Source organism: Dactylosporangium sp. NPDC005555 (assembly GCF_040605635.1).
Lineage (GTDB): Bacteria > Actinomycetota > Actinomycetes > Mycobacteriales > Micromonosporaceae > Dactylosporangium.
The window spans coordinates 1-56,553 of record NZ_JBEXDG010000065.1; the positions used below are offsets into that span (position 1 = coordinate 1).

50 protein-coding genes and 3 pseudogenes are annotated in these 56,553 nt (G+C 69.6%); 20 read left to right on the forward strand and 33 right to left on the reverse strand.

The window, feature by feature from the left end:
• Positions 1-725: 725 nt before the first annotated feature.
• On the forward strand, positions 726-1,397 hold the full coding sequence (locus ABZS58_RS42660) for a transposase family protein (RefSeq protein ID WP_354789690.1): 672 nt from the start codon (positions 726-728) through the stop codon (positions 1,395-1,397).
• A pseudogene (locus tag ABZS58_RS42665) lies at positions 1,372-1,563 on the forward strand (transposase); the annotation flags it as partial. The gene ABZS58_RS42660 and the pseudogene ABZS58_RS42665, both read left to right, overlap by 26 nt.
• Positions 1,564-1,712: 149 nt before the next feature.
• On the opposite strand, the gene ABZS58_RS42670 reads toward ABZS58_RS42665, so the two are convergent.
• Together ABZS58_RS42670 and ABZS58_RS42675 are read right to left on the reverse strand one after the other, a co-directional pair.
• On the reverse strand, positions 1,713-2,777 hold the full coding sequence (locus ABZS58_RS42670) for a Gfo/Idh/MocA family oxidoreductase (protein WP_354789691.1): 1,065 nt from the start codon (positions 2,775-2,777) through the stop codon (positions 1,713-1,715).
• A gap of 85 nt (positions 2,778-2,862) precedes the next feature.
• On the reverse strand, positions 2,863-3,813 hold the full coding sequence (locus tag ABZS58_RS42675; RefSeq protein WP_354789692.1) for an NAD(P)-dependent oxidoreductase: 951 nt from the start codon (positions 3,811-3,813) through the stop codon (positions 2,863-2,865).
• Positions 3,814-4,039: 226 nt separating this feature from the next.
• Between ABZS58_RS42675 and ABZS58_RS42680 the strand changes: the two genes are divergently transcribed.
• Positions 4,040-4,423, forward strand: a complete 384-nt coding sequence (locus ABZS58_RS42680; RefSeq protein ID WP_327010582.1) for a RidA family protein — start codon at positions 4,040-4,042, stop codon at positions 4,421-4,423.
• A 50-nt stretch (positions 4,424-4,473) separates the two neighbouring features.
• Here the strand turns inward: ABZS58_RS42680 and ABZS58_RS42685 are convergent, their stop codons facing one another.
• Genes ABZS58_RS42685 through ABZS58_RS42715 form a run of 7 tightly spaced genes read right to left on the reverse strand, consistent with a single transcriptional unit; the run spans position 4,474 to position 12,542 of the window.
• On the reverse strand, positions 4,474-5,265 hold the full coding sequence (locus tag ABZS58_RS42685) for an SDR family oxidoreductase (protein ID WP_354789693.1): 792 nt from the start codon (positions 5,263-5,265) through the stop codon (positions 4,474-4,476).
• Complete coding sequence (locus ABZS58_RS42690; protein ID WP_354789694.1) at positions 5,256-6,182, reverse strand: M14 family metallopeptidase; 927 nt, start codon at positions 6,180-6,182, stop codon at positions 5,256-5,258. Before ABZS58_RS42690 ends, ABZS58_RS42685 begins: the two co-directional genes overlap by 10 nt.
• A complete protein-coding gene (locus ABZS58_RS42695; protein WP_354789696.1) occupies positions 6,179-7,126 on the reverse strand; it encodes a dihydrodipicolinate synthase family protein in 948 nt (315 codons plus the stop codon). The genes ABZS58_RS42690 and ABZS58_RS42695 overlap by 4 nt, the downstream gene beginning before the upstream one ends.
• 10 nt (positions 7,127-7,136) lie before the next feature.
• Positions 7,137-9,161, reverse strand: coding sequence for an ABC transporter ATP-binding protein (locus ABZS58_RS42700; protein ID WP_354789698.1), 2,025 nt, complete (start codon positions 9,159-9,161; stop codon positions 7,137-7,139).
• Complete coding sequence (locus ABZS58_RS42705) at positions 9,158-10,009, reverse strand: ABC transporter permease (protein WP_354789700.1); 852 nt, start codon at positions 10,007-10,009, stop codon at positions 9,158-9,160. Before ABZS58_RS42705 ends, ABZS58_RS42700 begins: the two co-directional genes overlap by 4 nt.
• Positions 10,006-10,938, reverse strand: a complete 933-nt coding sequence (locus ABZS58_RS42710) for an ABC transporter permease (protein ID WP_354789701.1) — start codon at positions 10,936-10,938, stop codon at positions 10,006-10,008. Before ABZS58_RS42710 ends, ABZS58_RS42705 begins: the two co-directional genes overlap by 4 nt.
• The gene (locus ABZS58_RS42715) at positions 10,935-12,542 is read right to left on the reverse strand and encodes an ABC transporter substrate-binding protein (RefSeq protein WP_354789703.1); all 1,608 of its coding nucleotides are present in this window, start codon (positions 12,540-12,542) and stop codon (positions 10,935-10,937) included. The genes ABZS58_RS42710 and ABZS58_RS42715 overlap by 4 nt, the downstream gene beginning before the upstream one ends.
• 296 nt (positions 12,543-12,838) lie before the next feature.
• Between ABZS58_RS42715 and ABZS58_RS42720 the strand changes: the two genes are divergently transcribed.
• The 5 genes from ABZS58_RS42720 to ABZS58_RS42740 all read left to right on the forward strand — a co-directional run bounded on the left by ABZS58_RS42720 (position 12,839) and on the right by ABZS58_RS42740 (position 18,629).
• Complete coding sequence (locus tag ABZS58_RS42720) at positions 12,839-13,612, forward strand: IclR family transcriptional regulator (protein WP_354789705.1); 774 nt, start codon at positions 12,839-12,841, stop codon at positions 13,610-13,612.
• 164 nt (positions 13,613-13,776) lie between these two features.
• The gene (locus tag ABZS58_RS42725; protein WP_354789706.1) at positions 13,777-15,045 is read left to right on the forward strand and encodes an aminotransferase class III-fold pyridoxal phosphate-dependent enzyme; all 1,269 of its coding nucleotides are present in this window, start codon (positions 13,777-13,779) and stop codon (positions 15,043-15,045) included.
• Between the two features lie 13 nt (positions 15,046-15,058).
• Positions 15,059-16,531 carry a M81 family metallopeptidase gene (locus ABZS58_RS42730; RefSeq protein ID WP_354789708.1) on the forward strand — a complete coding sequence of 491 codons (1,473 nt, stop codon included), beginning with the start codon at positions 15,059-15,061 and terminating at the stop codon, positions 16,529-16,531.
• Between the two features lie 26 nt (positions 16,532-16,557).
• The gene (locus tag ABZS58_RS42735; protein ID WP_354789710.1) at positions 16,558-17,817 is read left to right on the forward strand and encodes a pyridoxal-phosphate dependent enzyme; all 1,260 of its coding nucleotides are present in this window, start codon (positions 16,558-16,560) and stop codon (positions 17,815-17,817) included.
• A gap of 17 nt (positions 17,818-17,834) precedes the next feature.
• Positions 17,835-18,629 (forward strand): SDR family oxidoreductase, encoded by a 795-nt coding sequence (locus tag ABZS58_RS42740; protein WP_354789711.1) that lies wholly within the window; start codon positions 17,835-17,837, stop codon positions 18,627-18,629.
• Positions 18,630-18,738: 109 nt separating this feature from the next.
• Here the strand turns inward: ABZS58_RS42740 and ABZS58_RS42745 are convergent, their stop codons facing one another.
• The 3 genes from ABZS58_RS42745 to ABZS58_RS42755 are packed head-to-tail and all read right to left on the reverse strand — an operon-like array spanning position 18,739 to position 23,122.
• Positions 18,739-19,833, reverse strand: coding sequence for an ABC transporter ATP-binding protein (locus tag ABZS58_RS42745; protein WP_354789713.1), 1,095 nt, complete (start codon positions 19,831-19,833; stop codon positions 18,739-18,741).
• Between the two features lie 51 nt (positions 19,834-19,884).
• Complete coding sequence (locus ABZS58_RS42750; protein WP_354789715.1) at positions 19,885-21,219, reverse strand: extracellular solute-binding protein; 1,335 nt, start codon at positions 21,217-21,219, stop codon at positions 19,885-19,887.
• Between the two features lie 13 nt (positions 21,220-21,232).
• Complete coding sequence (locus ABZS58_RS42755; protein WP_354789717.1) at positions 21,233-23,122, reverse strand: ABC transporter permease subunit; 1,890 nt, start codon at positions 23,120-23,122, stop codon at positions 21,233-21,235.
• A gap of 200 nt (positions 23,123-23,322) precedes the next feature.
• Here ABZS58_RS42755 and ABZS58_RS42760 point away from each other — a divergent pair, with 200 nt between their 5' ends.
• Positions 23,323-24,366, forward strand: coding sequence for a Gfo/Idh/MocA family oxidoreductase (locus ABZS58_RS42760; protein WP_354789718.1), 1,044 nt, complete (start codon positions 23,323-23,325; stop codon positions 24,364-24,366).
• 72 nt (positions 24,367-24,438) lie between these two features.
• Here ABZS58_RS42760 and ABZS58_RS42765 read toward each other — a convergent pair whose 3' ends face one another.
• Genes ABZS58_RS42765 through ABZS58_RS42775 form a run of 3 tightly spaced genes read right to left on the reverse strand, consistent with a single transcriptional unit; the run spans position 24,439 to position 27,543 of the window.
• The gene (locus tag ABZS58_RS42765) at positions 24,439-25,743 is read right to left on the reverse strand and encodes an aminotransferase class III-fold pyridoxal phosphate-dependent enzyme (protein ID WP_354789720.1); all 1,305 of its coding nucleotides are present in this window, start codon (positions 25,741-25,743) and stop codon (positions 24,439-24,441) included.
• A 46-nt stretch (positions 25,744-25,789) separates the two neighbouring features.
• Positions 25,790-26,812 (reverse strand): Gfo/Idh/MocA family oxidoreductase, encoded by a 1,023-nt coding sequence (locus ABZS58_RS42770; RefSeq protein WP_354789721.1) that lies wholly within the window; start codon positions 26,810-26,812, stop codon positions 25,790-25,792.
• A complete protein-coding gene (locus tag ABZS58_RS42775) occupies positions 26,809-27,543 on the reverse strand; it encodes an MBL fold metallo-hydrolase (protein WP_354789723.1) in 735 nt (244 codons plus the stop codon). The genes ABZS58_RS42770 and ABZS58_RS42775 overlap by 4 nt, the downstream gene beginning before the upstream one ends.
• Positions 27,544-27,708: 165 nt before the next feature.
• Here ABZS58_RS42775 and ABZS58_RS42780 point away from each other — a divergent pair, with 165 nt between their 5' ends.
• Both ABZS58_RS42780 and ABZS58_RS42785 read left to right on the forward strand, forming a co-directional pair.
• Complete coding sequence (locus ABZS58_RS42780; RefSeq protein ID WP_354789724.1) at positions 27,709-28,173, forward strand: hypothetical protein; 465 nt, start codon at positions 27,709-27,711, stop codon at positions 28,171-28,173.
• Between the two features lie 71 nt (positions 28,174-28,244).
• Positions 28,245-28,595 carry a hypothetical protein gene (locus tag ABZS58_RS42785; protein ID WP_354789726.1) on the forward strand — a complete coding sequence of 117 codons (351 nt, stop codon included), beginning with the start codon at positions 28,245-28,247 and terminating at the stop codon, positions 28,593-28,595.
• A 244-nt stretch (positions 28,596-28,839) separates the two neighbouring features.
• Here the strand turns inward: ABZS58_RS42785 and ABZS58_RS42790 are convergent, their stop codons facing one another.
• Genes ABZS58_RS42790 through ABZS58_RS42820 form a run of 7 tightly spaced genes read right to left on the reverse strand, consistent with a single transcriptional unit; the run spans position 28,840 to position 38,405 of the window.
• Positions 28,840-29,058 (reverse strand): family 1 glycosylhydrolase, encoded by a 219-nt coding sequence (locus ABZS58_RS42790; protein ID WP_354789759.1) that lies wholly within the window; start codon positions 29,056-29,058, stop codon positions 28,840-28,842.
• On the reverse strand, positions 28,965-29,333 hold the full coding sequence (locus ABZS58_RS42795) for a family 1 glycosylhydrolase (protein WP_354789728.1): 369 nt from the start codon (positions 29,331-29,333) through the stop codon (positions 28,965-28,967). The genes ABZS58_RS42790 and ABZS58_RS42795 overlap by 94 nt, the downstream gene beginning before the upstream one ends.
• Before the next feature lie 56 nt (positions 29,334-29,389).
• Positions 29,390-32,596 (reverse strand): family 78 glycoside hydrolase catalytic domain, encoded by a 3,207-nt coding sequence (locus ABZS58_RS42800; RefSeq protein WP_354789729.1) that lies wholly within the window; start codon positions 32,594-32,596, stop codon positions 29,390-29,392.
• Positions 32,597-32,654: 58 nt separating this feature from the next.
• The gene (locus ABZS58_RS42805; protein ID WP_354789731.1) at positions 32,655-33,917 is read right to left on the reverse strand and encodes an extracellular solute-binding protein; all 1,263 of its coding nucleotides are present in this window, start codon (positions 33,915-33,917) and stop codon (positions 32,655-32,657) included.
• Positions 33,914-36,670, reverse strand: a complete 2,757-nt coding sequence (locus tag ABZS58_RS42810; RefSeq protein ID WP_354789732.1) for a family 78 glycoside hydrolase catalytic domain — start codon at positions 36,668-36,670, stop codon at positions 33,914-33,916. The genes ABZS58_RS42805 and ABZS58_RS42810 overlap by 4 nt, the downstream gene beginning before the upstream one ends.
• Positions 36,667-37,488, reverse strand: a complete 822-nt coding sequence (locus tag ABZS58_RS42815; protein WP_354789734.1) for a carbohydrate ABC transporter permease — start codon at positions 37,486-37,488, stop codon at positions 36,667-36,669. Before ABZS58_RS42815 ends, ABZS58_RS42810 begins: the two co-directional genes overlap by 4 nt.
• Positions 37,485-38,405 (reverse strand): sugar ABC transporter permease, encoded by a 921-nt coding sequence (locus ABZS58_RS42820; RefSeq protein WP_354789735.1) that lies wholly within the window; start codon positions 38,403-38,405, stop codon positions 37,485-37,487. Before ABZS58_RS42820 ends, ABZS58_RS42815 begins: the two co-directional genes overlap by 4 nt.
• Positions 38,406-38,728: 323 nt before the next feature.
• Here ABZS58_RS42820 and ABZS58_RS42825 point away from each other — a divergent pair, with 323 nt between their 5' ends.
• On the forward strand, positions 38,729-39,766 hold the full coding sequence (locus ABZS58_RS42825) for a LacI family DNA-binding transcriptional regulator (protein ID WP_354789736.1): 1,038 nt from the start codon (positions 38,729-38,731) through the stop codon (positions 39,764-39,766).
• A 72-nt stretch (positions 39,767-39,838) separates the two neighbouring features.
• Entirely contained in the window at positions 39,839-40,879 is a 1,041-nt protein-coding gene (locus ABZS58_RS42830; RefSeq protein ID WP_354789738.1) for a LacI family DNA-binding transcriptional regulator, read from the forward strand.
• A gap of 187 nt (positions 40,880-41,066) precedes the next feature.
• Here ABZS58_RS42830 and ABZS58_RS42835 read toward each other — a convergent pair whose 3' ends face one another.
• Positions 41,067-41,690, reverse strand: coding sequence for a maleylpyruvate isomerase family mycothiol-dependent enzyme (locus ABZS58_RS42835; RefSeq protein WP_354789740.1), 624 nt, complete (start codon positions 41,688-41,690; stop codon positions 41,067-41,069).
• Between the two features lie 248 nt (positions 41,691-41,938).
• Between ABZS58_RS42835 and ABZS58_RS42840 the strand changes: the two genes are divergently transcribed.
• Positions 41,939-42,109 (forward strand): hypothetical protein, encoded by a 171-nt coding sequence (locus tag ABZS58_RS42840; RefSeq protein WP_354789741.1) that lies wholly within the window; start codon positions 41,939-41,941, stop codon positions 42,107-42,109.
• Positions 42,110-42,486: 377 nt separating this feature from the next.
• On the opposite strand, the gene ABZS58_RS42845 is transcribed toward ABZS58_RS42840, so the two are convergent.
• The 3 genes from ABZS58_RS42845 to ABZS58_RS42855 all read right to left on the reverse strand — a co-directional run bounded on the left by ABZS58_RS42845 (position 42,487) and on the right by ABZS58_RS42855 (position 44,188).
• Positions 42,487-43,311 carry a hypothetical protein gene (locus ABZS58_RS42845; protein WP_354789743.1) on the reverse strand — a complete coding sequence of 275 codons (825 nt, stop codon included), beginning with the start codon at positions 43,309-43,311 and terminating at the stop codon, positions 42,487-42,489.
• Complete coding sequence (locus ABZS58_RS42850; RefSeq protein WP_354789744.1) at positions 43,311-43,622, reverse strand: PadR family transcriptional regulator; 312 nt, start codon at positions 43,620-43,622, stop codon at positions 43,311-43,313. Before ABZS58_RS42850 ends, ABZS58_RS42845 begins: the two co-directional genes overlap by 1 nt.
• A gap of 257 nt (positions 43,623-43,879) precedes the next feature.
• The gene (locus ABZS58_RS42855; RefSeq protein WP_354789746.1) at positions 43,880-44,188 is read right to left on the reverse strand and encodes a hypothetical protein; all 309 of its coding nucleotides are present in this window, start codon (positions 44,186-44,188) and stop codon (positions 43,880-43,882) included.
• A 289-nt stretch (positions 44,189-44,477) separates the two neighbouring features.
• Between ABZS58_RS42855 and ABZS58_RS42860 the strand changes: the two genes are divergently transcribed.
• Positions 44,478-44,768 (forward strand): helix-turn-helix transcriptional regulator, encoded by a 291-nt coding sequence (locus tag ABZS58_RS42860; RefSeq protein ID WP_354789760.1) that lies wholly within the window; start codon positions 44,478-44,480, stop codon positions 44,766-44,768.
• A 354-nt stretch (positions 44,769-45,122) separates the two neighbouring features.
• On the opposite strand, the gene ABZS58_RS42865 is transcribed toward ABZS58_RS42860, so the two are convergent.
• Positions 45,123-46,595 (reverse strand): catalase, encoded by a 1,473-nt coding sequence (locus ABZS58_RS42865; protein WP_354789747.1) that lies wholly within the window; start codon positions 46,593-46,595, stop codon positions 45,123-45,125.
• 683 nt (positions 46,596-47,278) lie between these two features.
• Positions 47,279-48,238, reverse strand: a complete 960-nt coding sequence (locus tag ABZS58_RS42870; protein ID WP_354789748.1) for a hypothetical protein — start codon at positions 48,236-48,238, stop codon at positions 47,279-47,281.
• 715 nt (positions 48,239-48,953) lie between these two features.
• Here ABZS58_RS42870 and ABZS58_RS42875 point away from each other — a divergent pair.
• Together ABZS58_RS42875 and ABZS58_RS42880 are read left to right on the forward strand one after the other, a co-directional pair.
• Positions 48,954-49,265, forward strand: a complete 312-nt coding sequence (locus ABZS58_RS42875; protein ID WP_354789749.1) for a hypothetical protein — start codon at positions 48,954-48,956, stop codon at positions 49,263-49,265.
• Between the two features lie 223 nt (positions 49,266-49,488).
• Entirely contained in the window at positions 49,489-50,652 is a 1,164-nt protein-coding gene (locus ABZS58_RS42880; RefSeq protein ID WP_354789750.1) for an epoxide hydrolase, read from the forward strand.
• Between the two features lie 330 nt (positions 50,653-50,982).
• Here ABZS58_RS42880 and ABZS58_RS42885 read toward each other — a convergent pair.
• Positions 50,983-51,129, reverse strand: a pseudogene (locus tag ABZS58_RS42885) (cytochrome P450); the annotation flags it as partial.
• A 6-nt stretch (positions 51,130-51,135) separates the two neighbouring features.
• Here ABZS58_RS42885 and ABZS58_RS42890 point away from each other — a divergent pair.
• The 3 genes from ABZS58_RS42890 to ABZS58_RS42900 all read left to right on the forward strand — a co-directional run bounded on the left by ABZS58_RS42890 (position 51,136) and on the right by ABZS58_RS42900 (position 52,925).
• A complete protein-coding gene (locus tag ABZS58_RS42890) occupies positions 51,136-51,330 on the forward strand; it encodes a hypothetical protein (protein WP_354789762.1) in 195 nt (64 codons plus the stop codon).
• Positions 51,308-51,547 carry a hypothetical protein gene (locus ABZS58_RS42895; RefSeq protein WP_354789752.1) on the forward strand — a complete coding sequence of 80 codons (240 nt, stop codon included), beginning with the start codon at positions 51,308-51,310 and terminating at the stop codon, positions 51,545-51,547. The genes ABZS58_RS42890 and ABZS58_RS42895 overlap by 23 nt, the downstream gene beginning before the upstream one ends.
• Before the next feature lie 64 nt (positions 51,548-51,611).
• On the forward strand, positions 51,612-52,925 hold the full coding sequence (locus ABZS58_RS42900) for a pyridoxal phosphate-dependent aminotransferase (RefSeq protein WP_354789753.1): 1,314 nt from the start codon (positions 51,612-51,614) through the stop codon (positions 52,923-52,925).
• Positions 52,926-52,929: 4 nt separating this feature from the next.
• Here the strand turns inward: ABZS58_RS42900 and ABZS58_RS42905 are convergent, their stop codons facing one another.
• From ABZS58_RS42905 to ABZS58_RS42920, 4 genes and pseudogenes are all read right to left on the reverse strand, one after another.
• Complete coding sequence (locus tag ABZS58_RS42905) at positions 52,930-53,961, reverse strand: methyltransferase (RefSeq protein ID WP_354789754.1); 1,032 nt, start codon at positions 53,959-53,961, stop codon at positions 52,930-52,932.
• Positions 53,954-54,739 carry a tryptophan 2,3-dioxygenase family protein gene (locus ABZS58_RS42910; protein WP_354789756.1) on the reverse strand — a complete coding sequence of 262 codons (786 nt, stop codon included), beginning with the start codon at positions 54,737-54,739 and terminating at the stop codon, positions 53,954-53,956. The genes ABZS58_RS42905 and ABZS58_RS42910 overlap by 8 nt, the downstream gene beginning before the upstream one ends.
• A gap of 546 nt (positions 54,740-55,285) precedes the next feature.
• Positions 55,286-55,536: pseudogene (locus ABZS58_RS42915) on the reverse strand (DDE-type integrase/transposase/recombinase); the annotation flags it as partial.
• Positions 55,537-55,811: 275 nt separating this feature from the next.
• On the reverse strand, positions 55,812-56,306 hold the full coding sequence (locus ABZS58_RS42920) for a hypothetical protein (protein ID WP_354789757.1): 495 nt from the start codon (positions 56,304-56,306) through the stop codon (positions 55,812-55,814).
• Between the last annotated feature and the right edge of the window lie 247 nt (positions 56,307-56,553).

Below are 56,553 nucleotides of genomic sequence, written 5' to 3' on the forward strand. Positions count from 1 at the left end.
CTACGACTGCAACGGCCAGGCCAACCAACGCTTCAGCCTCAACTGACCCGCCATGTCGCCGGTGGTCGAACGGCCACCGGCGGCATCTTCAACGGTAACGACCATGACTACGTCACCGCGGCCGACCGGTACGGCTTCATCATCGTGCGAACGACCCTATTGATTGGCAGCGCTTGATCAACCATGGGTAGAGGCGTTAGATCTTCGGGGATGAGTAGCGTTGGCGTCCAGTTGTCTGTGCTGCGATCTTGCTGGTAGCCGTCCGAGTCGGGCGCCGGTCCATCGATCACGCTCTGACGATAGCTGGCAAACGGTCTGTGAACCATCCGGAATTTGCGGTGCGTGCTTGATGAGTAACGCCGAGTTTTTGTTTACTCTGGTGGAGACTCTCGGCCACGTCGCACAGCCTCGGCCGTGGTTTGGTCGGCCGGCCCGGGCAGTCCTTGTCACTCTGCGCGGCATTGCAACGCTAGCGAACGACGGCACCTGACGTCCCGGCCGCGATCGCGAACTGGAACGAGACCCGCTGTTCACTGTCAGAAGCCTCGCCGGAGTACAGCACGACCGGGTCGAATCAAGGGCTCGGCCCCGCCAGCGTCGGACCAGTGTCCGCCGGTGATGCGGAGGTCGCCTGCTGCAGGGCGGACTGGCCGCGACGGTCGTCGGCGCCACGGACGGGTAGAGCCCTGCCGGAAGGTGCCGGCTGGCCCGGTGCAGGTGACCGCTTGGAGTCGTTGCAGCTCGTCGCAGACGATGGGCCATGCGCGGCCGGTGATGGCCTCGGTGATTCGGATGAGCAGCAGGGCCAGCCAACACAGGACTACGTAGGCCCGGATGCGGTCATCCTTGCGGTGGGCACAGTGTTCTATGTGATCACCGGGGTGCTGCACGCCGCACCGTACTGGCGTCCACGCAGACGTACGACGCAGCGGTCGCCGGTGGGGTGTCCGGTGTGTGGTGAGCTGACCGGACGCGTGCATGCGTATCACCGTCGGCGGCTTGCCGCGCTGCCGGTTGCGGGGCGTGGTGTCGTGGTCGAGGTGCGGGTCCGGCGGTTGCGGTGTCTGACGGCGGACTGCCCGCAGCAGACGTTCCGAGAGCAGGTGCCCGAGCTGACGACCCGGTGGGCGCGGCGGACCCGGCAGTTGACCGCGCTGGTCGGTGATCTCGCGGTCGTGGTGGCAGGGCGGGCCGGTGCGGCGGTGCTGCACCGTCTTGGCATGCGGATCTCGCGGTGCACCGTGCTGCGTGTGCTGCTCGGTACGCCGGTGCCCGAGGTGCCGGTTCCCGCGGTGCTGAGCGGGGGTGTCTCAGTTGGTGAGGTTGTGGCCTCGGGCATGATCTTCTGTTGTGATGGATGTTGTCGAGGACATGATCCAGACCTGGGCGCCGGATGACCTGTGGCAGGTGGCGCAGCCGTTGATTCCTGTTGCTGCGAAACGGCCTCAGGGCGGCGGGAAGCGCCGGGCGGACGACCGGGCGGTCTTCGCAGCGATCGCGTACATGGTGCAGGCCGGGTGTTCGTGGCGGAAGCTGCCCGCGGTGTTCTTCTGGGTGTCCCGTCCGACGGTGCACCGCCGGTTCACCGAGTGGACCCGGCACGGGTTGTGGGAGCAGATCCACCACGAGTTGCTGCACCGGTTGCAGGTGGCGGGTGGGATCGACTGGTCGCGGGCGATCGTGGACTCGATCAGTGTCCGGGCGTTGAAAAGTCAGGGCAGCCGCACCGCCTGGCCGGTGCGGGCCGAGAGTTCCGCTGCCTCGAGCATCGCTGTCGTGGCCAGCCCCTCGGCACCGTTCACCAATGGCGGGCGGCCGTCCCGGGCTGCCCCGATCAGGTCCGTCAGTTCGGCTGCGTAGGCCGCCAGGCGCGGCCCGCTGACCGGATCGAGCGGGTCGAACGCCGCCTGCTCGAAGACGACCGAGAAGCCCTCCCCCTTGCCGAGGCGCACCGCCCCGTATGCGTCGCAGTCGATCATGCCCTCGGTACCGACCAGCTGGAACTGAAGCCCGGAACCCAGGCCGGGCGCGGGGATGTCGTAGCTCATCCACAGCTGTGCCATCGCGCCGCCCTTGAAGTGGTACGTGGCCATCGCGCTGCGCAGCGGCGGGTCCGCGGCTCCGTACTGTTCGAAGAGGGCGAACGCGAGGTCGGGTTCGTCGCCGACGAACCAGCGCACCAGATCGCAGGCGTGCGCGCCCCACGAGGCGTAGGTGGTCTGCTGGGCGGGATCGAGCTTCCACTGGTCCTGGGTCTTGCTGGTGTCCCAGAAACCCGTTTCGGGCCCGATCGCCCGCACCATCGTGACCCGCCCGATCGCACCGTCGTCGAGGAGCCGCTTGGCGAACACGGGTGCGTCGCGGAACCGGTGCTGCGACACGACGGCGAGTTGCACTCCGGCCACCTCGGCGGCGGCGTTCATCCGGGCGCATTCGGCCGCGTTCTGCGCCATCGGCTTCTCGATCAGGATGTGCTTGCCCGCCCGAGCCGCGGCGACGGCTTGAAGCTCGTGGCCGGCCGGTGGCGTCGTCAGGATGACGACCTCGACCGCAGGATCGGCGAGGAGGCTTTCGAACGAGTCGTGCAGTGGGCAGCCGTAGTCCGCGGCCAGTGCCGGCGCACGCCGGCCACCGGCGACACCGACCAGATCCGCCTGCGGCACGTGGTTGGCCGCCACCTCCGACCAGGTGCGTCCCATGAAGCCGGAGCCGAGCACACCGACGCCGGTCCTGCGCTCATGACGACCAGCCTCGCCGCTGCGCTCCGGGCCGGTCATACCATCACCTCCGCTACGCTCCGGCGCCGGCCTGACCCGAAGCCTGCACCCACGATGACCAGCTCCTCGCTCCGCTGCGGGCCGGTCATGATGCCTCCCCGAGCCGACCGTGCCGGTCGAGCAGGTCGATGATGCGGGCCGCCGAGAGGGTGTGCATGTCGGCGAACGCCTCCACCGATGTCGCGCCGACGTGCTGGGTCAGTACCACATTCGTGAGCCCGGACAGCGGGTCCGGCACCGGCGGCGGTTCCACCTCCCGGACGTCAAGGCCCGCGCCGCGCAGCCGGCCGGCCTTCAGGGCGGCGGCCAGGGCCGCCTCGTCGATGAGCCCGCCCCGGGCCACGTTCACCACCACCGCGTCCGGCCGCAGGCGTCCGATCGCCGCGGCGTCGAGCACGTGGCGCGAGTCCGCGGTCAGCGCGGCGCACAGCACGACCGCGTCGCTTTCGTCGAGGAGTTCGTTCAACGGTACGAGCGGGAAGGGCGCCTCGGTGCGGTACGGATCGTGGGCCACGACCGTCATGCCGAGTCCGTGTGCCTTCTCGGCGACGCGGGTGCCGATACGACCCAGGCCGATCACCCCGATGCGCTGACCGCGCACCCGTCGCATCGTGTAGAACTCCGGCAGTTCACGGACCTCCCATTGACCGGCCGCGGCTGCGCTCGCCATCGGCAGCAGTGCCCGCTGCACCGCCATCAGCAGTGCGATGGCCTGGTCGGAGACCTCCTCGGTGCAGTAGTCGGGCACGTTCGTGACCTCGATGCCGAGTTCTGCCGCGCGTGCGGTGTCCACGCCGTCCATGCCGACGCTGTAACAGAGGATGCCGCAGCATCGTGTCATCAGGTCTAGCTCTTCGCGGGGCAGCCGGCCCGACGCGACGACGATGTCGGCTGCCGGCAGCGCCTTGCGGGCGGCGGCCAGGTCGGCCGGTAGCACCAGGTCGACGCCACGGGCCGCCAGCGTGTCCCGTTCGACGTCGTAGCTCCACCGCAGGGTGGTGATGGGGTCGTAGACAACAACGGTGGGAGCGCCCATGTCTCTCCTAGGATACGGCGGCAGTTTCAGTAGTTGAATTCAGCGTTTTACTCGATAAAATCAGCCGACTACACCGATGTCAAGGAGGCCCCCCGTGCTCGTCACCGCCGCCGAGGTGCTGCACGTGCGGGCACCGCTCACCGTCGCGGCCGGTCCGGCTGGCGTGTTCAACGAGACCGCACTGTCCCAGTACCGCATCGCATAAGCCGCACCTCAGGAGGCAACCATGCAGAAGGAACCGATCGTCCCTGCCGGCGGCGCACCGCCGGCAGGGCCCTACTCACCCGGAATCCGGGCCGGCAACCTGCTCTTCGTCTCGGGCCAAGGCCCCTTCGACGCCGACGGCAAGCTCATCGGCGACACCTTCCAGATCCAGGCACGCGCCACCTTCGCCAACATCGAACGCATCATCACGGCCGCCGGCGGGAATCTCTCCGGCATCCTGCGCATCGGTGCCTACCTGCACACCCTGGACGACTTCGCGGAGTTCAACGACATCATGCGCGACGTACTACCCACCCCGCATCCAGCGCGTACGACGATCCCCGTGCCACTGCCCGGATTCCTGATCGAGATCGACGCGGTCGTGCTCCTCCCCGACCCCGCCTGACGACCGGGGCCGGCGCTCCACGGTGAGGTCACCGTGGAGCGCCGGGACGCTCAGTAGGACAGCCAGCCACCGTCGACGAGAATGCTCGCGCCGGTGACGAAGCCGGCCTCGACCGAGCAGAGATAGGCCACCATCGAGGCCACGTCGTCCGGATGGCCGCGGCGGCCCAGCGGCGTGTGCCGCTCCCACCACCGCTGCGGCTCGGACAGCTCCGGCGGAGGCGCCGGGGTGCCGGCGTGCTCGTCGAGCGCGATGTCACCCGGCGCGATGTGGACCGCTCGGATGTTGTGCGGCGCCAACTCGAACGCCAGCCCCCGGGTCAGCCCCAGCATCCCCGCCTTGGTCGTTGTGTAGGCGGTCGCGTGATGCTGGGCCGCATACGCGGCGACCGAGCCGATGTTGACGATCACGCCCGGCGTGCCGCTCGCCACCATGAACCGGGCGGCCTCGCGGGAACACCGGAACGCAGCGGTGAGATTCACGCCGACGACGCGGTCCAGCCACTCGTCATCGCAGTCGAGCAGCGGCCGCGACGCACCCGGCCCGGTCACCGCCGCGTTGTTCACCAGGATGTCGATGCCGCCGAAGCGCTCGACACAGCGCGCGACGAGCGCCCCGCAGGACGCCGCGTCGGCAAGGTCGGCCACCGCGACGTCGAGACTGCGATGGGGCGCGGCGAGCCGGCTCACCGCCGCGGCCGCGGTCTGCGGGGTTCGCTGACCGACGAGGACGTGCGCGCCCTCATCGGCGAGGCGGGCCGAGATCGCCGCGCCGATCCCGCTCCCGCCGCCGGTCACCAGGGCGACCCGCCCGGCCAACCCGGCGGCACCGGTCACTGCCACGGCACCTCCTCGGCGTCGGGCCCGAGCATGACGATGCCGATGCCGGGCTCGACCTCGGCCCGCCGCCGCAGCATCATCACCGTTCCGTCGTGCGGGGCCGAGATCTCCTCGGCCGGCAACCCGTCCCCGTCGAGAATCTCCGCCACCAGGTCGCCGCGCCTGACTTGGTCGCCGGCTCGGACCGCGGTGACACACCAGCCGGACACCGATGCGGAGACCGACGAGTCGACATCGCCGTCACCGCCGCGCAGGATCCGTTGCGGCCCCGATCCCGCCGGCACGTCCCCGCCGGCGAGCATGCCGAGCCGGCCGAGCACCCGCAGCACGCCGTCGCGGTAGCCGAGCAGCTCCGAGCGGCGCAGCGATCCGCCGCCGCCGCCCTCGACGTAGATGGACGGCACGCCGTAGGACGAGGCCGTGGTCAGGCTGCGCCCCGGATTGAGTTGGTCGTGCGCCCAGACCAGCGGCGCGCCGAACGCGTGCGCCGCCGGTCGGCCGGTCGGATCGCTGAAGCCGGCGAAGAACGGCATCGCGTAGTTGCGTCCCGCCGAGTGCAGATCGATGAGCAGGTCCGCGTCGCGGATGACGCGCTGCGCCAGGGCGTCCGCGATCCGTTCGGTGACCGTGCCGTCGGCGCGGCCGGGGAAGGCACGGGCCAGGTTGCCGTCGTCGATGGGGCTGGTCCGGGTGCCCGCCTCGTGGGCCGGCGGGTTCGCGACCGCCACCGCGAGGATCCGCCCGCACCATTGCGGCGGGTCGGCGCCGAGGTGCGCCACGATCGCCCGCACTGCGGCGATACCCTCCAGCTCGTCGCCGTGCACCCCGCCCAGCAGGGCCACGGTCGGGCCGGCGGAGGAGCCCACCAGTTCCCGGATCACGACCGTAGCCTCGCCGACGTCGATCCGGTGTGTCGTCACGGCCGCCCGATCTCGGCCGCCGCCAACGTTTCCCGCACGTGGGCTCGCATGCCGTCGTCGACCTGCACGAACGGGAGCGCGGTCGTCGAATGTGCGATGACCCCCTGCTGCACCAGGGCCTCCTTTAACGACGCGATGACCGAGGCGCTGAAACTGCCGCCCGGCATCGGATGCTGGTAGAGCTTGAAGAAGGCCACGATGCGGCCCTGCATCTCGGCCGCGCCCTTCCAGTCCCCGGCCGTCGCGCGCGCGGCGAGTTCGACGTGCCACGGCGCGAAGACGTTGGCCAGGCCCGGCACGGCGCCGTGGAACCCGCCCAGCAGCAGCCCGTCGATCGCGAACTCGCTGCCCGTGTAGCGGCGGAACCCCTCGATGTCCGCCGTCGCCTCGGCCAGCATCCGCTGGGCCTCCACGTTGCCCGAGGAGTCTTTCACCCCCGCCACAACTCCCTCGCCGGCGAGCTCGCGCATCAGGTCCGGCTCCAGCACCACGGTGACCCGGCTGGGAATGTTGTAGGCGAGGACCGGCACCGAGCCCGCGGCCCCGGCCACGGCGCGGAAGTGCCCGCCGAGCTCGGCGGCGGAGTGCGGGAAGACGAACGTCGGCGGCACCAGCAGCGAGTCTGCGCCCAGCTGCGCGTACACCTTCGCGTCGGCGACCGCCTCGCGGGTGCCGAGCGCCGGCACGCCGATCATGAGGTGGGTCCGCTCGTCGACCCGGGCCACGGCGCGGGCAGCGACCTCGAGCCGTTCGTCACGGGAGAGCGCGCCGTTCTCGCCGCACGAGCCGAGCACGAGCAGCCCGGTCACTCCCTGTCCGATGAGGTGGTCGACGAGCGCGTCGAGCGACTCGAGGTCCGGGGCACCTGACGGCAGCATGGGGGTGACCATCGGCACGATCACGCCGGCGATCGGTGGGGGTACCGGGACACGAAGTGATGTCATGGAGACCTTCCTAGTGAGCGGTAGGCGACATTCCGGGACTGATGAGCGATCCGGGGAAGTGACAGGCAACCTGGCGGTCCGATGCGATCGGCGACAACGGTGGCGGGCTCGTGGCGCAGATGTCCTGTGCCACGGGACAGCGGGGCTGGAACGGGCAGCCGGGTGGCGCGTCCAGGGGCGAGGGTGGTTCGCCGGCCAGCACGATCCGGTCCGCCGCACCCGGGGCCAGATCCACCCGGGGAAGCGCGGACAGCAGCGCCACCGAGTACGGATGCAGGGGCTGCTCGAAGAAACGTTCCCACGGCGCCAGCTCCACCAGACGCCCCAGGTACATCACGGCGATGCGGGTGGCGAGCTCCCGGACCGCGACCAGGTCGTGCGAGACGAACAGGTAGGCGAGGCCGTGCTCGCGCTGCAGGTCCCGCAGCAACGCGATGACGTGCGTCTGGATCGACACGTCGAGCGAGGCGGTCGGCTCGTCGAGCACGATCAGCTCGGGACGGGCGGCGAGCGCACGGGCGATCGCGACCCGCTGCGCCTGGCCACCGGAGAGCTCATGTGGATACCGCTCGGCCAGGGCCTGACCCAGTCGCACCTCGTCGAGCAGTTCGGCCACCCGCCGGCGGCGCTGATCCCGGGGCATGCCGAGATTGACCAGCGGCTCCGCGACCGCGTCGCCGACCCGTTGACGCGGGTTGAGTGAGCCGTGCGGGTCCTGGAAGACCGCCTGCATGCGCTGCTGGCGCCGCACGCCGCCGCGCGGGTCGGCCGGATTGTCGCCGGCGACCCTGACGGTGCCCGACGTAGGCGGGTGCAGGCCCAGCACAAGGTGCGCCAGGGTGGACTTGCCGGAGCCGGACTCGCCCACGAGCGCCACCGTTTCGCCGGCCCATACGTCGAGGTCGACACCGGCCAACGCGTGCAGCTTCCTGCGGCGTACCCGGTAGACCTTGGTCGCCGCACGAACGACTACGAGCGGTTCGCCGACCACCGGTTGCTTCACGGGCTGGTCCGGCGGCACCCGCGCGGGAGACGGTGCCGGGTCGTCAGCGCCTCCGTTGCGGGGCGCCTGCCCGACCGCGTCGTGGTTGAAGCAGGCGACCCGGTGCCCGCCACCGATCGACAACAGCTCGGGCATGCTCTGCGCACAGGCGTCGAGCCGGTAGGTGCACCGCGGCTCGAACGGGCAGCCGGGCGGTGGATCGGCGAGGTCCACCGCGCTGCCCGCAATGCTTGCGACCTCTCCCCGCCGCAGTGTGATACGCGGGGTCGCATCGCGCAGCGCGGCCGCATACGGATGGCGCGGCCGGGCGAAGAAGTCCGGCGCCGGGCTGTCCTCGACGATCCGGCCGCCATACATGACGACGACCCGGGTGCAGAGCTGGCGGATCAGGCCGAGGTTGTGCGAGACGATGACCAGCCCCATGTCGGCCTGCGGGCCCGGCGCCCCGATGGTGGCGAAGAGTTCCATGATCTGCGCCTGGATGGTGACGTCCAGCGCCGTGGTCGGCTCGTCCGCGATCACCAGCAGCGGGTTGTTCGACAGCCCCAGCGCGATCAGGCCGCGCTGCCGCATACCACCGGAGAGCTCGTGCGGACGCCGCGCGAGTTGGCTCAGCGGCGCCGGCATGCCCACCGACCGCAGCGCCTGGACGGCCCGATCCCGGCGGCGCCCGCGGTCGGTCTCGCCGTGCGCGCGCAGCCCTTCGGAAAGGTGGTCGCCGAGGGTACGCAGCGGGTCGAACGAGGTGAGCGGGTCCTGGAACACCATGCCGGCCTTGCTGCCGCGCAGCCCGCGCATCCGCTCCTCCGGCAGGTCCGACAGCTCTGTGCCGTCGATCGTGATCGAACCGGACTCCTGTTTCGACCACGGCGGCAGGAGCCGCATCAGTGCCAGCGCCAGCGTCGTCTTACCCGAGCCGGACTCACCGACGATGCCGACGCGCTCGCCGGACGCCACGTCGAAGGAGGCGCCCGCGACGGCCCGCACGTCGTCATAGACGATGGTCAGGTCGCGGACTGAGAGCAGGCTCATCGCGGCCGCCTGCTGGACACGTCGACCCGGAGCGCGGCGCCGAGCCCTTCGCCGACGAAGTTGATGCCGAGCACGGTCAGCATCAGCATCAGCGCGGGCGCGAGCGCGGCCACCGGGGCGGTGTAGATCGCCCGGACCCCTTCGGTGAGCATCACACCCCAGTCCGCTTCAGGCGGCTGTACACCGATGCCGAGGAAACTCAAGGCCGAGAGCACCACGATCCCGTTCCCCATTCCGATTACCAACAGGACGATCAGCACGTCAGCAACGTTGGGCAGCACGTGCACGCGCAGCATCCGCGGCAGCGAGGTGTTGCTGACGCGAGCCGCCTGGATGAACGCCGCGCTGCGCAGTGGCAGGACCGACCCACGCATGACCCTGGCGTAGGACGGCAACGCCGCGATCGAAACCGCGAGCACCGCGCTCGTCACGCTCGGGCCCAGGATCGCCACCACGACGATCGCGGTGAGCAGCGTCGGGAACGACAGCAGCACGTCCACCACACGCATCACGACGGTGTCGAACGTGCGGCCGATGAAGCCGGACGCGATGCCGAGCAGGCTGCCGGCGACCGCGCCCAGGCCGACCGCGAGCAGGCCGGCCGGGATGGACAGCACGCCGGCGTGCAGGAGCCGGGCAAGGATGTCGCGTCCGAGGTTGTCGGTGCCGAGCGGATAGGTCGCGGACGGACCGGCGTAGGCATCCAGTGGATGCGTGCGGGTCGGTGACGCACCGTAGACCAAGGGACCCACTATGGTGACGACCGCCACGATCAGGAGCAGCACCAGACCCACCCGGGTCAGTCGCTGGGACAGGAACCGGCGAGCCGCGCTGGATCTGGTCGTCATGTCAGGCCGATCCGGGGGTCGATGATGCGATAGACCACATCGATGAGCAGGTTGACGGCGAGGATCAACAAGGCCACGACGAGGACCTCCCCCTGCACGGCCGGCAGGTCCCGCCGGCCGATCGAGTCGAAGATCGTGGTGCCGAGTCCCGGCCAGGAGAAGATGTTCTCCACGATGAGGGCGCCCGCCAGCAGCCGTCCGAACTCCACCGAGAGCAGCGTGACCACCGGGATGGACGCGTTGGGCAGCACGTTGCGGGTGAGCAGCCGCCGCTGGGGCACGCCGACGGCACGCAGCGTCCGCACGAAGGGCCGGCCCACCGCGTCCAGCACGCTCGCCCGCACGACCCGTGCCTGGACGCCGGCGAGCGGAATGCCCAGCGCCAGCGCGGGCAGCACGATCGAGGTCCAGGATTCCGCGCCGGCCACCGGGAAGATCTGCAGATATACCGCGAACACCGTGGCAAGCACCGTGGCGAGCAGGAAGTCGGGTGTGGCCACCAACATCGTGGTCACGGCGGTGAAGCTCAGCCCCGTGCGGCGCCGTTTCGCGTCGCGCAGCGCGCTGGCGATGCCGAGCGGCAGCGAGAACAGCAGGCCGACGAGAACGCCGGCTGCCGTCAGCATCAGCGTGTTGGGCAGGCGCTCGGCGACGATGTCGGCCACCGGCTGCCGGGTGATGAACGAGGTGCCCAGATCGCCGTGCAGGACGTTCTCCAGGTAGGTGAAGAACTGGACCAGTAGCGGTTCGTTGAGTCCAAGCTGTTCCCGCAGTTCCTCGGCGACCTGTGGATCCAGATTGGTGCCCGCGATGACCTGCACCGGGTCGCCCGGCACGAGTCGGATCATCGCGAACGTGATCACGAGCACCGCCAGCGCGGCGGGAACTGTCACCAGCACCCGCCGCGCGACGAATCGTACGAAGCTCACTCGGCCGGCACCAGGTCGTTGATCTTCAGGATGCCGTCCGGCTGCATGCCGATCCCGCCGACTGTCTTCGCCGAGAACACGACGCTCTTCGGCTGGTAGAGCACCAGGGCCGTATGGTCGGCCGCCATGAGATGCTGCGCGCGGGACACGAGCGCGTTGCGCTTGGCCGCGTCGACCTCGGTGATCGCCTGCTCCAGCGCGGCGTCCACATCCGGGTTGCAGTTGAACGTCAGGTTGGTGCCCTGCGGCACCTGCGCCGATGGGATGTTGGCGCAAGCGAAGAGGATCCGCATCGACCCTGCCGGGTCCAGGATGCCGTAGCGGCCGATGTAGATGGACTGGTCACCCTTGCGTCGGGTCTGGGTGACCGTGGCGAACTCCTCGGTCTTGATCTGTGCCTTGATGCCCACCTGGGCCAGCTGATCCTGGACGAGCTGGTCGATCGCGGGCCACGGGTCGTCGCTCGCGGACAGGATGGACAGCGTCAGCGGCTTGCCGTCCTTCTGCATGACGCCGTCGGCACCGGCGGTGTAACCGGCCGCCGCAAGCAGCGACTTGGCCTGGGCCTGGCCATACTTGGTCACCGCGCTCTCGACGGTCTTGTCGTAGCCGGGGACGATGGTCGGCACCGTGCTCCAGTTGGTCTCGGCATAGCCGCTGGCCACGGCCTGGATGAGCGCGTCACGGTCGATCGCCGCCGAGATCGCCTTGCGGACGTTGAGGTCCGGCACGCTCTTCGCGTTGATCCATAGGGCGGTCTCGCTGACCCCGGCGAAGGAAGCGTTGTTGAGGTTCGACGCGGAGGCGAGACGCTTGGCGTCGGGCCCGGTCAGCTGGGCCACCTGCACCGCCCCGGTGGTCAGCAGGTTCGCCCGGGTGCTGGCGTTGGTCACGTACTGGAAGATGATCCGCGCGTACTTCGGGGCGCCTTTGTTCGTCAGATCGGGACGGATCGTCGTGTAGTCGTTGTTCCGCTCGACCTCGAGGCGGTCACCTTTGACGTAACTGACGAACTTGTAGGGTCCGGTTCCCACGGGCTTGGCGTCGAGCGTGCCGGCACTCGCCGCGGTCGGCGACGGGATGCTGAGATCCGCGTTGGTGAGGTTGATCAATGCCGCGCCCACGGGCGTCTTCCAGGTCACCTTTACGGTGCTGTCGTCGATGACCTGGCTGTTGTCGTACGGGCCGAGAACGCTCTTGGAGTTGGTCGCCTTGGTGGCCGGGTCGACGACCCGGTCCAGCGCGGCCTTGACCGCCGCGGCGTTGAACGGGGTGCCGTCGTGGAACTTGACTCCGGTGCGGAGCTTGAACGTGATCGACGGGCCCTCGACGGTCCAGGACTCGGCCAGGCCGGCGCCGATCGTACCGTCGGCGTTGGCCACCACGAGCGTGTCGTAGATGGCGGCCATCTCGTCACTGAGGTATTGGATGTTCTTGGCTGGGTCCAGGGTCGGCTGCTCGGCGCCCTCGGCGATGTGCAGCGTCCCGCCGCCGGCCGAGCCGTCGGTATCCGCCGAACCGCACGCTGCGGCGGCGGTGATCATGAGGAGCAGGGCACCACCGGCGACCAGCCGGGAGTAAATTCCCCTGCGGCGTGTAGACATTTGGACTGTCCCCACTTCGACGAAGCCGCCCGCCGCCAGGCGGGACGCGATCTTCTGTCGCGTGACTGAGTATTAGCGCGGCCACAAAGTCATGTCAACGGCTGAAACGATCGTTCCGATAATGTTCGGTACGCGCTGCTGGTGCAGCGTATTCGGCGGACCGACCTGTTTTGACAGGTGAAACAAATCGACTAACATAAGGCGCCGGCACGGGTCCCACCAGGGGTACCATCGCTCGTGCGGCCTCACACTCGCACCGCGCCACCATCCCCAGTGTCACGAGACAGGACAGACCGATGAAGCAGACGGCCGAGTCCGCCGCCAGCTACCCGATCCGGGCAGTCGAGCGCGTCTGCGACATTCTTGACGTGCTGCAGCGCTCCCGCGACGGTGCGTCACTCTCGGATGTCGCCGAGGTGACGGCACTGCCGAAGAGTTCCGCCTATCGCTACCTGTCGGCCCTCGAGGCCCGCCGCTACGTCGAGCGCGATCAGGCCAACAGCCTGTATCGGCTCGGCCTGGCCTTCCGCCCGCAGCACACCCGGCAGGTCGACGCGCTCGTCAACCTGGCCAGGCCACACCTGGAGAAGCTGCGCGACCGGCTCGGCGAGACCACAAACCTGGGCGTGCTGGACGGAGCACACATCGTGCACGCCCTCGTGGTGGAGAGCAACGAGATGATGCGGCTCGCGGCGCGCGTCGGCGAGCGGGGCAGCATCCACGCCACCGCGCTGGGCAAGGCGATCGCGGCCGAACTGCCCGATGACCGGGTGCGCGCCATCCTCTCGGCCGAGCAGATGATCCAGTACACCGACAGCACGATCGTCTCCGTCGAGGGATACCTGGCCGAGCTCAATCGCGTCCGGCGCGAGGGATATGGGCTCGACGACTGCGAGAACCAGCCCGACGGCCGCTGCGTGGCGGTCGTGCTGGAGAGCATCCCGTTCCTGTGCGGCATCAGTGTGAGCGCGCCGGCCCGCCGACTGACCTCCGACAAGGTCGAGACGGTTGCCCGCGCGCTGCGCCGCACCGCGATGCAGCTCGTGCGCGACTACCACGCCAGCGCCTGAAGCGCGCTTTCCACAAGCATTCCACCATCGGCACAGCCCACCCCACGCGCAGTGTTGACCACCCGGCGCAGCGGCGGCTACCGTCGTGTCAGTTTCAACTGTCGGTCTGCGAAATCCACTAGGCAGAACGCGGACGACACGACGGGCACCGGAAGGGAAGCCGAGTGGTGTCAAAAGCCTCGAGGGTCAAGTCAGCGGCGTACTGGCCGCGAGCGAGCCGTCATCTTCCGGGCGGGGTCAACTCCAACGTGCGGCTGTCCGCGCCGCCGGTCTTCTTCAGCCGCGCCAAGGGCGCGTGGATGTGGGACGTGGACGGCAACGACTACGTCGACTACCTGCTCGGGCAAGGGCCGAGCTTCCTGGGCCACGCCAACGCCACAGTGAACCAGGCGGTCCACGACGCCTGCGGGGACGGCATGCTCTACGGCAACTCACACGTGCTGGAGGTCGAGGCCGCGGAGCGGATCTGCTCGGCGCTCGGCTGGGCCGAGATGGTCCGGCTCGGCCTGACCGGCACCGAGTCGGTCCAGGCGGCCCTCCGGCTGGCGCGTGCGGCGACCGGACGCCGGCGGTTCATCCGGTTCGAGGGCCATTACCACGGCTGGCTCGACAACGTGCTCGTCGACGCCGCCGGCACCGGTCCCGCCAGCGTCGGCCAGGTCGGTGCGCACCTCGCCGACTCGGTGGTGCTGCCGTGGAACGACGCGGAGGCCGTCGCGGCCGCGCTGGCCGAGCACCATGGCCAGATCGCCGCGCTCATCATGGAACCCATCATGGTCAACGCCGGCACGATCGAGCCGCGACCCGGCTATCTGCAGCGCATCCGCGAACTGTGCACCGAGCACGGCGTGGTGCTCATCTTCGACGAGGTGATCAGCGGCTTCCGGGTCGCCCTCGGCGGTGCGGCGGCCCGGTACGGCGTCACACCCGACCTCGCCACCTACGGCAAGGCCATGGCGGGCGGCTGGCCGGTCGCGGCCTTGGCCGGCCACGCTCACCTGATGGAACGCTTCGGCACCGGCGAGGTCAACCACTCGGGCACCTTCAACGGCTCCGTGATGGCCGCCGCGGCAGTGGTCGCCACCATCGACCTGCTCACCTCGGACCCGCCATACGAGCGCATCGCCGAGCACGGCACGGCGTTGATGGCCGGTCTCCTCGAACTGGCCGACAAGCACCAGGTGCCGCTGCGGGTGCAAGGCGTCCCGATGGCGTTCCACGCCTCGTTCGGCCCTCGGGAACCGGTCACCGACCACCGCGAACTGCGCAACCTCGACCTTGCCCGGTACGCCCGCTTCGCCGAGGTGCTGGCGGGATACGGGGTCTGGGTCGCCGGGCGAGGGATCTGGTACGTCTCAGCGGCCCACGGCCCGCGTGAGCTCGCCACGACGCTCGAGCGCGTGGACGATGCGCTGAACGAATCAGACGCGTAGGGAGTTCGGGCACATGCGGGTCGGCATTCTCGGTCTCTGGCACGAAACCAACACCTACGCCACGCACCAGGCCACCCTCGCGGACTTCGCCGACTTCGAACTCGCGCAGGGGCACGAGGTCCTCGAGCAGAATGTGGGCACCGGATCGGTCATCGGCGGCTTCGCCGACTCGCCCGAGCACGAACTGGTGCCGATCTTCTCGGCCGGCGCCTGGCCGTGCGGCCCGGCCGATCGGGTCACCATCGAGGCCCTCCTCGAGCGCGCCGGCCGGGCCCTGCGCGCGGCCGGCCCGCTCGACGGGCTGCTCGTCAACCTGCACGGAGCGATGGTCGCCGACGGCTACCCCGACACCGAGACGGCGCTGCTGTCGGTGGTCCGGGAGACCGTCGGGTCCGTGCCGCTGGCGGCGGTGCTCGACCTGCACGCCAACCCGTCACCCGAGCTGGTCGAATCATGCGAGGTACTCGTCAGCTACGACACCTACCCGCACGTGGACATGCGCGAACGGGGCCGCGAGGCGGCCCGGCTGCTCGGCGACGTGTTCGCCGGGCGGCGGTTGCGCACGGCCGTCGGCAAGCTCCCACTGCTGGTCTGCCCGTTGGCTCAGGCGACCGACGCCGAGCCGATGCGCTCGCTGCAGCGACGGGCCGCGGCCCGGGCCCGCGCCGCGGGACTGGTGCGGATCTGCATCCCGGCCGGCTTCGCCTACAGCGACGTCGACCGGGTCGGCATGAGCGTGCTCGCCATCCACGACGAAAGCGACGAGGCGGCCGCGCGCGACGTCATCGCCGAGACCCTCGCCGACATCACCGAACAGACCGACGCCTTCATGGTGGCTCGCGACGACGCCGCCACGGCCGTGCGCCGGGCGATCGCCAGCGCGGCCCGCCCGGTCGTCCTCGCCGACGTCGCCGACAACATCGGCGGCGGCAGCCCGGGCGACGGGACCGCACTGCTCGCCGAACTGCTGGCCCAGCACGCACAGGACGCCGTGGTGACCGTGGCCGACGCGCGGGTCGCCCGCCTGGCAGCGGACCTCGGCACCGGCGCGGAGATCGAGGCGCTGGTCGGCGGGAAGACCGACCGCCGGCACGGCGACCCGGTGCGCGTGCGCGGACGGGTCGTCACCCTCACCGACGGCCGCTACCGCACCCAGGGCAGCTGGATGACCGGACGCGAGTTCAGCATGGGCACCACCGCGGTGCTGCGCGTCGAGGGCATCACCCTCGTGGTGACCGAGAGGCCGACGCCGCCGTTCCACGCCGAGCAGCTCTCCTCCGTCGGGGTGGACGCCCGCTCCGCCAAGATCATCGTCGCGAAGGGCGCCATCGCCTGGCGGGCCGCGTTCGGTGACATCGCCGCCGAGGTCATCGAGGTTGCCACGCCCGGCGCCTGCCCGATCGACGTCGCCTCACTTCCCCGCAGCACAACGCCGATGACCCTCCCACCGACGACCTTCGCAGCCCGGCCCGGCGTGAAGCCATGAGCGGTCCGGAGCAAGGTGGAGGGCCCATGAACGGTCCGGAGCGCGGCGGAGGGCCCACTCATGGCGGGTTCGGCCGGTTCTGGCTGGAATGCCGCGCCTGTGGCAGGTCCCGGGAAGCCGGCTCCCTGCGCTACCGCTGCGCCGACTGCGGCGGAGAACTGGTCGTGCGCTACGCCGCCGCCCCCGACGGCTGGCAGGACCCGGCGCGGCGCGGGGTCTGGCGCTACCGGGACCGGCTACCACTGCACGACCCGGCGAACATCGTGAGTCTGGGCGAGGGTGCCACGCCGCTGGTGGAGCTGACCGGTGCCGTGCCCGGCATCGCCTCCGTGCAGGTCAAGTGCGAGCATCTGAACCCGACCGGCTCCTTCAAGGACCGCATCGCTTCGGTCGCCCTCTCCATCGTGCGCGAACGCCGGCTCGCCGGCTGTGTCGGCACCTCCTCCGGTAACGGCGGCGCGGCCGCCGCCGCCTACGCGAGCCGGGCCGGCGTGCCGGCGGCGCTGTTCGCGCTCGCCGACACCGCCGCGCCCAAGCTGCGCCAGATCCGAGCGCTCGGCGGGCGGGTCCATCTCGTCGACGGCCTCGGCCACGACGCCGCAGCCACCGACTCGGCGGCCACCACCATTGCCGCGATCGCCGCCGACCGGGACCTGATGCCACTGTTGACCGGCGGCCGGTTCTCCCCCGAGGCGATGGAGGGTGCGACCACGATCGCGTACGAGATCGCCGAGGACGCTCCGGCCACGACCGTGGTGTATGCGCCGGTCGGCGGCGGCGGGCTGCTCTCCGCGATCGGCCGTGGCTTCACCGCTGGCGGGTTGATCGCCAACGGTGCCCGCCCCCGGGTCGTCGGTGTGCAGCCGGCTGGTTGCCCGACGCTGCGCCCGGCGTTGGCCGGTGACCTCACCGGGCTTCGGGGCCCATGCACCACCACCGTCTCCGGGCTGCAGGTCGCCGTCCTCTTCGACGGCGTCGGCGCGGTCGACGCGGTGCGCGAGTCCGGCGGGCACCTGACCGAGGTCACCGACGAGGAGATCCTCGATGCGCAGCGCATCCTCGCCCGCCGGCACGGCATCCTGGTCGAACCGGCCGGCGCGACCGCGTTCGCGGGGCTGCTCGCCGACGCGGCGGCGGGCCGGCTCGACCCCTCCGACCGGGCGGTGATCGTCGCGACCGGGGCCGGCTACAAGGACGCCGGCGCCCTCGCCCGGCTCGCCGGCGACGACCCGGTGCCCAGGATCACCGCCGACCAGATCACCGCCGCGATGGACATCCTCCGCTAATGGAAGGCCGGATCGCCTTGTCTGCACCGCGCTCGATCAACAGCCTCTACGACCTCACCGGTCGCGTCGCGATCGTGACCGGCGGAGCCGGCCTCTACGGCCGCCACATGTGCTACGCACTGGCCGAGGCCGGTGCGCACGTGGTGGTCACCTCCCGCGACCTCACCGCGTGCGAGGCGGCCGCCACCGCCCTCCGCCGGGACGGTCACGAGGCCAGCGCGCACCGGCTCGACCAGGCCGACGAGGCGTCCATCGTGGAGCTCCGCGATGCTGTCGTGGCGTCGCTGGGCCGCATCGACGTCCTGGTGAACGGCTCGGTGCACCGCCAGGGCAGCGACCCCGACCGCACCACCGCCGCGGACTGGACCGCCACCAGCGAGGTGAACTCCACCGGGCTCTTCCTGATCACGAAACACGTCGGCGAGCAGATGATGGCCCAACGTTCGGGCAGCATCGTCAACATCGGCTCGATCTACGGTGTGGTCGGGCCCACCTTCGACGTCTACGCAGGCACCGAGATGACCTCGCCTGCCTTCTACGCGTTCGACAAGGGTGGCATGGTGAACCTCACCCGGTACCTCGCGTGCTTCTACGCGCCCTACGGCGTGCGGGTGAACTGCCTTTCGCCGGGCGGGTTGGCGACCCCGGAGCAGCCGGCGGCATTCGTCACCGCCTACGCCGAACGCACGCCGCTGGGTCGACTGGCCGGACCCGACGACATCAAGGGCCCGGTGGTCTTCCTGGCCTCGGACGCCTCCGGCTATGTGACCGGTGTGAACCTCATGGTCGACGGCGGCTGGACCGCCCACTGACCGGAGTATGGGACCAGGCCCGCGTGCCGCGCGTCTGGAAGCGTGGCGCGGACCCCTTGTGGTGTCCACAAGGGGTCGAGCCGAAGTTGACCTGCCCGAGTGGCTTGCGCTAACGGACGATGCGCTCGGTGGAGTCGAGGTCGAAGAGGTGGACGCGGCCGGGCTTGATCACCGCGGTGACGCGGTCGCCCAGTGCGACCGGGTCCTCGGGTGGCACCCGGGCGACGACCGTCGCTCCGCCGACCTCGAGTTCCACGAACGTGTCCGACCCGACCGGCTCCAGCAGGGCGACCTGCGCGTCGAAGGACAACCCACCCGGTGCGCCCAGCGACACGTCCTCGGCCCGCAGGCCGGCCGCGACCCGCGGCCACTCGCCGTCGCGCAGCCCGATGGACGCGGCGGTGCCGAGTTCGAGGCGGACGTCCGGCGCCGTGAACACGACCCCGGCGGCGTGCCGTTCCAGGCTTCCCTCGATGAGGCTCATCCTCGGCTTGCCGAGGAAGGTCGCCACGTACATGTCCCGCGGTTTGCCGTAGACCTCGTGCTGGGTGCCGTACTGGACCAGCTTGCCGTCGCGCATCACCGCGATCAGGTCGGAGAGGGTCATCGCCTCCTCCTGGTCGTGGGTGACGAAGACGCTGGTGGTGCCGAGCGTCTGGTGGAGATGCTTCACCTCGGTCCGCATGCGTGCGCGCAGGGCCGCATCGAGATTGCTGAACGGCTCGTCAAGCAGGAAGACCGCGGGCTTCTTCACCATCGCCCGCCCCAGCGCCACCCGCTGCTGCTGGCCGCCGGAGAGCTGCCCGGGCCGGCGGTCCAGCAGGTGCTCGATGGCGAGCAGTTCTGCCGTGTGCCGGACCCGGGACTGGATCTCCGGCTTCGGACGGCGCTGGAGCCGCAGCCCGAAGGCGATGTTGTCGAAGACGGACATGTGCGGGTACAGCGCGTAGTTCTGAAACACGATCGCCATGCCACGCTCGTTCGGGGGCACCCTGGTGATGTCACGCTCGCCCATGTGGATCGAGCCGCCGTCAGCTTGGTCCAGGCCGGCGATCAGGTTCAGGGTTGTGGTCTTGCCACACCCGGACGGGCCGAGCAGTGTGATGAACTTGCCCGCCGGCAATTCCAGCGACAGGTCGTTCACCGCCGTCACCTTGCCGTAGCGACGGTAGATCGATTCCAGCCGTAGCGACATACCCGCCATGTCCAACTCCTCCGAGAAACAACGAACGCCGGAAGCTATGAGCCAGGCAACCTACGAGCCGAGTTGGGCGATCATCAGCTTCTTGACCGCCTTGATCGTCTCTTCGTGGGCCTGGTCGGGCGTCCACGTGCCCTTCGACAGGTTGGTCAGGCCCAGCAGGAACGGCGCGTTCCATTTGAACGGGGCGTTGCCCGGCCAGGCCAGCTGCGCCGATGCCTGCTCGGCCAGCGTCGCCGCGAGCGGGAAGCCCGCGACCACCTCCGGGTCCTTGCTGACCGACAGGCGGCTCGACGGCAGCACCTGACCGGCCTTGCCGAGCACCATCTGCTTCTGAAACTCCGGCCCGGTGGTGTACTTGACGAAGCTCAGCGCGGCGTCGCGGTTACGGGTGAACTTATTGATGCCCAGGCCCTCGGCCACGATGACGCTGCCGCTCGTGCCGGCCGTGATGCCCGGCATCACGCTGACGCCGACCTCAGCCTTGGTGATGACCGACTTCTTGTCCGGGTCGGTGCTGCCGGCCGTGCTGCCGAAGCCGGTGGTCGCGGCCTGGCTGGCGGCCAGGTTCTGGTTGAACAGCAACGAGGTGTCCTGGTCGCCCACCGCGTTGGCGCCCGCCAGCCCGAAGAACTTCGACTGGAAGCCGCGGCTGATCGCCTGCCAGGCGGCGAGGCCCTTGTCGTTGTCAAAGAGCAGCTGGCTCTTGTCGTCGCTGAACAGCTGCCCCTTGGTGGAGTTGAAGAACGCGATCCAGAACGGGACGCCGTTGTTGTTCCACGGGATCACGCAGGGCTCGCGGTTGCCCACCGTCAGCTTGGGCGCGTACCCGTACAGGTCGTCCCACGTCCCCGGGATCTTCTCCGGCAGTGCCGCCGCGGACCAGTCGGTCTTGTTGTAGAAGAAGAGCAGCATATCGGCGAAGAGTGGTGCGGCGAGCAGCGCACCGCCCTTGGTGAGCTGACCGAGCGCGGCCGGAACGTAGTCGCCGGTGTCGCCGAGCATGTCCTTGAGCGGAAGGTAGAGCTTGTCGCCGAAGTTGGAGATGAAGTCGACGCCGCCGTACAGCACGTCGTAGCTCGCGTCCTTGGAGACGATCCACGAGGCGTAGCTGGTGGCCCGTTCCGCGAAGGGAATCACCTGGGCGTTGACCTTGGCGCCGGTGACCTGGCCCCATTGCTTGCCGGCCTCCGTGCATGCCTGCACGCTGGATGGGTTGCAAGCGACGTTGATCGTGACCCCGGGGAACTTCCCGTCGCCCTGGCTCGTCGCGGTGGGTGCCGGGTCGTCGTCGGTGCAGGCAGAGAGGATCGGCGCGGCCGCCGCGACGGCGAAGGCGCTTCGCAGCAGCGTACGCCGGGAGGTACCGTGGGATGCAGATTGGTTCATGAGTTGTGCCCCTTCAGCCCTTGAGGTAGCCCTCGCTTAAGCCGGATCTGATCCGGCGGTGGAAGAGGATCACCAGAACGATCACGGGTAGCACGGCGACGATGCCCGCCGCCGCCTGGTAGGTGTAGGGTGGTTCGCCACTGGTCCCCGACGGCGAGTTGATGTAGCCGATCCGCCGCGTGACCGTCACCGCGCCCTGGTTGCCCAGCACAACCGCGAACAGGAACTCGTTCCAGACGCTGATGAGCAGCAGAATCGCCGTGGCGGCCAGGCCGGCCGAAGCCGACGGGATAGTCACCCGGAACAGGGTGCCCATCCTGGTGCATCCATCCATCCGCGCTGAGGCCTCCAGCGCCGGTGGGACACTTGCGAAGATGTTGCGCAGCAACCAGATCGTCAGTGGCAACCCGAAGGCGACGTGGGCCACGATCAGCCCGATCACCGAGTCGTTGAGGTTGAGCGCGTTGAAGATGAACAGCAGCGGGATGAGCAGGACGATGGCCGGCACGGTGTAGGTGAACATGAGCACCGCGATCGCGGCGCCCTTGCCGGGCAGGTCGAGCCGGGCCAGCGGATACGCGGCGAGCGCGCCGACCAGGAGCGTCAGCAGCGTCGACCCGACCGTGATCTGCAGGCTCACCCAGATCGAGGAGAGCCATTTTTCGTTGGTGAGGATGTCGACGTACTGGGAGAAGTCCAGCCGCGCGGTCAGGTCCAGCGGCACCGAGGTGACAGCGGACTCCGGCTGCAGGCTGGCCAGCACGATCCACAGGGTCGGGCCGATCGACCAGACGAGGAGCGCGCCGATCGCCACCGTCGAGCCGACTCGTCGTGCGGCGGGTGGCAGCGTCCACCGGCGCCGCTTGCGCGTGTCCTCAGGCCACTCCTGCGGCGACTGATCCGACCGCGCCGCGCCGTCCAGCCGCAACCGCCCGGCAGGCTCGTCGGCGGAGTTCTTCGCCTGGCGGCGGCGGAGTCCGCCCGAACGCAGGTAGAGCGTCGCACCGCTCGCAGCGACGATGATCGCCATGAGGAACAGGGCCAGCATCGCCGAGTAGCCGAGACTGAGGTTGTCGAAGGCGGCGGTGAAGATGTAGTAGGTGATGGTCGTCGTCTCGAAGCCGGGGCCACCACGGGTGAGCTGGAAGAGCAGGTCGAAGACCTGCAGTGAGACGATGATCTGCAGGATCGTGGCGATCAGCAGGGTGGACCCGATGCTGGGTAGCGTGATCGATCGGAAGGCCTGCCACGGCGTGGCACCGTCCATCCGGGCCGCGCGGTAGAGCTGGTTGGGAATCGCCTTGAGCGCGGACAGGATGATGAGGGCCAGCAGGGGCACCGATCGCCACGCCGTGGCGAGCATCGCGAGCACCAGCGCGGTGGTCGGTTCCTGCAGCCACGGCACCGCGCCCTCGGTGAGGCCGAGTCCGTTGCTGACCTGGGTCGCCAGCCCGAAGCTGGGCTGGAAGATGAAGCGCCAGAAGAACCCTGTCACGATCGGGGCGATCGCCCATGGCAGCAGCAACCCGACGGCGAGCGGCGTCTCGAACCGCGACCGCCTGTTCATCAGCAGCGCGGTGGCCAGTGCCAACGGGATGGTGAGCACGGTGGTGCCGACCGCGAACCAGAGGGTGCGCGGAATGGAGTCGACGAAGAATGAGTCGTTGAACATCCGGGTGATGTTGTCCAGACCCAGGAACCTCGTCGGTCCATCCTTGAGCAGTTCGATCCGGTAGAGGCTCATCACGAAGACCGCCGCGATCGGTGGAAGCACGATCACGCCGATGAGCACGGCTGCCGGCACGAACAGCAACAGGGCGAAGCGGCGGTCGCTGAGCCGGTCCACCCGGCGGGAGATCCGGCGTGACACGCTCTCGCGTGCCGGTACCGTTTCCGTCGTCATCGATCCTCCCGCATGCCTGTCGTCACGGCGTTGTGCCGGAAGTCTGCGACGCAGAACACCACCATGTCAACAGATGGAATGTGCATTTCATCTGCCGTAACGTTTGGCCGACGGCGCGATGTCAGGTCGGTAACGTCGGACTGGCCATCGTTTCGGCTGATGACACTGTTGAGTTCAAGTCCGCGACAAGGGAGACAGGGATGAGGATCCTGCAGATCGGCGCCGGCTCCATGGGCACCCGGCGCCTTCGTGACCTGCGCGCGTGTGAGGGCGTCGAGGTGACCCTGTTCGACCAACGGGACGACCGGCGGGCCGCCGCGGCGAGCCGGTTCGGCGTCGCCACCACGGCCTCGCTCGACGAGGCGATGGCGACCGAGCCGGACGCACTGGTCATCTCGACCCCGCCCGACCAGCACACCGACTATGTGCGACTGGCGCTGGACACCGGCCGGCATTTCTTCTGCGAAGCCGACATCTGGGCCTTCGATCCCCGTGTGGTGGCGGCGGCGAACGCTCGACGGCCAGCGGGCGGACTGGTCGCGGCCCCCTCCTGCACCCTGTACTTCCACCCCTTCGTCCAGGAACTGCGCCGGGTGGTCCGGGAGGAACTGGGCACACTGCACGCCTACGGCTACGTGCTCTCGGTCGACGCACCGAGCTGGCATCCGGACGAGGGCGCCGAATATTACGCCCGTCACCGTGCCACCGCGCCGGCCCGGGAGATGGTGCCGTTCGAGCTCATCGCACTCGACCACGTCTTCGGCACGCCGGTGGCGGCCTCCGGGCGGGTGGTCCGGCGTGGCGGCCTCGACCTACCCGGTGCCGACAGCTGGTCGCTGCAGATGGAGTTGGCGTCCGGCGCCACCGGGCAGCTGACGGTGGTCATGGCGAGCCCGCAGACAGCGCGCCAGGGCTGGGCGATCGGCGACCGCGGCTTCATCCGGTTCGACCTGCTGACCGGCACCCTGGAGCGCGCGCTGCCGCACCTCGGCGACGGGTACTCCCGGGTCCTGTGTGACTGGCAGGAGGAGTACGAGCCGATGTACGCCAGGGAGATCTCCGCCTTCCTCGCGGCGGTTCGCGGCGAGGCCGCCTGGCCCTACTCCTACGACAATGCCGCGGTCGTGTGCGGCACCTTGGCGGCGGCGGAGCTCAGCATGCTCACCGGCCGGACCGAGACGGTCGACCCGGACCGCCAGCCCGCCGCCCTGCCCGACGCGTACGCCGTGTCCAGCGAATCCTGACGATCAGTGGTCACCGTGTCGCGGAGATCGGCGTAGCCGCCCGCACCACGGTGACCATGGTCGGGCCAACGGTCAGGTCAGGCGGGTGAAGCCGGTATGCGCCACCGGTCCGCGCAGGGCGGCCTGCACCGGTCCGGCGTCCTGGGCCGCGCGGATCTCGGCGAAGACGGTGCGCACCGCGGCCAGGTACTCCTCAACGTGCTCGTCCTGGTGCGCGAAGGACGGATAGAACGAACCACCGGCGAGGAACCCCCGGTCGAGCATCAGCTGGGTGAAGAGGGTGACGCTGGGCTGCGGCTGTTCCACGAAACGCAGGTGGCTCAGCGGCGCGATGCCGTGGATCCGCACGGCCAGCCCCACCTCTTCGGCCGCAGCCCGCCAGCCGGCCTGCACGGCCGCGCCGACCGCCGTCAGGCGCGTCCCCACCGAGTTGTCCCGGTGCCGGCGCAGGGTGGCGAGCGCCGCCGTCGGCCCGATCCGCTCGGTCCAGTAGGTGCTGCTGACGAAGGAGCGCTGCGCGTGTTCCAGTACAGCCGCGCGCCCCACCACGGCCGCCATCGGATAGCCGTTGCCGATGGCCTTGGCAAAGACCGCCACATCGGGTTCGACACCCAGCTCGAGATGTATGCCACCGGTATTGACGCGCAGGCCCGAGGTCACCTCGTCGAAGATGAGGACGGCACCCGCACGGCGGGCCAGGTCCACCACGCCCGGCAGGAACCCCGGCTCGGGATCATGCTCGCGGATGGGCTCCATCACGATCGCGGCGAGCTGATGCTCGGCGACGATCGCCTCGAGCTCGTCCAACCTGTTGTACCGGAACCCGAACGCGGTGCCGGCCAGCTGGGCCGGGACGCCGCTGGGATCGAGGCCCGGCAGCAGATGCCCGTCGAGGCTCGACGGGCCGGCGAGGTTCGCGGCCAGATACCAGTCGTGCCAGCCGTGGTAGCCGCAGAACGCCACCGTCGACCGTCCGGTGGCGGCCCGGGCCAACCGGACCGCGATGGTGAGCGCCTCGCCACCGCTGCGCGCGTAGCGGACCATGTCGGCCCACGGATGCAGCTCGCAGAGCAGTTCGGCGAGCTCCAGCTCCTCAATGCAGTTCAGTGTGCTCATGGAACCGTTGGCGATGACATCACGGACGGCGGAGTCCACCTCGTCGTCGGCGAAGCCGAGCACACACGTGCCGATCCCGCTGGTGCTCATGTCGACGTACCGGTGACCGTCGAGATCCCAGGTATACACGCCCTTGGCACGCGAGTAGTGCCGCGGCCACTGACCCGGCGCAAACTGTTCCGGCCGCTTGGAGAGCAGCTGCGCGCCACCAGGTATCCGCGCGAGTACTCGCCGTTCACGCTCAACCGACTCGTTCGTCATCGCCCCACGGTACGGCCGCATTTCATGTAGCGGAAGAGCTGTTTCACTAGATGCGAGCGTCCACGCGCCGCCAACCCGCTCCGTCGCATGCGGCCACGACCGCGTCGGCGACCCGCAGCGCCCGGATCCCGTCCTCGACACTCACCAGCGGGACCGCGACGCCACGGGCCACGTCCAGAAAATGGCTGAGCTGCCGGCCGAACGCGACATCACGCTCCTCGGAACAGTCGTAGGAACGGGTGAGGGCGTCGGCGTGGGCCCGCACCGTGACGCCACCCCGGGCGAGGTCGGCCCGCAGCGTGCCCCGGTCTCCGACGACGTCGAGCCGGCGGCCCTGCCCCTCCTGCACGTAGTCCAGGTGGAACGTCCCGGTCACACCGGAGGCGAAGGCGACAACTCCGTTGATGACGTTGGGATCCTGACGCAGCGGGAGATCTCCGGCGAGACGGGCGACCGCAGCGACCTCGGCCGCCGGGCCCAGCAGCCACTGCAGGTAGTCCCACTCATGGCTGTAGTCGTACGGCAGCCGGTAACGGTCCGTTTCGGAGAACCGGTTGCGGGCCACCCTAAGCGTCTCGTACGCGCCGAGGTTGACGTGCACCGAGACCGGCGTGCCCACGGCTCCGTCGGCGAGCAGCTCCCGCACCCGTCGCAGCACCGCGTAGTGGCGCAGCACGTAACCCACCAGCACCCGCGCGCCGCTCTGCGCCGCCACCCGGGCCAGTTCCTCGGCCGCGGCGACGCTGTCGGCGACCGGTTTCTCCACCAGTACCGTGATCCCCCGCCGGCAGGCCTCGATCGCCTGCGGCGCGTGCAGGGCGTCGGGGGTGGCCACCACCAGTGCGTCCGGCGCCGCGTCGAGCAGCTCCTCGAACGAGGAGACGATCGTCAGGGTCGCCTCGACCGCCGGTGGCAGCTGCAACCCGTGCGGCGCCGCGTCGAAGGCCGCGACGCGGACCCCGGGCGACTCCGCCAGCAGCCGGGCATGGCGCAGCCCGATGGAGCCCAGCCCGCAAACGCCGACCCGTAGCCGCTCCGGAGCACCACTCGTATCAGGGATGGCGTTCATGGCAGCAGCCCCGGCGGCAGTTGGCCGCGGTCGAAGGCGTCGAGGGCCGCCGCCAGGTGGCGGTCCGCGTCGCTCAGTGCGACGCTGCCGTGACCCGGGAAGAGAGCGCCGGGTGCGGTCGCCGCCACCGCAGCGATGCTGTCGCGCAGCGCGCCGACGTCGGTTTCGGTGGTGCCCAGCACGGCGACCCTCCCACGGGCGAAGACGAGATCGCCGGTGAAGACGGCGCGGGCACCGTCCACATCGACGAGATAGCAGGCATGCCCCACCGCGTGTCCGGGTGTGGGCATGCAGCGTACGGTCGCGGCCCCGATGGTGAACGTCTCATCCCCGAGTCGCCGGTGCACCTCGGTCGGCGTCAACGACAGCGTGGCCGGGTAGACGCCGGCGGAGCGCGCGAGCGCCAGGCCGGTAGCGACCTCATCGGCATCGATGAGCATCCGGGCCACCTCAGGCGAAGTCCAGATCTCGGCGCCCAGCAGCCGCGCGAGGGCATCCGCGCCGGCGGCATGGTCAGCGTGGCCGTGGGTCACCAGGATGTGCGTCACGGGAGGCACCTGCGCGGCCTCGATCCGGGCCGCGATCCTCGCCGTGTCGAGCCCGGACCCCGCGTCGATGAGGAAGGACGCCGTGCCGCCCTCGACCAGGTAGACATGGCCGTCGTGCCGGTCAGAGAGCGAATAGCCGAGCCAGCCGCTCCCCACCAGGTGCACATGTTCCGACAGTCGCATCGCCGCACCCTAACCAGTGGCCAGGTGGTTTGACCAGTAGCCCTTTCGTCCGTACGGCGCCGAGGAACAACGCCAGCGGGACAGGCCCCGCGACGGCGCCGCGCCCGCTACCCCTCTCGCAGAGTTCATGAAGGTCCGCCCCGGCAGGTTGAACGGCGACTGATCTTGGGCGATTGCTCACCGCAACAGCGCCGGGCGAAGGGCGGCCCGGGAACCCTCACCGCCGAGCAGTCGGCGATCGCCCGGGAGATCTTCGAGAAGTGCCGGCGGACACTCCAGAATCCCGATCGTACGGGCAAGCTGAACGCCGATCTGGAAACGAATCGTGTCAAGGCTTCGAACATGGCCGGTGGGCTGGAGAACATCAAGAACCGCTATGCGGTTGCCGACATCACGGGCGAGAAGTTCACACTCACCGACGACAGGTTCCCGAAGCCGATCCGCCAGACCGGGCAGTCTTCCCGGAAGTGGTGCCGGCGGCCAAGCCGCTCGCGGTTCGAGCGGAGCACAGACGGCACCCAGGGGGAGCGGGCCGGACATCGTCGGTCGCGGCGGCGCGGCATTGTCCGTTCTCGGATTCCTGTCCGACATGTACTTCCTCACGCGATACGGTCCGCCCTCCGTGTGTGAGACACTGGCTAACTGCCAAGAAATACCCCTCTGGATGCAATACACATAAAGGGTCTTCAATGTTTATACCGATGCGAGACATGTTGTGGCACGCCTTCCCCGAGGCGCGCGCCCTCATTCTCGCCGAGGAGCAGTCGCTTCTCGACGAGGAGTCGCCGTTCCCCGTCGTCGGGACGTACCAGCTCGTCTCCCACTGCTTCTACTGGGAGGTGTTCCGGCCGGCGATGGAGCGCGGTGACCAGGCGCTCCTCGCGCGCTGCTTCGCCTTCGTGGAGCAGTTGCTCGACACCGGCGACCCGGAGATCGTGGAAGCGGTCTCGATCCGGCTGGGGATGCCGATGGGGACCGGCCCGGAGTGGCGGCAAGCCGTCGCCGAGGGTGCCGGGCCGCTGTTCCGTGACGTGCTGGAGAACTACCGCTGACCGTGCCGGTGCCGCGGCGTCGAGAGGGTCCCGATCTCGACGGATCCACCGCCGTGGGATGCGCTTGGACGCCTGTGCGCGGGCCTCGGCACCGATCGCAGCACCGACACGGCGGATCAGGTCGGCGTTCCAGGAGGAGCCCAGTGCGCTGGTGGTCGGGAAGCAGGTGGCGGGCAGGCCTCCGGAGATACCGGCGTGGTCGGCGTCGGGCTGGCGGCGCATCCCGTGCGGGCCGTCGGGCTTCTCACGGCGTGTGGCTCCTGGTGCGCAGGGCGTCGAGCCGGCCGGTGCCGGCGACGCGGGCGAGGGCGTGGGCGTGGGCGTGGGCGGAGAGTTTCACGGTCCGGGTGAAGTCGTCGCCGACGGCGATCAGGCCGAACCTCGGGCGGTCGCCCTCGCTCCACTCGAAGTTGTCGAACGCGGACCAGTGCAGGTAGCCGCGGACGTCGACGCCGTCGAGGATCGCCTGGGCGGTGGCCGTGAGGTGCCCGTCGAGGTAGTCGAGGCGTTCGTCGTCGTCAGCGAGAGGCGGTGCGCGTTGTGCCCGAGCTCGCGCAGGAGGGCGAAGTCCTCGGCGTAGCGGTGGAAGTGGTCGATGGCGTCGCCGGACGACTCCCCGGCGGCGGTGGCGGGAGCGTGCTCGAAGTCCCACCAGTCGTTGTTGGTGTTGCCGCCCTCGACCTGGTGAGCGGAGGTGGCGGCGCCCCACAGGAAGCCGTCGGGAAAGTCGCGGTGCACGTGGCTCCGATCTGCCGGAGCGGCCCGCCGCCGACGGCGGGCCGCTCCGGGCTGGGCTATCGCTGGACGGTGGTGAAGGTGTACGTGCCGGATCCGGCGCGGTAGACGGCGTAGTCGCCCTCGTTGCGCAGGAGCTTCGCCCGGGCCGGCTGATCGAGGACGCGGCCGCCGCGCAACGGCACCCAGATCTCGGCGGTGGTGTTCGCCGGGACGGTCACGTCGAGCCGGAACCGGTTGCCGTCGACCTTCCACGCCGAGCGGGCCGCCCCCTGGGGTGTCTGGTAGCTGCCCTTGACGAAGGTCAGGTCGCCGACCAGCTTCGGCCGGATGGTCAGAGACCGGTAGGCGGTGGCGCCGTCAGCCTCGCGGATGCCGACCAGGTCGGTGTGGAACCACTCCTCGATCTGGGCGAGGATCATGTGGTTCTTCGAGTCGCCGCGGGTCCACCGCTCCCCCATGGTCGTCATGCCGCCGGGGTTGGCGGTGGTCGACGCCATGAAGTAGCCGTAGCTGGGCTGTTCGTCGCGTTGCAGCAGGTCCCACAGCACGGCGTCGCGGCCGCCGTCGGCGAGGGCCCGCACGGTCGGAGCCATGCCGATGGTGCCGCCGCTGAAGTGTGGTCCCTCGCCGCTTGGGTGGAACGCGTAGACGAGCTCGACGAGTGCGTCGAGGACGGCGCCGCGTTCGCTGTCCGGGACGAGCCCTGCGTCGAGGGCGAGCGCCTGCGCGGTCTGGGTCGCGCCGGTGGTGCCGGCGTTGCCGGCTGTGGTGTACCGGCGCAGGGTCGTGTTGTAGAAGTGGGCGTTGAACGCGGTCTTGATGTCCGCGGCGAGCGCCCGGTACTTGAGTGCGTCGGCCTGGTGACCGGTCAGCGAAGCCATCTCGGCCAGCTTGCTGATCATCGTGTAGTAGCCCCAGGTGCCGGTGATGCGGCCCGAGGTCTGGTCGGCGGCGACCCAGTCGGCGAGCGCGGCGTCAACGATGTGCGCGTTGTCGCCGGTGCCGACCTTCTGCCGCTGGATGTAATCGGCGAAGCGGACCATCGGCTCGTAGTAGCGGGCCATGGTCTGGGTGTCGCCGTACAGCTCGTAGAGCATCGACGGGACCAGGATGATCGCGTTGCCCCAGTTGATCTCGTCGCCGAACCGGCCGGTGTAGCCCCAGTCGTAGACCGGTGTCTTCAGCGCGACGTTGCCGAACATGGATGTGTCGGCCATCGACTGGCCTTCGACGAGGTGCCGCATGGTGGTGCGCAGGTACGCGTCGAGGCCGAAGGTGCGATGGATGGCTCCCATCGGCATGGTGTAGTCGGCCGGGTAGGACAGCTTCTCCCGCCCGGGGCAGTCGGTGAACACCGACATGACATTGGACGCGAACGAATAGCGCGACATCGTGTGGATGCGGTTCACGCGGGCGTTGGAGGTGCTCATCTCGCCGGCGACCGGGACGGCCGCCTGCAGCCGCAGACCCTTGACGAGGTGCTTGGCCGGCACGTAGCCGGTCGGCAGGCCGGTGACCTGGACCCACTGCATGCCGAAGTAGTTGAAGTCCGGGTGCCACGTCTCCCCGCCGCCCAGCCCGGCGGTGGTGTAGGTGTTGAACAGATCCCGGCCGCGGCTGCCGCCACCGCCCATCAGCGACGCCTGGTCGACGGTGCCATCTGCGGCGAGGGCCTCGGCGGGTGCGGCCTTCACGATCGTGCCGGCCGGGAGGTCGCCCGGCAGGTGCAGTTCCGGCCAGCCGACGATGTTCTGCCCGAAGTCGTACACCCACGTGCCGGGGACCGGGTTCGTCACCGACACCGGCGAAAACGTTTCAACGACCTGGACGGGTTCGGCGGTGCGGGCGACGAGCTTCGTGGCCAGGTTGGGCGCCGGCGCGATACCGGCGTCGATCCAACCGGTGGCGGTGCCGTCGCGGCGCTTCGCCGTGACCGACAAGTTGGCGTCGGGCTGGTTCCAGCCGGGCTGTTCGCGGCGGGCGTCGTGGTCGGCGCCGGAGTACCAGGCGTCGGTGACAAGCGGACCGAGGGCGGTCCGCCAGCTGCGGTCGGAGACGACCACGTCGGTCGAGCCGTTGGTATAGGCGATCTCCAGGCGGGCGATCAGGCGGGGCGTGACCGCGGCGCCGGCCGAGGCATCGCTGGCGGCGACGTTGTTCCCGGAGCCGGTCACGGCCGCACCGGCGAGGTGCGGCTTCGACAGCCCCGGCGTGAAACTGATCGCCGTGCCGGCGACCGCGGTGATGGTGCGCGACTCCAGGTTGTCTCCCCCGGCGCCGGTGTCGACGTTGACGGTGCCACCGACGTGGTACCCCGTGACCGAGTCGAGCTGCACGGTCGTGGCGCCCGGCGGGGTGTCGGCGGTGAGGGTGCCGCTGCCCTTGAGCTGGCTCTGCCACCACGAGTACGGCGACGTGCGGCCGACGGCCGGGTTGGTGACGCTGCGGCGCACGTAGGCCGGGCCGTTGCCGAGCTGCACGCCGATGGTGTTGCCGCCGGAACGCAGTTCGCGGGTGATGTCGTAGGTGCGGTATTCGCTGGAGAGCTGGTAGTTGGCGTTGCCGGGCGCGAGGACCTCGTCGGTGATCTCGCGGCCGTTGAGGGTGGGCAGGTGCAGGCCGACGCCCGAAAGGTAGAGCCGGGCCGAGCTCACGCGCTTGCGGCGGTCGATGCTGAACTGCCGGGCGAAGATCGGCATCGGCTGGTTCTCGGCCCGGCCGGGGTACTCGATCCAGCGGGCCGCACCCCAGTCGGCCTGCTGCAGCAGACCCATCTCCCACGACGACGTCCTGCTCCACTCGGACGTTCGCCGGTCGGCGTCCCAGACCCGCACCTGCCACACCACCCGGTCCCGGGAGCCGAGTGTGCGCCCGGCATAGGCGATGCCGGTCTGGGTGGCCGATGCGACCTTGCCGGTGTCCCAGATGAGTCTGCCGCGCTTGAGGTTGGCCTCGCTGGTGGCGGCTTGGATCTGGTACGCCGTCTGCCGGTCGGCGGGGCACGCGGCACGCGAGTTCGGGCGGTAGCAGGGGTGTGCTGCCGCGCGCCGTGTCTCGGAGATCTGCCAGCCGAGGGTCGGGGTGGTGTTGTCGATGCCGAGCGGCTGGTCTGAGCGGCCGTCGACGCGCAGGTCGACGGCTTCGACGTTGGCCTGCCCGCCGGAGGCCGCGGCGGGCGTGGCGGTCAATGCCTGAGGCATGAGCAGGGCGAGTGATGTCCCGAACACCACGAGCGTGCGCACCCGATGTCTGGCGGTTGACATTGGTACTCCTTCACAAAGAGTCCCGCCGGCCGTGGCCGGCCGGCGGGGTTCGGGGTGGTCAGGCGCCGGCCTTGTAGTCGGCGTCCATGGCGGCGAGCACCTTGTCCGGTGTGGACTGTCCGCTGAAGATCTCCTGGAGGCCGGACAGCATCGTCTGCTGCACCTTGGCGTTGGGCCACAGCTGGTCCATGAACGGCACGGTCCGGTTGTCCTTGAGGTACGTGGTCAGCTCGGTGAACGCCGGATCGACCGGGGATCCGCTGTCCGGCAGCGAGGGCAGGCTCCCCTGCTTGGCGTTGAACACCTTCATGCCCTCGGGCGACATGACATAGTTGACGAACTTCAGCGCCAGGTCCTTGTTCTTGGCCTTGGCGTTGACGCCGTAACCGGCCCCGGCCGCGGCGGGCATCATGAACTCGGCCGGGGTGTCGGTAGCGGGCAGTGCCTTGAGGGTGAACGTGCCGGCCGGGTTCTTGCCCTTGAGCAGCGCGACGACCCAGTTGCCCTGGATGATGCCGAGGGTCTTGCCGGTCGCGACCAGATCCTGGCTGGCTTCGTAGCTGGTGCCGAGCGGGTTCTTCTGGAAGCAGCCGGTCTTTTCCATCTCCTGGTACTTGGCCATCGCGGTCGTCCACGGCGACTTGGCGAACGAGGTGGCCCCGCTTTGCAGTTTGGTGTCGAAGTCACGGTCGGCGCCGAAGACGACGGTGGCCGCGAGGGCGTACAGGGCGAGCTGGTTGACCCAGTTGTCCTGGATGCCAAGGGCGAACGCCGGGGTGCCCTTGCCGGCAGCCGCCGTGCAGAACGCCAGCAACTGCGTCCAGGTGGTCGGCGCCTTCAGGCCGGACTGGGTGAGCGCCTGCTCGTTGTAGACGGCGCCGATGCCGTTGAGCCCGAACACGGCGAGGTAGGTCTTGCCCTCGTACCGCGCGACGCTCTTGAGTCCGTCGGGCAGCTTCGACGCCCACGGCTGATCCGACAGGTCCATCAGGTAGCCGGGCTTGGCCAGCACGAAGGTGGCGCCGGGGTTGCCGTTGCCGGGCCAGACCGTCATCACGTCGGGTGCGGTGCCCGAGGCCAACTGGGTGCGGATCTGCTGCTGATACTGGTCGGCACCGCTGGTGGTGTACCGGACCTTGGCGCCAGGGTTCGCGGCCTCGAACGCCTTGACGACCTCCTCGATGGAGCCCTGGTCGACGGAGGCGAGGGTGAGGGTGTTGCTGTCGCCGCCGGAGCCGGCGTTGGTGCCACTGCTGCAGGCACCCATCACGAGCGCGGCTGCCAGCGCTGCGGCAAGTGCTGGTGTTCGGGACAGTCTCATGGCATCTCCTGGACGGGGGTGTGATCGGGGGTGTGATCAGGGGTGTGGGATGCGGTGAAGGTGTAGCGGCCTGATGCCAGCCGCAGGGTGAGCCCGGCGGCGGACGGTTCGGCCCCCAGCACCCCGGGCCGCGTGTGGGCCGGCTCGTCGTGCTCGCGCACACCGGCCGGGTCGGCGGTGGGGACTTCCAGCAGGGCGGTGCTTCCCGGAGGCACCGTGACGGTCACGGTGATCCGGTCGTCGGTGCGGGCCCAGCCGCAGGCGACCGGCCCGCGGGCGGTGTCCTGCTCGGCGCGGGCCCAGGTGAGCCGGCCGCCCGGCAGCGGGCGCAGCAGCAGGTCGCGGTAGGCCACCGATCCGGGTGTCTGGTCGATGCCGGCGACCCGGCCGAACAGCCAGTCGCCGATGCTGCCGAGGCTGTAGTGGTTGAAGGAGTTCATCGCGTCGGCCTGGAACCCGCCGTGCTCGGTCCAGCCGTCCCAGCGCTCCCAGATCGTGGTTGCGCCGTGGCGGATCGAGTACCCCCAGGACGGGAACTCGTCCTGGTGCAACAGCGCGTAGGCCAGGTCGGCCCGGCCGTGCTCGGCCAGCACCGGACACAGCAGCTGGACGCCGACGAACCCCGTCGTGAGCCGGTTGCCGCGCTGCTCGACGTCGGCGGCAAGGTGCTTGACCGCGGCGGCGATCAGGTCGTCGGGCAGCAGCCCGAACGCGAGCGCGAGCAGGTAGCCGGTCTGGGTCTCCCCCTCGACGGCACCGTCGGGGTGGACGTAGGCGGTGATGAACGCCTGCCGGATCGCGGCGTGCAGGGCGCGGTGCTCGGCCGCCACGTCGGGCCGGCCGAGGACGTCGGCGGCGTCGGCCACGATCGCGGCGCTGCGGGCGAAGTAGGCGGTGGCGAGGAGATCGCGTGGGGTGTCCGCGTCGACCTGCAGCCAGTCGCCGTAGTTGTTGCCGGTGTGGTGCCGCCACCGCAGGTCCGGGTTGTGTCGGCGGACGTGCGCGACCCAGGCGGCCATCGCGTCGAAGGAGTCCGCAAGCACCTGCCGGTCGCCGTAGGTGCGCCACAAATGCCAGGGGATGATCACGCCGGCGTCGCCCCAGGCCGGGGCCGCCTCGCGGTGCATGGTGATGACCGGCGCGACGTCGCGGAACGCGCCGTCGGTGTCCTGCCCGTCGACGACGTCGCGCATCCAGCGGGCGAAGAACGCGGCGACGTCGGCGTTGCGGGTCGCCGTCGGGGCGAAGATCTGCGCGTCGGCGAGCCAGCCGAGGCGTTCGTCGCGCTGGGGGCAGTCGGTCGGTACGGCGACGAAGTTGCCGCGCTGGCCCCAGGCGATATTGGTGTACAGCTGGTTCGTGACCGGGTCGGAGCACTCGAACCGGCCGGTCCACGGGGTGTCACTGTGCAGGACCCGGGCGACGACGTCGGCCACGTCGAGCTCGCCGGGATGGCCGTCGATCTCGACGTAGCGGAAGCCGTGGGTGGTGAACTGCGGCTCGAACACCTCGACCGGTTCGCCGGCGGCGACGTAGCGGTCGGTGGCGGCGGCGCGGCGCAGGTTGGCCGCGTACAGCTCCCCGTCCTGCTCGCCGTCCGTGAGCACCTCGGCGTGCCGGACGGTGACCCGCCGGCCGCGGGGCGCGGACCGCAGCGTGAGCCGGACCCGGCCGACGAGGTTCTGGCCGAAGTCGACGACGTACCGGCCGGGCGCCTTGTGTTCCACGGTCGCGGCGGGCAGTTCCATCGTGACGCGCACCGGGTGGTCCGGTTCGGCGACCAGCGGCCCGGGTTCGGTGTCGAGGACCGCGACCGGCGCGAAACCGTCGATGGTGGCGGCGGCGTCCCAGTCCGGCACGTGCCGGCGGGCGTCGACGACCTGGCCCATCAGCAGGTCGGCACTGAGGATCGCGCCCGGCCGCTCGGTCCAGACGGTGTCGGTGGCGATGACCCGGCGGGAACCGTCGGCGAAGTCGAGCACCAGCTGTGCGAGCAGTGCGGGACAGTCGCCGTAGTGCTGTGCGGCGCGGCGCGGGTCGAAGCCGACGTAGCCGCTCCACCAGCCGTCGGCGACGACGGCGCCGAGCACGTTGTCGCCGGCGTGGACGAGGCCGGTCACGTCGTACGTCTGGTATTGCAGGCGCCGGTGGTATTCGGTCCAGCCCGGGGCGAGCTCGTGGTCGCCGGCCCGGCAGCCGTTGAGCCGTGGTTCGTAGACGCCCCGCGCCGTGGCGTAGAGCCGGGCCCGGACCGGGCGGGTGTCGACATGGAAGGCCCGGCGCAGGTGCAGCGGCGGTGGCAGCAGGTCGGCGCCGGCGATGTCGGCGGCGCCCGGGGGCTGGACCGCCGGGTGACGGACCGGGTCCCGGCCGATCCACACGGCCGACCAGTCGGACCGGTGCAGCAGGCCGGTCTCGAACCAGCTCCGCGCCGACCCGGCCGGGTTACCGGCTGCTGCGCCGGTCTCGTCCCAGACCTCGACCCGCCAGTGGCAGCGGGTCGCCGATTGCAGGGCGGGCCCGTCCCATGGGATGAGCAGGCCGTCGCCGGACTCGCGCCGGCCGGTGTCCCACAGCAGACGGCCGGGGTCGTCGAGGTCCGCGGGCCGCAGCGCGGCGGTGATGCGGTAGGCGGTCTGCGCGGCGCCGCGCCGGTCGCTGTCGAGTTTCCACGACAGCCGCGGCCGGGGGTGGTCGATGCCGAGCGGTTCCTGCCGCTGTTCGGCCTGGAGTCCGTAGACGCGGATGGTCATCCCTTCAGCCCTCCGGCGAAACCGTTGATGATGCTGCGTTGCAGCGCGAAGTAGACGGCCAGCACCGGGATGATGCTGATGAGCAGGGCGGCGAAGACGAGGTTCCAGTCGGAGACGTACTGGCCGAAGAAGCCCGCGAGCGCGACCGGGACGGTCTGCTGGGTGCCGCCGGAGAGGTACAGCAGCGGGGTGAAGAAGTCGTTCCAGACCGCGACCGCGTTGAGCACGAGGGCGGTGACGGTGACCGGTTTGAGCATGGGGAAGACGACGTACCGGAACACCTGGACCGGCGTGCAGCCGTCGATGGCGGCGGCGTCCTCGAATTCCCGCGGCAGCGACCGCAGGAACCCTACGTAGAGGAAGGTGGTGAACGGCACCTGCAGGCCGGAGTAGAACAGCACCAGCGCCCACACCGAGCCGAGCAGCCCGAGGTCGCGCATCGTCTGATAGAGCGGCAGCGCGGCGAGTTGGAACGGCAGGACGAGGCCGAGCATGACGAGCAGGAACGTGCCGCGGGACCACGCCGCCGAGACCCGGGCGAGGGGGTGCGCGGCGAGTGAGGAGACCGCGAGCACGACGACGACGCTGACGGCGGTGACGAGGACGCTGTTGATGAGCGCTCCGCCGAGGCCGGCCTGCTGCCAGGCATCGGTGAAGTTCGACAGGGTCGGTGCGGTGGTGGGCCGGATCGGTGAGCCGGTGTCGGAGGGCGCGCGGACGGCGAGGTTGATCAGCACGTACAGCGGGAAGCCGATCACCGCGGCGACGGCGACCATCACCAGTTCGAGGGCGAACGTCCGTCGGCGGTAGCGGTTCATGACGCTGCCCGTTCGTTGCGGGCCAGCACCAGGTACTGGCTGGTCGAGGCGATCGCGACGATGATCGTGAGGACGACGGCGAGGGCGATGCTGTAGCCGAACTCGCCGAGGGTGAACGCGTCCTTGTAGATGAGGGTGGAGATGGTGTCGGTGGCGTGGCCGGGGCCACCGCCGGTGAGCGCGTACACCTGGTCGAACAGCTTGATCCCGCCGATGATCGACAGCATCAGGTTGATCGTGATCGCGGGGGCGAGCAGCGGCCGGACGATCGACCAGAAGCGCCGGGCCGGTCCGGTGCCGTCCATCGCGGCGGCCTCGTAGATCTCGCGCGGGATGGACTGGAGCCCGGCGAGGAAGATGACCATCGAGTAGCCGGCGAACTGCCACACGATGACGGCGACGACCGACCACAACGCCAGCTGCGGGTCACCGAGCCAATCCTGCTGCCAGGCGCCCAGCCCGACCGCGCCAAGCAGGCTGTTGACCGCGCCGTCGGGGCCGAGCAGGTTGCGCCACAGGTAGGCGGTCACGATCGGCGTGATGACGGCCGGGGCGAACAGGAAGACCCGCAGCACGTTGCGCGACTTGATCATCGTGTTGACACCGAGCGCGAGCAGCAGGCCCACGCCGTTCTGGATGACGGTGATGGCGACCGCGATGAGCAGGGTGTGCCAGATCGCCTGCAACGCGTCGGGGTCGTCGAGCATGGCGGTGAAGTTGTCCAGACCGATGAACGACCAGTTCGGCGACAGGCCGTCCCAGTCGGTGAAGGCGAAGTAGACACCCCGCCCGCTCGGCAGGAGCACGACGTAGGCGAACAACACCATCGCCGGGAGCACGAACCACCACGGCGGATCGGTGCGCCGCCGGCGCGGTGAGCGCCGCACGGGCTCCGCCGTCTTGTCGGTCAGTGTCATGGGGCTGCGACCACTCTCTAAAACGTTTCATTCGGGATGGCCGGAACGGGTCCGACCCGGGTCGATCGCGCCGCACCGCAGCCGGACGTGGCGGCGGCACCGCAGAGCGCGCGAGGGGGTGTCGGCGTAAGCTGCGATCAGCCGTGGGCAACGTTTTCCAAATGTGTGACGCCGACCATAGGAGGGCCTTGGCTGTTACGTCAAGAGTTCGGAGGCGCTTCGCGCTCATGAACGACCCTCACCTGGAACCGGGTCTAGAAATTTCGCGATGATCATCCGTACACTGCGAGGGTAACGTTACCCATCGCCTGGGGGTCCATCGGATGATCCGTGACGCACCGGCCCGCCGGGTCACCATCGTGGACGTCGCCCGGCACGCCCACGTCTCCACCACGACGGTGTCGAAGGTGCTGCGTAACGCCGCCGGCGCCAGCCCGGCGATGCGGGCCCGGGTCCAGCGCGCGATCGCGGAGCTCGGCTACCGCCCGTATACCGGCGCCCGCGGCATGCGCGGCCGCACCTTCACGATCGGCGTGATGCTGCCCGACATCCGCAACCCGTTCTTCGCCGACGTCCTCGACGGCCTGACCGGCGGCCTGCGTGACACCGGCTACCAGGTGCTGCACGGCACGGGCCGCAACGGCGAGCACATCGAGGCCCGGGTCACCGAGGCCATGGTCGACCGCGGCATGGACGGCCTGATCCTCGTCGCGCCGATCTCCTCCGGCGCACACCTGGAACGCATCGCGCGCACCGTGCCGACCGTGGTCGTCGGGCGGCACGGTCGTTCGACGATCTACGACACCGTCGCCGACGACGACCACGCGGGTGCGCACCTCGTCGTCGCCCACCTCGTCGGGCTCGGCCACCGGCGCATCGCGCTCATCGACCACCATGAGACCAACCCCGTCCGCCTCGCCGAGATGCCCAACGCGGTGCGCGCCGCCGGCTACCGCGACGCCATGCGGACGCATGGACTGGCCGACGAGATCGACGTCGTGTCCACGACGTACACCCACGACGGCGGCTACCTCGGTACGCGGCAGCTCCTCACCCGCCCCGCACCGCCGACCGCCGTCTTCACCGGCGCCGACATCGTCGCGATGGGCGCGCTGCAGGCCCTGGCCGAAGCGGGCCTGTCGGTGCCGGCGGACATCTCGATCGCCGGCTACGACAACACCGCGATCGCCGCCTTCGGTCCGATCTCGCTCACCAGCGTCGACCAGGCCGGCCAACAGATCGGCGCGAATGCCGCCCGGCTCCTGCTGGACCGCATCGCCGACCGGCACACCCCGGCCAGCCACCTCAAACTCACACCCAGACTGGTGGCCAGGCGCACGACCGCGCCGCCGCGGTTGTAACGACGACCCTGGTCGCGCTCGCGGACCGGCCCGTACACTCCCGGACAACGTTACTCATGCGTAAGGAGCCAGATGCGGAAGCCAACGGCACGCACCCGGCGGATCACCATCGTCGACGTCGCGCAATACGCCGAGGTGTCGACGACCGCCGTGTCGAAGGTGCTCCGCAACGCCTACGGGGCCAGCCCCGAGATGCAGGCGAAAGTCCGCAAGGCGATCGCCGAGCTCGGCTACCGACCGCATGCCGCGGCCCGCGGCATGCGTGGCCAGACCTACAGCGTCGGCGTGATGCTGCCCAACATCCGCAACCCGTTCTTCGCCGACATCCTCGACGGAGCCACCGAGGTGCTGGAGGTCGCCGGCTATCAGGTGCTGATGGGTCCCGGCTGCAACGGCGAAGCGGAAGAGGCCCGCGTCACCGAGACCATGATCGACCACAGCATGGACGGCGTCATCCTCATCGCCCCCGTCTCCAGCCGTCGGCATCTTGAACACGTCGCCAGTTCCGTGCCGGCCGTCCTCGTCGGCCGCCACGGACGCTCCTCGAGCTACGACTCCGTCGCCGACGACGACCTCGCCGGCGCAGCCCTGGTCGTCAACCACCTCGCCGATCTCGGCCACCGCCGCATCGCGCACATCGAGCACCTGGAGACCGACCCGGACCGCATCGTCGAGATGCCCAACGCCGTGCGCGCCGACGGCTACCGGCAGGCGATGCGCGCCCGCCGGCTCGACGAGTACATCGACATCGCCTCCACCAGTTACACCCAGGAAGGCGGATACCTCGGCGCCCAGCAACTGCTGGCCCGCCCCCACCCACCGACCGCCATCTTCGCCGGCGCCGACATCGTCGCCATGGGAGTACTCCAGGCCATCGCCGAAGCCGGCCTGTCCGCGCCCGGCGACATCGCCGTCACCGGCTACGACAACACCATGTTCGCCGGATTCGCGCCCGTCTCACTGACCAGCGTCGACCAGGGCGGCCGCCAGATGGGCCGCAACGCCGCCCGGCTCGTCTTGGACCGCATCGCGGATCCCCGCCGACCCGCGAGCCACATGAAGCTCGCACCCACCCTCGTCGTCCGCAGGACCACCGCCGCACCGCCTGGCTGACGCCGCAGCAGTCCCGCTCACGTCCAGTTCGACTGCCTCCGTGGGCATCGTTACCCGATAACGCCCGGCAGGATCGCGGCTCGGGACGCATGCGGCAATTGTCACCTATCGGCGTTTCAACGCTTGTTGTCACCGGTTTGGCGCGACACGGACGTCAAGGCTCCTGCGCCCGCCTGTGTCCGCTTGCTCAGGACAGCACTGGGAACAGGTCGGTCGTGCCCCGGCCGGTCGCCGCTTCGATGAAGTCAACCGGCGGCGCCATCTGGACGATGACCGCCGCGGTGTGCGTGAGGCCCTCGACGGGCACTTCCGGAGGCTGGCCCAGCGCGCGTTGCAGGTCGAGCAGGTGCACGGTTGCCTCCACGATGCCGATGCTGACGGCCTCGTCGAGGCGCAGCAGCGCCCGCCCGAAGTAGTCGACGACCACGGGGCCGAGCTGCCGCGCGGTGGCGATCGCCCGCGGTCCCGAACCGGCGAACTGCTCGACCATCTGCGCCGTGCTGTACCCGGCCGCGTCCTCGCGGGCGCCGGCCGCGACGTTGTCCCGACCCCTGTGGGCGATCCCGTTCGGGGCGTTGAAGTCCTGCAGGAGCGCGGCGGCCGTAACGTGCGTCGGTTCGGTGTCCCGGACGCGGTCGATCAGGATCGAAAGCATCCAAGGCCACGACCCGGCATGCGCGTACAGGCTCCGCACGTCCCAGTCGCCGAGCCGGGTCGGCCGCTGCCACTGCTCGTCAGTCATCGCCCGGCCGCGCTCAGCCCAGGCCGACCAGAGCTCGTCAAGTGTGGTGAGGCGATCATCGATCGTCATCGCTCAACTGTACTGGGCGCCTCCTTGGCAGCCCGAACGCACCAACTCATTCCGCGCCGGAGATACCACGACCGGCAGCGCACGAACCCGCTCGACGTCTACAGCGCCAGAGTGATCGGCCCCATAGACGGACAGGCGCCGTGTGCCTGTCAGCGATGTATCAGTCCGGTGACAACCATCGCTGACAAGTGACAACTACGACTGAAAGTCACAACCGATCCGGTGCCCAGAGTCGATGCCATGGCGAGGTGCTGTTCGCCGGGCACGTCGGCTACATCTATCAGGGCGGCGGCTACCGTATCGCCGGGCGCAGTGCCCGGCGCACCCAGTGGCAGCTCCTGGACGGCCTCTACCTCAACGGCGTCACCATGTCCATTAGCTGCGGTGCCAGCGCCGGGACGACCCGGTTCACGCGGTAAATGGTCAGCGCACACCAGCGGCATGGTCGGCCAAGCCACTGAGCGATGGCGTCGGCACCGCCTCAAGCTCGGCTTGCCGTTCAACCTCCGGCTCCAACCCAGCGTGGCTGCGGATCAGCTCGATACGTCACCAAGGGTGACTATGGCGTGCACCGGCAGGCGAGCCCGACCCCGGCAGACGGGACCGAGCGCGTGTTATCTGCGGCAGAAGAGTGTGCCCCGTCTCGGCCAGCTGGAGGTGGTTCCTGAGTCCGCTGCCGGAGTTCGTGAACGGCGTCGTCGATGTTGAGAGGGCCGGTGATCGGATTCGTCCACACGGTGTAGTGCACGGGAAGGATCGCGTCTCACGGAATCTGGTCGTTGCAGCCGTCGCCTTCCTACGCTGCCGTCCGTTGTGCGCTGTTGGTGGGAGCGGGCGATGCTTGGGTGACCGTCGCCCGGAAACAGAACGCCAGGAGGAACGAGAGGCAGAAGGTGTAGAGCGCCGGATACCAGATCAGGGTGTCGAACAGGACCCCTACGAACTCGGATCCGCTTTCTTCGCTCCAGCCGCGGTACGGCAGCATGCTGACCCAGTACGCCAGCCACGGGTTGCCCGTCGGCCCGGCCCCACTGATCAGCACCAGCATCATCGACGCGAGCTGGGGCAGCGCGAGGCCCCCGATTACCGCAGCGGGCAGCGCGGCCGTGCGCCGGTTGCGGCGAACCAAGGCCACCACCAGCGCGGCCAGTGCGGCCGCGGCCGCAGCAAACGCCGCCGTGCTCACGACCTCCGCTATGCGATCGATCGACCCGACCAGCGACTGGACCAGGTGAGGCGAGGTGAGCAGCGCCAGCACGACGCCGACGACAACGGCCGCCGAGCCGAATCCGCCGCCCCTTCTGGCGCACAGCAGGCCGGTGGCGAGGCCGACGAGGACAATGGCCGAGGGCGCCGTGCTGAACCCCAGCAGCGGCACTGCCAAACATGCCAGTACGGTGGCGGACGCGACCGTTAGCCATCGGGGCGTGCGCTGTAGCGCATCGGGCAGGTCAGCCGTCACCAGTTTCTCCATTCGATCGGTCAGCGCGGACCAGGCCACGTCGGCAAGGTCGCGCACCGGGGTGCGGGACTGTTCCAGCAGCACGGCGACCTCCTCGCCGTAGCGCTCGCGTACTGCTGGGGGGTACAGCGCAAGCACTGCCGCGTGCAGCCGGCGCATCAGGTCACCGCCAGGCGACGCAGGCCCACCGCGGCCACCGCCCTGGTGCGTTCCAGTTCCGCCTGGAGCGTCTGCCTTCCCACAGGAGTGAGCTGATAGGGCTTGCGTCTGTCCTGGGCTGCCAGTGCCTCGATGAGCCCACGCTCTTCCAGGCGCTTGATCGCCCCGTACAACGTGCCCGGCCCGGGGCGGTTGCCGGTAAGCCTGCCGATGTCCTCCTGGATGGCATAGCCGTGCTTCGGGCCGTCCGCCAGGCTGACCAGGACAAGCAGCCCGGGCTCGGAGAACCTGCCCAGCTCTGAAAGGCTCACGGGAATCACCTCTTATTACGCAGTACGTAGTATCGCTGAGCGTAGTAGCGGCGTCAAGCTATCGCGGCGGGTTCCACGCCCACTCCTGCGTACGTCGGCCACGGTGCCGACAGAGAGCGGCCGCCTGAGACCTCGTTCCAGATGTACAAACAACCACGTCGCGGGCTTGAGCGACTGCCGCGGCCGCAGCACATCGTCTGCCCAGGTTGCGATGTTCACTCATAGATCACCACGGAAACCCAGGCGCCGCGGCAGACCTACTTCGCCGCCACCGCCCGATGGCGGTCGCAGCAGCCGACACCGTCGATTCGATCATCGCCGGGATCCGAGGCGATCCGGACGCGGCTGAGCGCGCCGCGGTCCGGGCCAAACGTATCGCGGTGCCGACCGGGGCAAACATCACCGTCGCCTTCGCGCAATTCGGTCGGATCTTCGCCGCACTCGGAGCGGGCAGGCACTCCAACGCCTACGAGGTGGCCGAACGCCTCTTCGATCCGGCGAGTCCGGCACACCACCCGATTGTCGCGTGCTGGCTCATCGGCGATCTCGCCGATGCTGCACTGCACACGGGTCGGATCAACGAAGCGCGAGCGCGCGTGAAGCAGGTCGAATCAGCATCCGGCGACATCCCGGGGACCTGCATCGCAGTAGGGCTGCTGCACGCACGCGCGCTACTCGCCCAGGACCCCCAGGAGGCCGCGGGTCGCTTTCGAGGAGGCACTCGGCGCCGACCTCACGCACTGGCCGCTTCAGCGTGCCCGGCTCCTGCTTGCACACGGCCAGTGGCTACGGCGCCAGCGTCGAATCGCAGAATCGCGCACTCCAATGCGGGACGCCCGCGATGCCTTCGACGCGATGGGCTGCGCAGCCTGGAGCGACCAAGCCCGCCGAGAGCTTCGAGCGTCCGGGGAGGCCAGCCGCCGACGCGACCTCGCCGCCAGGGACCAACTGACCGCTCAAGAGCTCCAGATCGCCCAACTCGCCGCCCAAGGGCTGTCGAACAGAGACATCGGACAGCAGCTGTATCTGTTGTCCCACCGGACGATCGGCACACACCTTTCCCGCGTCTTTCCGAAGCTCGGGATCACCAGCCGCAGTGACCTTCGCTCTGCCCTCTCGGCGCGAACAGCACTGCGAGAACCGTAGGAGAACAGGATCGGCGCAAGTCCGGCGGCACGGGCCGATGCGGTCCGCGGCGCGGGCGAGCGCACCGATCTGCCCGCGGAGATACTCGCCGCGCTACTCACCGACCCACATCCCGAGGTCGCCAAGGCGGCCCGGCGACTACAGGGCCGCGTGATGCAGCGCCGGTCGGCGCCCGGCTCCCGTCCGTGAGTTCCCGGCGATGCGTCACCACGCAGCCGTTGCCGTCGCGGGTGGCCGCTCCGGCGGCTGCCGGCCCACCCACCCACATTTTCAGCCCGTCCAGGGCGCGGACACCAGACCGCAGTTCCGCTGTCAACCTTCTTGCAGTCCTGGTCAGCGTGACGCCGAGCGGCCCTACGCGGCCGTCGGGTTGTTCTGTGCGGCCCGCACGCCCCGCTCGACGCGGTCGCCGAGGTCCTTGTCGACGTTGCGCCAGTATTCGAAGGTGTGTCCGAGCACCAGTTCGCTGACTCCATCCAGCAGGTGGCCGACGATGTTGCTGACCAACCGGTCCCGGGCGGCGTCGTCGAGCACCTGCCGGACCATCGTGCCGGCCTGGCCCCAGTCGTCGTCGTCACGGCGCAGCGTGTACGCAGAGCGGACCATGTCGCCGTCGGCGTACCACAACGGCTCAGCTGTGCGGCTCGGGTCGGCTTGCGGGCCGCCGTAGGAGTTCGGCGCGTACACCGGATCGGTGGCGTTGCGGACACGCATCACGCCTTCCTTGGAGTACGCGTGCACGTCAGCCTTCGGCGCGTTGACCGGAATCTGCTTGTAGTTGACCCCGAGCCGGGCCCGGTGGGCGTCGGCGTAGGAGAAATCGCGGGCCAGCAGCATCTTGTCCGGGGACAGTCCGGTGCCCGGCACCTGGTTGTTCGGCTCGAACGCGGCTTGCTCGATCTCGGTGTGGTAGTCGGTGACGTTACGGTCCAGGGTCAGCCTGCCCACCACATGCAGTGGGTAGTCGCTGTGCGGCCACACCTTGGTCAGGTCGAACGGGTTGAACCGGTACGTCTTGGCCTCGTCGAACGGCATGATCTGCACCTTCAGCGTCCAGCTCGGCAAATCACCCCGATCAATCGCGGTGTACAGGTCGCGCTGATGGAAGTCAGCGTCCTTGCCGGCGATCTCGTCGGCCTCAGCCTGGGTCAGGAACTCGATGCCCTGGTCGGTGATGAAGTGGTACTTCACCCAGAAGATCTCGCCGACGGCGTTGATCCAGCTGTAGGCGTGGCTGCCGTAGCCGTTCATGTTCCGCCAGGTTCTCGGGATGCCGCGGTCTCCCATCAACCATGTCACCATGTGCGCGGACTCCGGCGACAACGTCCAGAAGTCCCATTGCATGTCGTGGTCGCGCAGATTGTTCGACAGCCGCCGCTTCTGCGAGCGGATGAAGTGCTGGAACTTCATCGGGTCGCGCATGAAGAAGATCGGGGTGTTGTTGCCGACAATGTCGAAGTTGCCCTCCGAGGTGTAGAGCCTCAGCGCGAAGCCCCTGGGGTCGCGCCAGGTGTCCGGGCTGCCCCGCTCGCCGGCGACGGTGGAGAACCGGCTCAGGGTGTCGGTCCTGGTGCCGGGCTGGAACACCGCCGCCCTGGTGTAGGCGCTGACATCGCCGGTCACCTCGAAATGGCCGAACGCGCCACCGCCCTTCGCATGCGGCTGGCGCTCCGGGATGCGCTCCCGGTTGAAATTGGCCATCTGTTCGATGAGGTAATGGTCGTTCAGCACGATCGGACCGTCCGGACCGACGGTGAGAGAGAGCTCGTCGCTGGCGACCGGGATACCGGCATCAGTCGTCGTCGGCCTGAGCTTCGGGCTCGTCATGTCGTACCTCCAGGGTGAACGGTGAAGCAGTCGATCGAGGCGTCACTCCGGACGCCTCGAATTCACGCCCGCGTAGCACGCGTCGGTACAGAGCAGCACTTTCTGCCCAGTTGCATCGTCGCGAAACCGAGCGACCTCGAGTCCTGGGGGCGACGGCTCGACAGTCAGTGGACGATGTCGACCGGATCGGCATACGGCTCCAGGAGGCGGCGCTACGGGGCCAGGCGGCGCCTGCTCCGGGCCGGCGCCCAGTCGACCCGATACCATCATCCGCGCTGTTCAGGCGGCGTACTCGTACTCGTGCAGGAGGCCGCCGAGCCGATCGTGTCGGCGGACGTGCAGCTGGGTGAGCGTGGCTGGATCGGCGATCGGTTCGGGCAGCGCTTGCACCGGTCGGGCGTTCCCGATACCCCAGTGAGGGCGGTGCTGGTTGTGGTGCCGTTCGTACTCTCGCAAGGTTGCGGGCCGCCTGGGGCTCGCGGTCCGCGTCCGGCGCCGGACGGCGTCGCAGCCGACGGCACCGACCCTGCCGCAGCTCTTGTGTTACTGAAGTCGGTGTACTTCGGCCAGCCCCGGACGTGATCCGCACGGAGTTGACCAGCCGCGGTTGCCTCGTTCGCCCCTAACAGTGCACAGCCGTGGACGGCACCACAGGATGTGAGCGCCGAGGAGCGACGCATTGGTCAACGAGTGCCGCCGATGCTGTCGATCACTACCGCCGGGCCGGTAGGGTCCCTGCTGACGGCTGCGCTGGCTGGGCCTTCCAGCAGCCGGGCGGCGGCCAGTGCGGTATCGGCGCAGCGTAGTGCATGGTGCACTGCGCCGGCGTAGTCGTCGTAGTGTGCGACGACGTATCCAGCCGTCACGATCGCGATCCTGGCATCGTTTGGCAGACGCGGCACAGTCACCGGCTCTGATACCCCTCCGAGCGGCAACGCGCCAGGCCCGCCATCCACCACGTCCAGCAGACCGTCCGGTGCGTCTGCCGTGCGCCGCAGGGCGAGGATCTCCGGGCCGCCGCACCGCAGCACCTGCACCGCACCGGCCTGGCTTACCCGCACGAACGTGGCCGCCGCGTACCCGTCAGGGGCATGCCGGCGAACCAAGGGTGTCAACAGCGCCGGCATCTGCGGCAACCCGGCGCCGCCGCGACGCACGGTAGCGCGGAACGTCCGCTCCACCGTCCGCACGCACCGTCCCAGATCCGGCACCTCCCCCATCACCATGCCGATCAGCACCCACAATCCATCACCCGGCACGTACACGGCGGCCGCGAGTTCACCGGGCAGCCGCGATACGGCCAGCATCACCGGCCGGTCGACCCGGCCGGCGCCCACGTCAACGACGGCCGGCACCGCGACCCGGGACCGGCGGAGCCAGGTGCGTCGCCGCTGCCACGACAACACTGGAAGGACGGCAAGGTAGAGGGCGGACGTCATCAGCGCCCCTCGGTCACCGCGGTGGCCTGGGACGATCGGTACCGCCACCGATAGCAGGATCAGCGCACCCGCCCAGCCGGACATCAACGCCGCCACCCGTGGCCGGGACGCCATCCCGGCCACGCCAGGCACCAGCAACCACCCGATCGGAGCGGTCACCCCGACGGCGCCCATCACGATGGCGTTGCCGGCCACGGCGAGCAACGCCGCCCGTGTCGATACCCTCACGAACCCTCACACATACTCGGGCCGCATCGTCCGGCCAACATGGTCGGTCGTGTCGCCGAACCGGGCAGCGGAACAACAGCAAGGGTGCGCGTCACCACGGTACCGCTCCGCCACTCCGCTCCGGCGTGTCAGACACACGTTCGAGTCCGGGCGGTGTGGACGCTGCCGACGCAGCCCTTCGCGGTCTAATCTACGCAACGTCGCCGGCCCGTCAGCGGCTGGCTCTGATCGAGCGCCGCAAGCGGGTATCGAACATGTGGCATGTGTACACGTTCATCGCCCAACGGCCGATCCGGTCGCTGAAGGCGAAGATCCGAGCACTGACCCACAGGACATCGCGCAGCAGGACCTCAGGTCCGTGCTGACCAGGCTGAACCAGGTCACACACGGCTGGCCAACTGAGGCCGGCGTTCCTGGCCAGAGCCTTGATCGGCGCCGTTTGGCGGGCCCGACTACACCAGAAGTCCAGTAGATGTCCGTCCACTGTGGATACCTTCGCGATCGCCTCCGGGCCCGACCAACATGACCGAGAACGCCGGAACGCCCGGCGGAACAGCCACACCCATCAACCGGCACATCCGCCACCATCGATCAAGGGCGACGTGAGTCACCGATCCCCAGATCGTCGGCGGATCGAGGCTTAGCGCTGCGGCAGATCCACGACCGGATCGACGGCTGCGCCGCCCAGCAGGTGTTCACCCCGGACACCGACCCGACGCCGGGCACCATCGACACCTGCCCGATGCGGCACTCCCACCGGCACACCATCACCGACAACCCGCGATGGACCGTGCTGCAGTACCCACAGGTGAGATTCGACCCCGCGCCCGACGGCACCGTCACCGTCAGCACCACCACGCCCAGCAAAGCAGCCATCCATTACCGGTGGACGCAGTACCTCACCGAACCCCGGCAGTGGTACGACGTCGACGCCGTCGAGGAGCTCACCGTCGGCGGCCGGGTCACCGCCGAGCAGGGCACACCGGCCTGGGCCGCCGACTGAGACCCGCACCACGCCGGTGCGCCCTCGCTGAGCGGAGTTCGGCTACCGGCACGGATGACAACTGCCGACTGTGGACGAAGATGGTGCCGCGTCCGTTGCCGGAGCGGCGCCATCCTCCCCCTCCCGCAGATAGGTGGCCACGACCGGCTGCGGCGGGTGATCTCGCGTCGCGGCGGGACCGTGCTGCCGATGTCGGCTGCCGTCCGGGGGTTACGGTGGCGGAATGGGCAGCGAGGTGGCTCCGTTTACGGTGAGCGTTGGCGAGGACGCGCTCGACGAGCTGCGGCAGCGGCTGGCGCGCGCCCGGTGGCCGGAACCGGCGACGGTGGCGGACTGGAGCCAGGGTGTGCCGCTGGACTGGCTGCGGGATCTGTGTGGGTACTGGCAGAGCGGCTATGACTGGCAACGCTTGGAAGACCGGCTCAATGGGCTGCCGCAGTTCACGACCGAGCTGGACGGCCTCGATGTCCACTTCATGCATCTGCGTTCACCCCACCCGGATGCGCTGCCGCTGATCGTGACGCACGGCTGGCCGGGCTCGGTCGTGGAGTTCCTGGACATCGTCGAGCCGCTGGTCGACCCCGTTGCGCATGGCGGCGAGGCGCGCGACGCGTTCCACGTGGTGTGCCCCTCGCTGCCGGGCTTCGGGTTCAGCGCCAAACCGGCCGGGCCCGGCTGGGGGCCGGCGCGGATCGCCCGGGCGTGGGCGACGCTGATGACCCGACTGGGCTACGAGCGGTTCGGCGCGCAGGGCGGCGACTGGGGTGCGATGGTGACCACGGCGCTGGCGGCGCAGCGGCCCGAGCGCCTGGTGGGCATCCATCTCACCATGTTGCCGGTGGCTGACCGCGACCAACTCGCCGCCGCGGACCTGACCGACTTCGAGCGGCAGAGCCTGGCCGACGTCGCCGGTCACCAGGAGTGGGGCAGCGGCTATGCGCTTGAGCAGGCGACCCGCCCGCAGACCGTCGGCTATGGGCTGGTCGACTCCCCGGTGGGTCAGTGTGCCTGGATCGCCGAGAAGTACTGGGCCTGGACGGACCACGACGGTGATCCCCTCGACGTGCTCAGCCGCGACCAGATGCTCGACAACATCAGCGTCTACTGGCACACCGCAACGGCCGCGTCGTCAGCCCGCATCTACTGGGAGGACGGCTTCTCCCGGCCATCGGGCCGCAGCGCTCGCCAGTCCGAGCCGCTCGCCGTGCCGGTCGGCTTCTCGGCCTTCCCGCGCGAGATTTTCCGGCCGTCACGACGCTGGTGCCAGCGATACTGCCCCGACCTCCGCTTCTACGAGCAGCTGCCACGCGGTGGCCACTTCGCCGCGTTCGAACAGCCGGAACTGTTCGTCGATCAGGTGCGGCGCGCCTTCCGGACGATGCGCTGACCCGTTGCCGCCAGCCAAGCCTTCGCGCCCGGCGTGCGGGGCTGGACAGACCGGTGGGCTATCCGCGTGCGGACGGCACGCCGACTGCTGCCTCGGCTGCCGGGGCGACGGCGTCGTAGTCGATGGGCAGGTGGCGGGGACCGCGCAAGGTCGGGCTGGGCCGGTACGGTGGCGGGTCGGTGACCAGCCGGGGGGTGCACCAGCCGGCGGCCCAGTGCGGACAACGCGACCTGTGCCTCGACCCGGGCGAGCGGGGCGCCGTAGCAATGTGGATGCCGCTGCCGAAGCCGAGGTGTTGGTTGTCGGTGCGGTCAGGGTCGGGAACCGGGCGGGGTCGCGGCTGCCGGCGGCGAGCATCAGCGCGATCGGCGAGCCTTTCGGGATGGTGGCGCCGGCGATGTCGATGTCGGCCAGGACGCTGCGGCTGGACAACAACTGCACCGGGGGTTCGTAACGCAGCAGGTCGGCGCGGGACATCGGCCCGTGCGGGCCGGTGTCGGCGAGCAGCCCGGAGATCAGGTCGTCGCCGGGCTGGCGGGCGTGGGCGGCGGCGAGCCCGTCGAGGTAGGCGCCGAGTTCGGCGTTGACCTGGGCCCGTCTGTGCTGGCGCTCGGCGCGCCGGTGTGGGCAGCGACCACCACCGTCCACACGGGACTTGTGGAGCACCCGGTGCCGTGAAAGTGGCACGCCGGGTGCGGGAAGCGGCCCGGAGAAACGGACAGGTCGAAAGACCAGTACCGCGCTTCGGGCCGACTTTCACAACACCGAACTGGCCAACCTCTGCCCCGACATCCTCGACACCGCCGACACCGCCGCCCACACCGGACTGCACCGCATCGGCAGCAGCTACCAACGCTGCGTCAACTTCCTCGACCACACCGGCCTACGCCTCTGAACCTCACCCAAATACTGAAAGATCTTTAATCGACGCACTTCAATATATCTGTTATTTTGGTGCGGTGTTGCGGTTGCCGCCCCTCGCCGGATTGATGGCCGATCCCGACGTCGACACCACCGACGACGCGCGGATGCTCGACCAGTACCTGTGGGCCGGGCACGCCCTGCCACCATTGCCGATGTCGATCGGCGACCCGTACCTGCTCGGTGGGGTGTTGCCGGCCGGACTGGCGGCGTACGAACAGCAAGCGCCGCAGTACCTCGCAGGGTACAGCCGGACGCCGGCTGGCCTGCCCGAGGCGCGCCGGTCGATCGCGGCGGACACGGTGCGGTCCGAGCGGCTGGACCAGGACGCCAGCCCTGGCACGGACTTCGACCTGCATCTCACGTCGGGCACCGGCACCCGCGGTATCATGGGCGACTTCGCCAGGCACCTGCTCGACGCCGACGGCGACGGCCGGACCCCGGTGGTGTTGTGCGCCTACCCGACGTGGGACTACGCCGGCGTGTTCGAGCCACTCGGCTACGAGATGATGTACTGGCCGGTGCGCGCCGAGCACGCTTGGATCCCCGACCCGGCCGACATCGAGCACGCGCTGGCCAGGCTCGACGCCGACCCCCGCCGACGGCTCGCGCTCGTCGTGGTGAACACGCAGCATAATCCGACCGGCGCGACCTGGCCGGAGAGCGTGCTGGCGACGCTGTTCGAGGCCGCCACCGCCCGCGGCGCGGGAATCCTGCTCGACGACGCCTACCGCCGCGTGGTGACCGACGACGCCGACGAGATCTCCGCGCCGGCGGCCCTGTTCGGGTATTTCGCGCGCACCGCCGCGCCGGACCGGACACGGCGCCGGTGGTGCCGCGTGGAGTCGTTCGGCAAGGTATTCGCCTGCAATGACTGGGGCATCGGTACCGTCATGGCCCACCCCGGGACGTTGCGCGCCATCGCACGGCACACCATCCAGTGGGCGTTCCCACGCGGGGCACGGCGGCAGTGGGCAATGGCGCGCTGGCTGGGCGACCCCGCGTGCGCCCGCTACCTCGCCGGGCTGCGCACCGCCATCGGCCACCACCGGTCCCTGTGGGCCAAATCGCTGGTCGGGCTGGGCTGGCCGCGGGAACTCACCGCCACCGGAACCACGACGCCGTACTTCCTGGTCGCGGTACCGCCCGCGTTCAGCACCCGGCCGGACGGCGTCGACGCCTGGCGCCGCGACCTGCTGGAGCGCACCGGTCTGCTGTTCTCGCACGCGTCGATCACGATCGACGGCACCGACGCCCGTGTGCCGTTCCTCCGAGCGTACCTGGGCGGAGACGAGCATATCGTCGGCGAGGCGATCCGGCGGCTCGAGGCCGCCGGCATCCGCTACCACTGAACGTCTATGCGGCAACGCACTCGACGACGTCGACCTGCGGCAGCCTGGTCGCGGGCTCGCGGATCGCCAGGCCCGAGCCGTGGACGAGAGCCGCCAGCTCGCCCATGGTCCGGTTGCCGCCACCGGTGAACGAGAACACCAACAGGTCGTCTAGGACCGCCGACTGTGCACGGGGCGTCGCCGTGGGCCGGTCCGGGACGATCTGCTCGAGGATCAGCAGGCGGCTCCGGTCTCCCATCGCCACCCGGCACGACCGCAGCAGCGCGGTCGCCTCCGCGTCGCCCCAGTCCTGCAGGACGTACTTCAGCAGGTACACGTCATGCCCGGCTGGGACGCCCGCGAAGAAGTCGCCGGTGACGACTGCGCACCGATCCGCCACGCCCTCGGCGTCGAGGAGCCGCTCCGCCGTCGGCCGCACCTCGGCCCGCTCGAAGACGGTGCCGCGCAGGTGCGGCCAGGCATGCAGCAGCCGGGTCAGCATCCGACCGTCGGCGCCGCCGATGTCGACGACGGTGGACACGCCTGAAAAGCCGTACGCGCGGGCGAGCTCGTCGCCAATGCCGACGGAGTTGGCGGACAGGTCCCGCACGAACAGTTCCCCGAGCGGCGGACGGTCGCCGAAGAATTCGTACATCGTGCGCTTGTGTGCCGCCTCGAACGCGCATTCGCCGTCGAGCAGCGCGGCACCGAGCCCTTCGAACACCCGGAACAGATCGGGGTGGCCGAGCTGCAGCGACCGGTGGTGGAGCGAGCCCGGCGTGTCCCGGCGCAGGAGCGGTGTCAACGGGGTCTGCCGCAGCTCGCCGGCGTCGTCGATGGCGATCAGGCCGAACGCCGCCCAGGCCCGCACGATGCGCAACAAGTTCGGCAGGGCGACGCCGGTGTCTCGCGCGAGGTCCTCCGCGCTGCGGGGACGGTCGCTCAGGTGATCGGGCAGCCCGAGGCCGACGCCTGCCGAGACGACCTGCGTCGTGATAGCGCCGGACAACAAGGACAGGACGGCGGTCGTACCGGCGAAGTCAATACGGCTAGGCAACGGGTACCCCATAGGTCTTGGCGTGGCTGCTATGCGTCTCGACATGGCCGCCGAGGTACTGAGCGTGGCGGACGTGCGTCTCGGCGCGGGCCGCCCACAGCTCCGGGAACGGCATGCGCAGCCGGCTCGTCAGGTATTCCAGACCAGTCGTACCTCCGGTACCCGGGCAATCACCGATCATTCGAGTGACCACGTGTACGTGGGTCGTCTGCCAGCTCCAGACCCCCTGCGCCAGCTCGGCGAGGGCCTGGGACATCCGGAACATCGGGTCGCCGCGCAGCCCGCTGGCGACCAGATCGCCCAGGTCGCGACCGGAGCGGTCGAGCAGCCGCAGGTAGCCCTCGAAGAGCGGGCCGGGCCCGTCGCCGTTCATGCCGAGGATCGTCCACAGCCGGTGGAAGTGCGCGGACTGGGCGCCGCTCGCCGTGCCGAGCCGCTGCCGGAACGCGGCGAAGCACTCGACCGGCAGCCGTCCGAGCGGTTCGGCCTGCTGACGCAGCGCCACCATGCAGTCGATCGCCCGACCCACGCTCTCCAACCAGTCCTCGACGTCGCCGTCCGGCGTCGCGAGGCACTCGACCGCAGCGTCGAGCTCCAGGATCACCTGTCGCAACAGTAACTCACTGCATTGATGGATGGTGATGAAAAAGTGCTCCGCGCGGAACGTCCTGGGGTCGTCCGGCGGGGTCAGGGGATGCTGCAGGGACGTGAGCTCCGGAATTCGGAGATAGCCGGCGTAGCTTGGGCGATCCGTGGCCGGATGCTGGTGCGAATACACGATTCAGCAGGCCCTTCCTGTCTCCGATGACCGCCAACGATATCCGAGCCGCAACATCGGGACAAGATGCCTGTTGTTTTTTTAATTGCTGTTCATCGATGAAAGATGCTCGGATTTACATAGTCGCCTGTAGCTGTACAACAACGCACTGGCCGATGTCAATGCTCCAGGGATGTGGCACAGGACGGCGATGTCCGCGGAGGTGAGCACCCCACGAGGGTCCCGTGATCTGTTACCAGCGTGGCCTGTCCGCCTGGACCTATCGATCGACGACGACGGCGTTGGAGGCGCCGACCCCGACCGCGGAACCGGCCTCACCAGCCTACGGGACAGGGTCGAAGCACTCAGCGGACACCTCTCGGCGTACAAAGGCCGGCACATCCGGTCCCGGACCGCCCGCCACCGGGTCGAGCCGTGTTTCACCCCGACGTATTCGTCCTGGGCCAACCCCATCGAAGCCCACTTCGGGCCCCTACGAATGTTCACTGCCCATATTAAAGATCTTTCGGTATTTGGGTGAGGTTCAGAGGCCCCCGACAGGGTGTCCAGCGCCCGCCGGAAGAACCGTCGTGCTGCTCGGCGTCGAGGCGGGCGGAGACGAGCACGTCGATGACCTGGCCGTGCTGATCGACGGCCCGGTACACATACCGCCAGACACCGTTGACCTTCACATAGGTCTGGTCGGTGAACCATCTGTCACCGGGTGCATGCCGGCGGAACCGGGCCGCGTCGGCACGCAGCGGGGCGAAGCCTTGCACCCAGCGGAAGACGGTCACGTGGTCGACCTCGACACCACGAACCGGTCGTCATCGCCGGGGTGGTCGCCGCGGATGCGACCGGGCTGGTCAGGTCGAGCTGGGTCGGCGGCAGCGCGGCGGCACGCCTGGACGAACTGCCCGCCCGGCGTGCCCGCTCATCGCTGTCAGGCGTAGCCGTCCTGCTCGTCTTCGCCGGGGTCGCCCTCGCGCTGACCGTCATGGGCACCACCTGGGTCCGGCTCCGGTCGGGGCTTCGGGCACCGGCCGGAGCCAACGGTCCTGGTGGTCTCCTGGTGGTCCTGGGTGGGTCCCGGTCAGGCGACGGGCGGCGGCAGGTAGGTCACCGCCGGGCCGCAGTAGCTCGGCGGCGTCGTGACCACCGGGTTGCGGCAGACCTGCACCACGATCCGGCCGACGTGGACGGTGCTCGTCGGCCCGCCGATGGTGAACGAGAAGCTGACGTTGGCGTTGTCGGCCGTCCGCGACGTGCGGGCCACCTCGCCGGTGGTCGTGTAGGCGGTGAACGTGACGGTGCTGGAGTAGCCGTCGTTGCGGCAGGCGGTGGACGGATCGACGGGGGTCGGGTGATCCGTGAGCCGCCCGGTGACGGTGACGCCGTTCGGCGGCAGCGGCGAGGTGCCCGGGCCGAACGACCAGCCCAGCGTGCCGGCGGTCACGCCATACGGGCAGCTGTCGCCGGAGTTGGCCGCGAACGGCCGGTCGATCGTGGCGGCGTCGGCGGCCGCCGGGAAGAGCGAGGTGGCGGTGGCGGCCGCCACGGCGACGGCGGCTAAGCGGGCTCGTCTCATGCATTGTCCTTATCTCGAGTGACATCGATGATACTCAATTAGATCAGCTTATGGTGTCGCCCTCAGAACTGGAATACCAAGAATGCGGACACTCGACCGGCCAGCCCGTCTTGAAGCAGGCGCCGACGTCGTCGAGCCTGCGGGTCTGCCGCCTGAGGTTCCCCCCGGGGAGTGGACACCGAGTTAGCAGGACTGTGGTTCTGCTGGGAGGATGTCCGTCGTGCCTGCTGGTAAGCGTCGGTCGTAT

Coding starts and splice junctions, on each gene's coding strand:
- ABZS58_RS42750 (WP_354789715.1), bottom strand. CDS start 21,219: ATGAACCAATCTGCATCCCACGGTACCTCCCGGCGTACGCTGCTGCGA.
- ABZS58_RS42765 (WP_354789720.1), bottom strand. CDS start 25,743: ATGACGAACGAGTCGGTTGAGCGTGAACGGCGAGTACTCGCGCGGATA.
- ABZS58_RS42800 (WP_354789729.1), bottom strand. CDS start 32,596: ATGTCAACCGCCAGACATCGGGTGCGCACGCTCGTGGTGTTCGGGACA.
- ABZS58_RS42785 (WP_354789726.1), top strand. CDS start 28,245: ATGCGAGACATGTTGTGGCACGCCTTCCCCGAGGCGCGCGCCCTCATT.
- ABZS58_RS42755 (WP_354789717.1), bottom strand. CDS start 23,122: ATGACGACGGAAACGGTACCGGCACGCGAGAGCGTGTCACGCCGGATC.
- ABZS58_RS42825 (WP_354789736.1), top strand. CDS start 38,729: ATGATCCGTGACGCACCGGCCCGCCGGGTCACCATCGTGGACGTCGCC.
- ABZS58_RS42805 (WP_354789731.1), bottom strand. CDS start 33,917: ATGAGACTGTCCCGAACACCAGCACTTGCCGCAGCGCTGGCAGCCGCG.
- ABZS58_RS42730 (WP_354789708.1), top strand. CDS start 15,059: ATGCGGGTCGGCATTCTCGGTCTCTGGCACGAAACCAACACCTACGCC.
- ABZS58_RS42815 (WP_354789734.1), bottom strand. CDS start 37,488: ATGAACCGCTACCGCCGACGGACGTTCGCCCTCGAACTGGTGATGGTC.
- ABZS58_RS42880 (WP_354789750.1), top strand. CDS start 49,489: ATGGGCAGCGAGGTGGCTCCGTTTACGGTGAGCGTTGGCGAGGACGCG.
- ABZS58_RS42720 (WP_354789705.1), top strand. CDS start 12,839: ATGAAGCAGACGGCCGAGTCCGCCGCCAGCTACCCGATCCGGGCAGTC.
- ABZS58_RS42715 (WP_354789703.1), bottom strand. CDS start 12,542: ATGTCTACACGCCGCAGGGGAATTTACTCCCGGCTGGTCGCCGGTGGT.
- ABZS58_RS42770 (WP_354789721.1), bottom strand. CDS start 26,812: ATGAACGCCATCCCTGATACGAGTGGTGCTCCGGAGCGGCTACGGGTC.
- ABZS58_RS42700 (WP_354789698.1), bottom strand. CDS start 9,161: ATGAGCCTGCTCTCAGTCCGCGACCTGACCATCGTCTATGACGACGTG.
- ABZS58_RS42775 (WP_354789723.1), bottom strand. CDS start 27,543: ATGCGACTGTCGGAACATGTGCACCTGGTGGGGAGCGGCTGGCTCGGC.
- ABZS58_RS42860 (WP_354789760.1), top strand. CDS start 44,478: ATGGGCTGCGCAGCCTGGAGCGACCAAGCCCGCCGAGAGCTTCGAGCG.
- ABZS58_RS42920 (WP_354789757.1), bottom strand. CDS start 56,306: ATGAGACGAGCCCGCTTAGCCGCCGTCGCCGTGGCGGCCGCCACCGCC.
- ABZS58_RS42845 (WP_354789743.1), bottom strand. CDS start 43,311: ATGCGCCGGCTGCACGCGGCAGTGCTTGCGCTGTACCCCCCAGCAGTA.
- ABZS58_RS42675 (WP_354789692.1), bottom strand. CDS start 3,813: ATGGGCGCTCCCACCGTTGTTGTCTACGACCCCATCACCACCCTGCGG.
- ABZS58_RS42705 (WP_354789700.1), bottom strand. CDS start 10,009: ATGACGACCAGATCCAGCGCGGCTCGCCGGTTCCTGTCCCAGCGACTG.
- ABZS58_RS42695 (WP_354789696.1), bottom strand. CDS start 7,126: ATGACATCACTTCGTGTCCCGGTACCCCCACCGATCGCCGGCGTGATC.
- ABZS58_RS42745 (WP_354789713.1), bottom strand. CDS start 19,833: ATGGCGGGTATGTCGCTACGGCTGGAATCGATCTACCGTCGCTACGGC.
- ABZS58_RS42810 (WP_354789732.1), bottom strand. CDS start 36,670: ATGACCATCCGCGTCTACGGACTCCAGGCCGAACAGCGGCAGGAACCG.
- ABZS58_RS42865 (WP_354789747.1), bottom strand. CDS start 46,595: ATGACGAGCCCGAAGCTCAGGCCGACGACGACTGATGCCGGTATCCCG.
- ABZS58_RS42820 (WP_354789735.1), bottom strand. CDS start 38,405: ATGACACTGACCGACAAGACGGCGGAGCCCGTGCGGCGCTCACCGCGC.
- ABZS58_RS42735 (WP_354789710.1), top strand. CDS start 16,558: ATGAACGGTCCGGAGCGCGGCGGAGGGCCCACTCATGGCGGGTTCGGC.
- ABZS58_RS42760 (WP_354789718.1), top strand. CDS start 23,323: ATGAGGATCCTGCAGATCGGCGCCGGCTCCATGGGCACCCGGCGCCTT.
- ABZS58_RS42670 (WP_354789691.1), bottom strand. CDS start 2,777: ATGACCGGCCCGGAGCGCAGCGGCGAGGCTGGTCGTCATGAGCGCAGG.
- ABZS58_RS42680 (WP_327010582.1), top strand. CDS start 4,040: ATGCAGAAGGAACCGATCGTCCCTGCCGGCGGCGCACCGCCGGCAGGG.
- ABZS58_RS42835 (WP_354789740.1), bottom strand. CDS start 41,690: ATGACGATCGATGATCGCCTCACCACACTTGACGAGCTCTGGTCGGCC.
- ABZS58_RS42830 (WP_354789738.1), top strand. CDS start 39,839: ATGCGGAAGCCAACGGCACGCACCCGGCGGATCACCATCGTCGACGTC.